Source organism: Streptomyces sp. NPDC007896 (genome assembly GCF_042959425.1).
In the GTDB taxonomy this organism is placed as follows: domain Bacteria; phylum Actinomycetota; class Actinomycetes; order Streptomycetales; family Streptomycetaceae; genus Streptomyces.
Genome location: NZ_JBIBKX010000016.1, coordinates 169992 through 226953, shown reverse-complemented (window position 1 = coordinate 226953; position 56962 = coordinate 169992). Strand labels below are relative to the sequence as shown.

General features: G+C 70.6%; 51 protein-coding genes, 1 tRNA gene and 1 pseudogene (1 of these 53 running past the window's edge). 30 read left to right on the top strand and 23 right to left on the bottom strand.

Annotation, left to right across the window (positions count from 1 at the left end):
- Both glpR and ACFZDJ_RS40860 read left to right on the top strand, forming a co-directional pair.
- Positions 1 to 734 carry the 3' portion of a gephyrin-like molybdotransferase receptor GlpR gene (gene glpR, locus ACFZDJ_RS40865; RefSeq protein ID WP_391066730.1) on the top strand. Its footprint begins 586 nt before the window's first position, so the window shows 734 of its 1320 coding nt (coding positions 587-1320); its start codon lies off the left edge, out of view; its stop codon occupies positions 732 to 734.
- An 85-nt stretch (positions 735 to 819) separates the two neighbouring features.
- Positions 820 to 893, top strand: a tRNA-Ala gene (locus ACFZDJ_RS40860).
- 66 nt (positions 894 to 959) lie between these two features.
- Here ACFZDJ_RS40860 and ACFZDJ_RS40855 read toward each other — a convergent pair.
- Positions 960 to 1445, bottom strand: coding sequence for a GNAT family N-acetyltransferase (locus ACFZDJ_RS40855; RefSeq protein ID WP_390930247.1), 486 nt, complete (start codon positions 1443 to 1445; stop codon positions 960 to 962).
- A 58-nt stretch (positions 1446 to 1503) separates the two neighbouring features.
- On the opposite strand from ACFZDJ_RS40855, the gene ACFZDJ_RS40850 reads away from it, so the two are divergent.
- On the top strand, positions 1504 to 2307 hold the full coding sequence (locus ACFZDJ_RS40850) for an exodeoxyribonuclease III (RefSeq protein ID WP_390930245.1): 804 nt from the start codon (positions 1504 to 1506) through the stop codon (positions 2305 to 2307).
- A gap of 63 nt (positions 2308 to 2370) precedes the next feature.
- On the opposite strand, the gene ACFZDJ_RS40845 is transcribed toward ACFZDJ_RS40850, so the two are convergent.
- On the bottom strand, positions 2371 to 2997 hold the full coding sequence (locus tag ACFZDJ_RS40845; RefSeq protein ID WP_391066867.1) for a MerR family transcriptional regulator: 627 nt from the start codon (positions 2995 to 2997) through the stop codon (positions 2371 to 2373).
- A gap of 161 nt (positions 2998 to 3158) precedes the next feature.
- Between ACFZDJ_RS40845 and ACFZDJ_RS40840 the strand changes: the two genes are divergently transcribed.
- From ACFZDJ_RS40840 to ACFZDJ_RS40825, 4 genes are all read left to right on the top strand, one after another.
- A complete protein-coding gene (locus ACFZDJ_RS40840) occupies positions 3159 to 4763 on the top strand; it encodes an NAD(P)-binding domain-containing protein (RefSeq protein ID WP_391066728.1) in 1605 nt (534 codons plus the stop codon).
- A complete protein-coding gene (locus ACFZDJ_RS40835; protein ID WP_391066726.1) occupies positions 4760 to 5689 on the top strand; it encodes an alpha/beta fold hydrolase in 930 nt (309 codons plus the stop codon). The genes ACFZDJ_RS40840 and ACFZDJ_RS40835 overlap by 4 nt, the downstream gene beginning before the upstream one ends.
- Complete coding sequence (locus tag ACFZDJ_RS40830; RefSeq protein WP_168492548.1) at positions 5686 to 6570, top strand: SDR family oxidoreductase; 885 nt, start codon at positions 5686 to 5688, stop codon at positions 6568 to 6570. The genes ACFZDJ_RS40835 and ACFZDJ_RS40830 overlap by 4 nt, the downstream gene beginning before the upstream one ends.
- Before the next feature lie 86 nt (positions 6571 to 6656).
- Positions 6657 to 6896 carry a hypothetical protein gene (locus ACFZDJ_RS40825; protein WP_101404565.1) on the top strand — a complete coding sequence of 80 codons (240 nt, stop codon included), beginning with the start codon at positions 6657 to 6659 and terminating at the stop codon, positions 6894 to 6896.
- Between the two features lie 173 nt (positions 6897 to 7069).
- Here the strand turns inward: ACFZDJ_RS40825 and ACFZDJ_RS40820 are convergent, their stop codons facing one another.
- Positions 7070 to 10618: a S41 family peptidase gene (locus ACFZDJ_RS40820; protein ID WP_390930238.1), complete on the bottom strand. Its 3549-nt coding sequence runs from the start codon at positions 10616 to 10618 to the stop codon at positions 7070 to 7072.
- A 165-nt stretch (positions 10619 to 10783) separates the two neighbouring features.
- Here ACFZDJ_RS40820 and ACFZDJ_RS40815 point away from each other — a divergent pair, with 165 nt between their 5' ends.
- From ACFZDJ_RS40815 to ACFZDJ_RS40805, 3 genes are all read left to right on the top strand, one after another.
- On the top strand, positions 10784 to 11371 hold the full coding sequence (locus ACFZDJ_RS40815) for a TetR/AcrR family transcriptional regulator (RefSeq protein WP_054233064.1): 588 nt from the start codon (positions 10784 to 10786) through the stop codon (positions 11369 to 11371).
- 112 nt (positions 11372 to 11483) lie between these two features.
- A complete protein-coding gene (locus tag ACFZDJ_RS40810) occupies positions 11484 to 13715 on the top strand; it encodes an MMPL family transporter (protein WP_391066724.1) in 2232 nt (743 codons plus the stop codon).
- Positions 13716 to 13861: 146 nt separating this feature from the next.
- Positions 13862 to 14872, top strand: coding sequence for a helix-turn-helix domain-containing protein (locus ACFZDJ_RS40805; protein WP_390930236.1), 1011 nt, complete (start codon positions 13862 to 13864; stop codon positions 14870 to 14872).
- 161 nt (positions 14873 to 15033) lie between these two features.
- On the opposite strand, the gene ACFZDJ_RS40800 is transcribed toward ACFZDJ_RS40805, so the two are convergent.
- The 6 genes from ACFZDJ_RS40800 to ACFZDJ_RS40775 all read right to left on the bottom strand — a co-directional run bounded on the left by ACFZDJ_RS40800 (position 15034) and on the right by ACFZDJ_RS40775 (position 19966).
- Positions 15034 to 16200, bottom strand: a complete 1167-nt coding sequence (locus ACFZDJ_RS40800) for a serine hydrolase (protein WP_391066722.1) — start codon at positions 16198 to 16200, stop codon at positions 15034 to 15036.
- Positions 16201 to 16267: 67 nt separating this feature from the next.
- Positions 16268 to 16729 carry an Ohr family peroxiredoxin gene (locus ACFZDJ_RS40795; RefSeq protein ID WP_391066720.1) on the bottom strand — a complete coding sequence of 154 codons (462 nt, stop codon included), beginning with the start codon at positions 16727 to 16729 and terminating at the stop codon, positions 16268 to 16270.
- A 191-nt stretch (positions 16730 to 16920) separates the two neighbouring features.
- Entirely contained in the window at positions 16921 to 17400 is a 480-nt protein-coding gene (locus ACFZDJ_RS40790) for a MarR family winged helix-turn-helix transcriptional regulator (RefSeq protein WP_168492528.1), read from the bottom strand.
- A 10-nt stretch (positions 17401 to 17410) separates the two neighbouring features.
- Positions 17411 to 18172, bottom strand: coding sequence for an energy-coupling factor ABC transporter ATP-binding protein (locus ACFZDJ_RS40785; RefSeq protein WP_168492526.1), 762 nt, complete (start codon positions 18170 to 18172; stop codon positions 17411 to 17413).
- Positions 18160 to 18921 carry a cobalt ECF transporter T component CbiQ gene (gene cbiQ / locus ACFZDJ_RS40780; protein ID WP_391066718.1) on the bottom strand — a complete coding sequence of 254 codons (762 nt, stop codon included), beginning with the start codon at positions 18919 to 18921 and terminating at the stop codon, positions 18160 to 18162. The genes ACFZDJ_RS40785 and cbiQ overlap by 13 nt, the downstream gene beginning before the upstream one ends.
- Before the next feature lies 1 nt (position 18922).
- Positions 18923 to 19966, bottom strand: a complete 1044-nt coding sequence (locus ACFZDJ_RS40775; RefSeq protein ID WP_391066715.1) for an energy-coupling factor ABC transporter permease — start codon at positions 19964 to 19966, stop codon at positions 18923 to 18925.
- A gap of 215 nt (positions 19967 to 20181) precedes the next feature.
- On the opposite strand from ACFZDJ_RS40775, the gene ACFZDJ_RS40770 reads away from it, so the two are divergent.
- Positions 20182 to 20538: an SsgA family sporulation/cell division regulator gene (locus ACFZDJ_RS40770; protein WP_168509126.1), complete on the top strand. Its 357-nt coding sequence runs from the start codon at positions 20182 to 20184 to the stop codon at positions 20536 to 20538.
- Positions 20539 to 20595: 57 nt separating this feature from the next.
- Here ACFZDJ_RS40770 and ACFZDJ_RS40765 read toward each other — a convergent pair whose 3' ends face one another.
- The 4 genes from ACFZDJ_RS40765 to ACFZDJ_RS40750 all read right to left on the bottom strand — a co-directional run bounded on the left by ACFZDJ_RS40765 (position 20596) and on the right by ACFZDJ_RS40750 (position 25445).
- Positions 20596 to 21441 (bottom strand): EamA family transporter, encoded by an 846-nt coding sequence (locus ACFZDJ_RS40765; RefSeq protein ID WP_391066712.1) that lies wholly within the window; start codon positions 21439 to 21441, stop codon positions 20596 to 20598.
- Positions 21438 to 21944, bottom strand: coding sequence for a YbaK/EbsC family protein (locus tag ACFZDJ_RS40760; RefSeq protein WP_168509120.1), 507 nt, complete (start codon positions 21942 to 21944; stop codon positions 21438 to 21440). The genes ACFZDJ_RS40765 and ACFZDJ_RS40760 overlap by 4 nt, the downstream gene beginning before the upstream one ends.
- Positions 21945 to 22036: 92 nt before the next feature.
- The gene (locus ACFZDJ_RS40755) at positions 22037 to 23707 is read right to left on the bottom strand and encodes a penicillin-binding transpeptidase domain-containing protein (RefSeq protein WP_391066709.1); all 1671 of its coding nucleotides are present in this window, start codon (positions 23705 to 23707) and stop codon (positions 22037 to 22039) included.
- 97 nt (positions 23708 to 23804) lie between these two features.
- Entirely contained in the window at positions 23805 to 25445 is a 1641-nt protein-coding gene (locus ACFZDJ_RS40750) for a penicillin-binding transpeptidase domain-containing protein (protein ID WP_390930223.1), read from the bottom strand.
- 281 nt (positions 25446 to 25726) lie between these two features.
- On the opposite strand from ACFZDJ_RS40750, the pseudogene ACFZDJ_RS40745 reads away from it, so the two are divergent.
- Positions 25727 to 25846: pseudogene (locus ACFZDJ_RS40745) on the top strand (pyridoxine 5'-phosphate oxidase C-terminal domain-containing protein); the annotation flags it as partial.
- 39 nt (positions 25847 to 25885) lie between these two features.
- Complete coding sequence (locus ACFZDJ_RS40740) at positions 25886 to 26755, top strand: META domain-containing protein (RefSeq protein ID WP_054233046.1); 870 nt, start codon at positions 25886 to 25888, stop codon at positions 26753 to 26755.
- Positions 26756 to 27043: 288 nt separating this feature from the next.
- Here the strand turns inward: ACFZDJ_RS40740 and ACFZDJ_RS40735 are convergent, their stop codons facing one another.
- Entirely contained in the window at positions 27044 to 28783 is a 1740-nt protein-coding gene (locus tag ACFZDJ_RS40735) for a phospholipid carrier-dependent glycosyltransferase (protein WP_391066707.1), read from the bottom strand.
- 94 nt (positions 28784 to 28877) lie between these two features.
- Between ACFZDJ_RS40735 and rsmI the strand changes: the two genes are divergently transcribed.
- From rsmI to ACFZDJ_RS40680, 11 genes are all read left to right on the top strand, one after another.
- Positions 28878 to 29735, top strand: a complete 858-nt coding sequence (gene rsmI / locus ACFZDJ_RS40730) for a 16S rRNA (cytidine(1402)-2'-O)-methyltransferase (RefSeq protein ID WP_391066704.1) — start codon at positions 28878 to 28880, stop codon at positions 29733 to 29735.
- Between the two features lie 200 nt (positions 29736 to 29935).
- Positions 29936 to 30370, top strand: coding sequence for a hypothetical protein (locus ACFZDJ_RS40725; protein ID WP_390930217.1), 435 nt, complete (start codon positions 29936 to 29938; stop codon positions 30368 to 30370).
- A gap of 96 nt (positions 30371 to 30466) precedes the next feature.
- A complete protein-coding gene (locus ACFZDJ_RS40720) occupies positions 30467 to 31339 on the top strand; it encodes a TatD family hydrolase (protein ID WP_168509115.1) in 873 nt (290 codons plus the stop codon).
- A 138-nt stretch (positions 31340 to 31477) separates the two neighbouring features.
- Complete coding sequence (locus tag ACFZDJ_RS40715) at positions 31478 to 32890, top strand: ubiquitin-like domain-containing protein (RefSeq protein WP_391066701.1); 1413 nt, start codon at positions 31478 to 31480, stop codon at positions 32888 to 32890.
- Between the two features lie 117 nt (positions 32891 to 33007).
- A complete protein-coding gene (gene rsmA, locus ACFZDJ_RS40710; protein WP_391066699.1) occupies positions 33008 to 33970 on the top strand; it encodes a 16S rRNA (adenine(1518)-N(6)/adenine(1519)-N(6))-dimethyltransferase RsmA in 963 nt (320 codons plus the stop codon).
- Positions 33967 to 34902, top strand: coding sequence for a 4-(cytidine 5'-diphospho)-2-C-methyl-D-erythritol kinase (locus tag ACFZDJ_RS40705; protein ID WP_390930208.1), 936 nt, complete (start codon positions 33967 to 33969; stop codon positions 34900 to 34902). The genes rsmA and ACFZDJ_RS40705 overlap by 4 nt, the downstream gene beginning before the upstream one ends.
- A 110-nt stretch (positions 34903 to 35012) precedes the next feature.
- A complete protein-coding gene (locus ACFZDJ_RS40700; RefSeq protein ID WP_391066697.1) occupies positions 35013 to 36368 on the top strand; it encodes an acyltransferase family protein in 1356 nt (451 codons plus the stop codon).
- Between the two features lie 231 nt (positions 36369 to 36599).
- Positions 36600 to 38408, top strand: coding sequence for an ATP-binding cassette domain-containing protein (locus tag ACFZDJ_RS40695; protein WP_390930205.1), 1809 nt, complete (start codon positions 36600 to 36602; stop codon positions 38406 to 38408).
- A gap of 238 nt (positions 38409 to 38646) precedes the next feature.
- The gene (locus ACFZDJ_RS40690; protein ID WP_391066694.1) at positions 38647 to 40542 is read left to right on the top strand and encodes a PQQ-binding-like beta-propeller repeat protein; all 1896 of its coding nucleotides are present in this window, start codon (positions 38647 to 38649) and stop codon (positions 40540 to 40542) included.
- Positions 40543 to 40633: 91 nt separating this feature from the next.
- Positions 40634 to 42475 (top strand): PQQ-binding-like beta-propeller repeat protein, encoded by a 1842-nt coding sequence (locus tag ACFZDJ_RS40685; RefSeq protein ID WP_391066691.1) that lies wholly within the window; start codon positions 40634 to 40636, stop codon positions 42473 to 42475.
- A 225-nt stretch (positions 42476 to 42700) separates the two neighbouring features.
- Positions 42701 to 43405 (top strand): LuxR C-terminal-related transcriptional regulator, encoded by a 705-nt coding sequence (locus tag ACFZDJ_RS40680; RefSeq protein ID WP_391066689.1) that lies wholly within the window; start codon positions 42701 to 42703, stop codon positions 43403 to 43405.
- A gap of 49 nt (positions 43406 to 43454) precedes the next feature.
- On the opposite strand, the gene ACFZDJ_RS40675 is transcribed toward ACFZDJ_RS40680, so the two are convergent.
- From ACFZDJ_RS40675 to ACFZDJ_RS40655, 5 genes are all read right to left on the bottom strand, one after another.
- Positions 43455 to 44735 (bottom strand): GNAT family N-acetyltransferase, encoded by a 1281-nt coding sequence (locus ACFZDJ_RS40675; protein ID WP_390930197.1) that lies wholly within the window; start codon positions 44733 to 44735, stop codon positions 43455 to 43457.
- Between the two features lie 73 nt (positions 44736 to 44808).
- A complete protein-coding gene (locus ACFZDJ_RS40670) occupies positions 44809 to 45690 on the bottom strand; it encodes a helix-turn-helix domain-containing protein (RefSeq protein ID WP_390930195.1) in 882 nt (293 codons plus the stop codon).
- Between the two features lie 76 nt (positions 45691 to 45766).
- A complete protein-coding gene (locus tag ACFZDJ_RS40665; protein WP_099922226.1) occupies positions 45767 to 46528 on the bottom strand; it encodes an SDR family oxidoreductase in 762 nt (253 codons plus the stop codon).
- Positions 46529 to 46660: 132 nt separating this feature from the next.
- Complete coding sequence (locus ACFZDJ_RS40660; RefSeq protein WP_390930906.1) at positions 46661 to 46873, bottom strand: DUF397 domain-containing protein; 213 nt, start codon at positions 46871 to 46873, stop codon at positions 46661 to 46663.
- 8 nt (positions 46874 to 46881) lie between these two features.
- Positions 46882 to 47733, bottom strand: a complete 852-nt coding sequence (locus ACFZDJ_RS40655) for a Scr1 family TA system antitoxin-like transcriptional regulator (RefSeq protein WP_391066686.1) — start codon at positions 47731 to 47733, stop codon at positions 46882 to 46884.
- Positions 47734 to 47958: 225 nt separating this feature from the next.
- On the opposite strand from ACFZDJ_RS40655, the gene ACFZDJ_RS40650 reads away from it, so the two are divergent.
- Together ACFZDJ_RS40650 and ACFZDJ_RS40645 are read left to right on the top strand one after the other, a co-directional pair.
- Positions 47959 to 48372 carry an ATP-binding protein gene (locus ACFZDJ_RS40650; RefSeq protein ID WP_391066683.1) on the top strand — a complete coding sequence of 138 codons (414 nt, stop codon included), beginning with the start codon at positions 47959 to 47961 and terminating at the stop codon, positions 48370 to 48372.
- A gap of 33 nt (positions 48373 to 48405) precedes the next feature.
- On the top strand, positions 48406 to 49284 hold the full coding sequence (locus ACFZDJ_RS40645) for a hypothetical protein (protein ID WP_391066681.1): 879 nt from the start codon (positions 48406 to 48408) through the stop codon (positions 49282 to 49284).
- Positions 49285 to 49508: 224 nt separating this feature from the next.
- Here ACFZDJ_RS40645 and ACFZDJ_RS40640 read toward each other — a convergent pair whose 3' ends face one another.
- Both ACFZDJ_RS40640 and ACFZDJ_RS40635 read right to left on the bottom strand, forming a co-directional pair.
- Positions 49509 to 49820, bottom strand: coding sequence for a hypothetical protein (locus tag ACFZDJ_RS40640; RefSeq protein ID WP_168509107.1), 312 nt, complete (start codon positions 49818 to 49820; stop codon positions 49509 to 49511).
- Between the two features lie 20 nt (positions 49821 to 49840).
- Positions 49841 to 51520, bottom strand: a complete 1680-nt coding sequence (locus ACFZDJ_RS40635; protein WP_351698183.1) for a sodium:solute symporter family protein — start codon at positions 51518 to 51520, stop codon at positions 49841 to 49843.
- 153 nt (positions 51521 to 51673) lie between these two features.
- Here ACFZDJ_RS40635 and galT point away from each other — a divergent pair, with 153 nt between their 5' ends.
- From galT to galK, 3 genes are read left to right on the top strand one after another with little or no spacing between them, the layout of a single operon-like run.
- Complete coding sequence (gene galT / locus ACFZDJ_RS40630; RefSeq protein WP_391066678.1) at positions 51674 to 52762, top strand: galactose-1-phosphate uridylyltransferase; 1089 nt, start codon at positions 51674 to 51676, stop codon at positions 52760 to 52762.
- A complete protein-coding gene (gene galE, locus ACFZDJ_RS40625; protein WP_168509104.1) occupies positions 52759 to 53721 on the top strand; it encodes a UDP-glucose 4-epimerase GalE in 963 nt (320 codons plus the stop codon). The genes galT and galE overlap by 4 nt, the downstream gene beginning before the upstream one ends.
- Positions 53722 to 53729: 8 nt before the next feature.
- On the top strand, positions 53730 to 54872 hold the full coding sequence (gene galK / locus ACFZDJ_RS40620; protein WP_385380876.1) for a galactokinase: 1143 nt from the start codon (positions 53730 to 53732) through the stop codon (positions 54870 to 54872).
- 132 nt (positions 54873 to 55004) lie between these two features.
- Here the strand turns inward: galK and ACFZDJ_RS40615 are convergent, their stop codons facing one another.
- On the bottom strand, positions 55005 to 55460 hold the full coding sequence (locus ACFZDJ_RS40615) for a GNAT family N-acetyltransferase (protein WP_391066675.1): 456 nt from the start codon (positions 55458 to 55460) through the stop codon (positions 55005 to 55007).
- 256 nt (positions 55461 to 55716) lie between these two features.
- On the opposite strand from ACFZDJ_RS40615, the gene ACFZDJ_RS40610 reads away from it, so the two are divergent.
- Positions 55717 to 56484, top strand: a complete 768-nt coding sequence (locus ACFZDJ_RS40610) for a LuxR C-terminal-related transcriptional regulator (protein ID WP_390930183.1) — start codon at positions 55717 to 55719, stop codon at positions 56482 to 56484.
- Here the strand turns inward: ACFZDJ_RS40610 and tamR are convergent.
- Complete coding sequence (gene tamR, locus ACFZDJ_RS40605) at positions 56443 to 56940, bottom strand: MarR family transcriptional regulator TamR (protein WP_054233026.1); 498 nt, start codon at positions 56938 to 56940, stop codon at positions 56443 to 56445. The two genes, ACFZDJ_RS40610 and tamR, sit on opposite strands and share 42 nt — an antisense overlap.
- Positions 56941 to 56962: the final 22 nt, after the last annotated feature.

Here is a 56962-nt window from a genome sequence, read left to right as displayed (position 1 = left end):
GGCGCTCGAAGGTGCTCGCGCGCCGACGGCGTACGACCGTGATGCTCTTCCTCGCCTTCACGCTCGGCGCGATCGTGGCGGCCGTCGGGGGGCTCGCGTTCCTGTGGGCGCCCGGCGTGCCCGCCCTGATGCTGAGCTCGTACATCGTGTACCTGCGCGCCCAGGAGCGACGGCGCTTCACGTACACCATGGACCGGCGGCGGGCCGAGGCCGCGGCGCAGCGGCTCAGGGAGCGGCAGCCGCGCCGGCGGCCCACCCTCGACCCCGGCGCCGACGAGCCCGACGACAGCCCCGAGCCGGAGACCGACCCAGGACTGTCCGCGCTCGCGGCCGACCGCCGCGCCCTCGTCGAGCAGACCGACCACGCCGAGTGGGTCGACCAGCAGCGTGAGCGTCAGCGGGGCCCCGGCCGGGGCGACAGCTGGGACCCGGTGCCGGTTCCGCTGCCGACGTACGTGACCGCGCCGGTCGCGCCCAGGGCCACGTCCAGCGTCGATCTGGGGGCGCCGGACGCGTGGAGCTCGGCGCGCTCCAGCGCCGTCGAGCCGAGCGAGCCGGAGGCGGAGCCCGCCGCCGAGGAGGGCCACGAAGCCGCCGAGACGGCCGAGGCCGCCGACGACGGTCGCAGTGACGCCCGGCGCGCCGCGTCCGCCCGGCGGGCCCGTGAGCGCGGTCGCACTCCGCTGTTCGACCAGTACGAGGACGGCGAACGGCCGCGCGCCGCCAACGAATGACCAGGCGCTCGGGAGCCCCGGCTGACCAGCCAGGAACGGATTTCCAAGCACCCCGACGGGGATGCTAGAGTTTCACTCGTTGCAAGGGCCTGTGGCGCAGTCCGGTAGCGCACCTCGTTCGCATCGAGGGGGCCAGGGGTTCAAATCCCCTCAGGTCCACTGCAATTCAGAACCCCGTCGGATTCGTCCGGCGGGGTTCTTGCCTGTGCGGCCACGCTCTCTCGTTCACCGAATGGTCAGCGGCTTGGCATAGCAGAGGCTGAGTTCGTGGAAGCGGTAGTAGCCGAACTTGGCACAGGGCTCGTAGCCGCTGGAAAGGTACAGAGCGACCGCCTCGGGCTGCTTGGCGCCGGTCTCCAGGACCATGCGGGTGCGGCCGGCCGCGCGGGCGTCGTCCTCCAGGGCGGCCAGGATGCGGCGGGCGAGGCCGAGACCGCGGGCCTGAGGGGTCACGTACATGCGCTTGAGCTCGGCGTCGCCGTCCGCGTACCCCTCGTCGTTCCTGTCCTGGCCGCGCCAGCCGCCGGACGCGATCGGGCGGTCCCGCTCGTCGTAGGCGAGGAGGTACAGGCCGAGCGGCGGCTTGAACATCGACGCGTCGAGCGGTGTGACATCGCCCTCATCGCCGTAGCGCTCGGCGTATTCGGCCTGCACCTGGTCGTTGAGCTTGACGGCGTCGGGGTGGTCGTACGGGACCGGGCGGATACTCATGCGGGGTATCGTACATGTATGCGCCCTCTGGGTGGAATGGATTAAGTATCGTGCCCGGGTGCTGACTGTTACCTCGGTGAATGTGAACGGGCTCAGGGCCGCCGCGAAGAAGGGGTTCGTGGAGTGGCTCGCGGAGACCAACGCGGACGTGCTGTGCCTTCAGGAGGTGCGGGCCGAGCCCGGGCAGCTGCCCGAGGAGGTGCGGGCGCCGGAGGGGTGGCACGTCGTGCACGCCCCCGCGGCCGCCAAGGGGCGCGCGGGCGTCTCCCTGTACACCCGGCGCGAGCCCGACCGGGTGCGCATCGGGTTCGGGTCCGAGGAGTTCGACTCCAGCGGACGGTATGTCGAGGCCGACCTCCCCGGTGTCACCGTCGCCAGCCTCTATCTGCCCTCCGGCGAGGTCGGAACCGAACGGCAGGACGAGAAGGTCCGGTTCATGGACGAGTTCCTCGTCCATCTGAAGGAGCTGCGCGAGCGCGCCGCCGCCGACGGGCGCGAGGTCGTCGTCTGCGGCGACTGGAACATCGCCCACCAGGAGGCCGACCTCAAGAACTGGCGCGCCAACAAGAAGAACTCCGGCTTCCTGCCCGAGGAACGCGAGTGGCTGGGACGGGTCCTGGACGCGGGCGACGGCGGGTACGTAGACGTCGTGCGGGCGCTGCACCCGGATGTCGAGGGGCCGTACTCGTGGTGGTCGTACCGGGGGCGGGCCTTCGACAACGACAGCGGATGGCGCATCGACTACCACGTCTCGACGCCGGGGCTCGCGGGCAAGGCCGTGAAGGGGTTCGTGGAGCGGGCGGCGACGCACGCGGAGCGCTGGTCCGACCATGCGCCGGTGACGGTCGTCTACGAGCTGTAGTCCCGCAGCGGCCGGTGACGGTCGTCTACGAGTTGTGGTCCCGCAGCGGCCGGTGACGGTCGTCTACGAGTTGTGGTCCCGCAGCCGCCGGTCCAGGGCCATCGACACTTCCGCCTCCACCACGCTCTTCGCCAGCGGGCGCAGGCGTTTGAGGTCCTCGGTGGTGCGGTTCTCCGTCAGGACGATGCCCGCGAAGAGGTCGGCGAGGGCGTCGGCGTGGTCGCGGACGCGGCGGGCGGCGGTGAGGACGTCGGCCAGGGGGATGCCCTCGCGGACCAGGGCCGCCGAGACGTCGAGCAGGCGGCGGCTGATGTGGACGATCTCGCCCCCGTCGGTGCCGAGATAGCCGAGGTCGAGGGCCGCGGCGAGGTTCTCCGGGGTGGCCTGGCCGGCGAAGACGTCGGCGAGCTCCTCGGGGGAGAGGCGGACGGGGGTCTCCTCGGTGGGCTCGCCCAGACCGAGGAGTTCGCCGACGTCACGGCCGTGGTCGAAGGCCTCGGCCAGCTCCGCGATGCCGCTGAGGGTGTGGCCGCGTTCGAGCAGCGCCGAGATCGTGCGCAGACGGGCCAGGTGCGTGTGGTCGTACCAGGCGATACGGCCCTCGCGGCGGGGCGGCGGAATCAGCTTGCGTTCCCGGTAGAAGCGCAGGGTGCGCACGGTGATGCCGGCCTCCTTGGCCAGCTCCTCCATCCGGTACTCACGCTTCTCCGCCACGTGCGAAACCCTACGTCGTACCGTCGGTAACTTTCGTGGTCGCAACCCTACCCATCAGTACGGAGCTGCTCTAGTCTCCCATTGCGCCAGTGTTCACTGGCAGAGTCGGGCGGCTAGGGAGGCGTGGGATGGTCGGGATGACCGAGCACGAGCATGTGCGCGTCGCGGTGATCGGGTCCGGGTTCGGCGGTCTGGGGGCCGCGGTGCGGCTGCGCCGCGAAGGGATCACCGACTTCGTCGTCCTGGAACGGGCCGGCAGCGTCGGGGGTACGTGGCGGGACAACAGTTACCCGGGGTGCGCCTGTGATGTGCCCTCGCACCTGTACTCGTTCTCGTTCGCGCCCCACCCCGACTGGCCGCGCACCTTCTCGGGGCAGGAGCACATCCGGGCCTATCTGGAGCACGTCACGGACGTCTTCGGGCTGCGCCCGCATCTGCGCTTCGACTCCGAAGTGAAGATGATGACGTGGGACCAGGAGAAGTTCCGGTGGGGGATCGAGACCAGCCGTGGCTTCCTCACCGCCGATGTCGTCGTGTCCGCGACCGGGCCGCTCTCCGATCCCAGGATCCCCGGCATACCGGGGATCGACTCCTTCCCCGGCAAGGTCTTCCACTCGGCCCGCTGGGACCACGACTACGACCTGCGCGGCAAGCGCGTCGCCATGATCGGCACGGGCGCCTCCGCCATCCAGATCGTGCCCGCCATCCAGCCGGACGTGTCCCGGCTGACCCTCTTCCAGCGCACGCCGCCGTGGGTGATGCCCCGGGTCGACCGGGCCATCACCGGCGCCGAACGGTGGCTGCACAAGCAGCTGCCCTTCACCACACAGGCCCGGCGCGGACTGCTGTGGGGGATCAGGGAGCTGCAGGTCCAGGCGTTCACGAAGCGGCCGGGCGAGCTCGGCCTCGTCGAGCGGCTGGCCGGGCGGAACATGACGCGGGCCGTCCAGGATCCGGCGCTGCGGGCCAAGTTGACCCCCGACTACCGGATCGGGTGCAAGCGGATCCTGCTCTCCAACACCTACTATCCGGCGCTCACCCGGTCCAACGTCGACGTCGTGGCCTCCGGGCTCGCCAAGATCGACGGCTCCACGCTCGTCGCCGCCGACGGCAGCACGGCCGAGGTCGACGCGATCATCTTCGGTACGGGCTTCCACGTCACCGACATGCCGATCGCGGACCGGGTCGTCGGAGCGGAGGGCAGGACGCTCGCGGAGGCGTGGCGCGGCGGCATGAAGTCGCTGCGCGGGGCCACCGCGGCCGGGTTCCCCAACTGGATGACGATCATCGGTCCGAACACCGGGCTCGGGAACTCCAGCATGATCCTCATGATCGAGTCCCAGCTGAACTACATGGCCGACTACCTGCGGCAGCTGGACGTCCTCGGCGGACGCGCGGCTCTCGACGCCCGTCCCGACGCCGTGGAGGGCTGGAACGACAGGGTCCAGGAGCGGATGCTGCGCACCGTGTGGAACACCGGCGGCTGCACCAGCTGGTACCTCGACGCGAACGGCCGCAACACCACCATCTGGCCCGGCACGACGACCGAGTTCCGTAGCGCCACCCGGCGGGTGGACCTGGGAGAGTACGAGGTGCTGCGCGCCCCCAAGCCGAGCACAGCCGAGCCGAGCACAGCCGAGCCGAGCGCAACCGAGCCGAGCGCAACCGAGCCGCCCACGCCCGAGTCGCGCACCAAGAACTCCGGCGCAAAGGGCACCAAGAAGGTGGAGGCGGGAGCGTGAGCCGACTGACGCATGTGGAACACGGGGCGTACGCGCCGCCCGCGCCCGCGCGCGAACTGACCGCCGTCTCCGCCGACGGCGCCCGGTTGCACGTGGAGGTGCACGGACCCGAGGACAACCCGGGCGCGCCCATCGTCGTCCTCGCGCACGGCTGGACCTGTTCGACCGCCTTCTGGGCGGCGCAGATACGGGACCTCGCCGTCGACCACCGGGTGATCGCGTACGACCAGCGCGGGCACGGACGCAGCCCCGTGAGCGAGACGTGCACCGCGGACGCGCTCGCCGACGACCTGGAAGCCGTGCTCGGGGCCACGCTCGCGCCCGGCGAGAAGGCCGTGCTCGTCGGGCACTCCATGGGCGGGATGACGCTGATGGCCGCCTCGGCGCGGCCCCGGTTCCGGGAGCACGCGGTGGCGGCCCTGCTGTGCAGCACGGGCAGTTCGCGGCTGGTGGCCGAGGCGCGGGTGGTGCCGATGCCGGCCGGCCGGCTGCGGACCCGGGTGACCAAGAGGATCCTCGGGTCGGCCGCGCCGCTCGGGCCCGTCACACCGGTCGCCCGGCGGATCCTCAAGTACGCGACCATGGGCGCCGGTTCGTCACCGGGCATGGTGGAGGCGTGCGCGCGGATCGTGCACGCCTGTCCGCGCAAGGTGCGGCACGCCTGGTCGAAGGTGCTTGACCTGCTCGATCTCGACCACGGCGTACGGGCGTTGGCGGTGCCGACGGCCGTGGTGGTGGGTACGGCGGACCGGCTGACGCCCGTGGTGCACGCGCGCGCCCTGGTCGCGACCCTGCCGAACTGTGTCGGCATCACCGAGCTGACCGGGCTCGGGCACATGACACCGGTCGAGGCGCCGGACTTGGTCACCGCCCGCATACGCGAACTCGTCTCCACCTACGCAGAGATCAAGGAGGGCAGCGCATGACCAAGGTGAGCCTGGAAGGGCAGGTCGCGGTCGTCACGGGGGCCGCGCGGGGCGTCGGCGAACTCCTCGCCCGCAAGCTCTCCGCGCGCGGTGCCAAGGTCGCGCTGGTCGGCCTGGAGCCGGACGCGCTCAAGCAGGTCTCGGACCGGCTGCACGGCGAAAGCGGCTTCTGGTACGCCGATGTCACCGACCACGAGGCGATGGCCCAGGTCGCGGCCGAGGTGAAGGAACGGTTCGGGAAGGTCGACATCGTCGTCGCCAACGCCGGTGTGGCGAACGGCGGTCCCTTCGTCGAGTCCGATCCCGTCGCCTGGCGGCGGGTCATCGAGGTCAACCTCATCGGATCGGCGGTCACCGCGCGGGCGTTCCTGCCCGTGCTGATGGAGAGCCGGGGGTATCTGCTCCAGATCGCCTCGCTCGCGGCCATCACCCCGGCGCCGATGATGACGGCGTACTGCGCGTCCAAGTCGGGCGTGGAGGCGTACGCGCACAGCCTCCGCGCCGAGGTCGGCCACAAGGGCGTACGGGTCGGGGTCGGTTACCTGTCCTGGACCGACACCGACATGGTGCGCGGAGCCGATCAGGACGAGGTGATGCGGGAGTTGAGGCAGCGGCTGCCGTGGCCGTCCAACAAGACGTATCCGCTGGGGCCGGCCGTCGACCGTATCGTCGCGGGGATCGAGCGACGGTCCAGTCATGTGTACGCACAGTGGTGGCTGCGCGGGATGCAGGGCGTCCGCGGCTACCTCCCCGGGATCATCGGGGCGGTCGGACAGCGGGAGATGCGGCGGTTCGAGCCGCGGCTCAAGGGCGTGGGTACGGGGCTCGTGGGTGCCGGAGGGGCGGCCGACGAGCAGCGTCAGCAGGGGATATCACCGTGAGTAACTGATCGAAATGCGTGCGTAGTCGGTGCGTGTCAGTCTGGTCGAGCCCGATCCCCCTCACCCACAAATGGGAGTGAAACCTCATGGGCAAGAAGGACCAGATGCAGAACAAGGCCGAGCAGATGAAGCAGCAGGGCAAGAAGAAGATGGGCCAGGACATGGGCCACGAGAAGGCCCGTCCCGGCGAGCACTCCCCGCAGCCGGGTGCGCGTACCCCGCAGTCGGGCGAGCGCTCCCCGCAGAGGGGCGACCGGTCGATCCCGGAGGCCGAGCGCCTGCAGCGTGAGGCGAAGGACCGGCTCGACCAGGACTACGACGTCTGACGGTTCGCTGCGCCGGCTTAGGCCGAGTTGTGGGGCGCCCCTGTTGGTTGGGGGCGCCCCACGCTTTTGTCCGGGTCGGACAGGTGCGTTGTCCGGCGCGGGTTCTATGTGGCTGGGCGCGCAGTTCCCCGCGCCCCTGCGGGGCGCCTCCCTGACGGGGCGCCTCCCCGCCCCTATTGAGATCTCGGGGGGAGTTTTGGTCTTGATCTGTCGGGGGGGTTCGTGTAGTCGGGTGGGGAGGCTGCGTGGTGGGTGGTCAGGAGGTCGAGGGCCAGTTGGATGGCGGTGTCCATTTCGGTGTGGTGGCCCTCCGCCCAGTCCAGGGGGGTGCGCAGGACCGCCAGGTCCGGGGGGACGCCCTGGTTCTCGACGGACCAGCCGTACGCGTCGAACCAGGCCGCGTTCATCGGCACCGTGATCACCGTGCCGTCGCCGAGGCGGTGGCGGCCGGTCATGCCGACGACTCCGCCCCAGGTGCGCTGGCCGACGACCGGGCCGAGTTTCAGCAGTTTGAACGCGGCGGTGATCATGTCGCCGTCGGAGGCGGTCGCCTCGTCGGCGAGGGCGACGATCGGGCCGCGCGGGGCGTTCGAGGCGTACGACACCGGCTGGGCGTTGCGTGTCAGGTCCCAGCCGAGGATCGTGCGGGTGAGCTTCTCCACGACGAGTTCGCTGATGTGGCCGCCCGCGTTGCCGCGTACGTCGACGATCAGCGCGGGGCGCGAGACTTCCAGGCGCAGGTCGCGGTTGAACTGGGCCCAGCCCGAGCCGCCCATGTCGGGGATGTGGAGGTAGCCGCACCGGCCCCCGCTCAACTCCCGGACGACCTCGCGGCGTTTGGCCACCCAGTCCTGGTAGCGCAGGGGGCGCTCGTCGATCAGCGGGACGACGGCCACCCGGCGTGAGGGCCCCTCGCCCGCCGCCGGGATGAACGTGAGCTCCACCGTCGTACCGCCCGCGCCCGCGAGCAGGGGGTAGGGGCCGGTGACCGGGTCGACCGGGCGGCCGTCGACGTGGGTGAGGACCGCGCCCTCGCGGATGCCGGTGCCGGCGAGCGGTGAGCGGGCCTTGGAGTCGGAGGAGTCGCCGGGGAGGATCCGTTTCAGCATCCAGCTGCCGTTGCGGCGGACGAAGTTGGCGCCGAGCAGGCCCTGCCAGCGCTGGTAGTGGGCCGGGCCCTCGTTGCGGCGGGCGGCGGCGACGTACGCGTGGGAGGTGCCGAGTTCGCCGAGGACCTCGCGCAGGAGGTCGGCGAAGTCGTCGGGGGAGGCGACCCGTTCGACCAGCGGGCGGTACTGGGCGAGCACACCGTCCCAGTCGATGCCGCACATGTGGGGTTCCCAGAAGTAGGCGCGGGTGAGGCGGCCCGCCTCCGCGTAGGCCTGGCGCCACTCGGCGGGCGGGTCCACCTCGTGGATGATGCGCCGCAGATCGATCCAGACCGTCGAGTCGGAGTCACCGGTCTCGGTGGAGGGGACCGCTCGCAGGTCGCCCTCGTCCACGACGACCAGCCGGGAGCCGTCGCCGCTGACCGCGAACCAGTCCAGGTGCTGGACGAGTTCGGACTTCTTCGCCTTGCTGATGTTGAAGAACTCCAGCGTCGGCCGCCCGGAGGTGTCGTCGGGGTTGACGAAGGTCTCGCCGAGGGCGCCCGAGATCGGCCAGCGCAGCCAGACCAGGCCGCCGCCCGCGACCGGGTACAGCGCCGAGTACTTGGAGGCGGTGACCGGGAAGGGGGTCACCCGGCTCTCCAGGCCTTCCAGTTCGACGCTCACCGCGCCGTCCGCGCTCTCGTCCTCGATCGGGTCCAGGCCCCCGGCGACCGGCCGCCCGTCGGGGTTGAGCGCGAAGGGGGAGGGGGTGGCGGAGGACAGGGGGACGAGGTAGGGGCGGCAGCCGAGCGGGAAGGAGAGGTCGCCGGTGTGGACGTCGTAGACCGGGTCGAAGCCGCGCCAGGAGAGGAAGGCGAGGTAGCGGCCGTCGCGGGTGAAGACGGGGTTCTCGTCCTCGAAGCGGCCGTTGGTGACGTCGACGATGAGCCGGTCCTTTATGCGCGCGATCTTGATCTGGCGCAGGGAGCGGCCGATCCCCGGGTGCGACCAGGTCAGCCAGGCCCCGTCCGGGGAGAAGGCGAGGTCCCGGACCGGCCCGTTGATCGAGGTGATCAGCTCGGTGACCTCCCCTCCCTCGGGCTCGGTCGGTGAGGCGTCCTCGGACTCCGTCCGGGAGGCTCCCTCGGCCTCGGCCTCGGCCGGTGAGGTGTCGCCGGGCTCCGTCCGGGGGGCTTCCTCGGACCCCGTCTGTGAGGTGCCCTCGGACTCTGTCCGTGAGGTGTCCTCGGACTCCGGCTCCGAGGTGCTGTCGGGCTCTGTCGCGGAGGCTTCCTCAGTCTCCGTCCGGGACGTGGACGTGGCCCCCGACTCCTCCGTCGCGTCGAGGATCAGCAGCCGTCCGTCGTTCGAGGCGATCGCGAGGCGTTCGCCCTGCGGGTCGGAGACCATCTCCAGCACGCGCCCCAGTGCGCCGGAGGCAAGGCGGCGCGGCTCGCGCTGGCCGGAGGCCCGGGGGAGGAAGGCGATCTCGACGGCGTCCTCGCCGTCCGCGTCGGTGACGTAGGCGATCCGGCCGCCGGAGCCGAGCATCTCGGGGAGCCGGACGCGTACGCCGGGGGTGTCCGCGATGGTGCGCGCGGGGCCGTCGCGGTGGGTGAGCCAGTGCAGGCTGCCGCGTACGACGACGGCGCTGGCCCGGCCCGTCTCGTCGACCGAGATGCCGTCCACGTGCTGCGCCGCGGGCACCTGGTACGTACGGCGTCCCGCGCGCGGACCGCCGAGGCGGACGTCCAGGCGGCGCGGGACCGAGTCCGGGGACAGGTCGTCGACGATCCACAGGTCCCCGGCGCACTGGTAGACGACCCGGGTGCCGTCGCTGGAGGCGTGCCGGGCGTAGAAGGCGTCGTGGTCGGTGTGGCGGCGCAGGTCGCCACCGTCGTATGCGCACGAGTACAGGTTTCCGATGCCCTCGTGGTCGGAGAGGAAGGCGATACGGCCGCCGACGAACATGGGGGAGTCGAGGTGGCCGTCGAGGTCGGCGAGCAGTCGCCGTCCGTGCAGCCAGAGCCGGCCGGTGGCGCCGCCCCGGTAGCGCTTCCAGGCGGCGGGCTCGTGCGGCGGGGTGCCGGTGAGCAGGAGCGTCTTGTGTTCGCCGTCGAGGTCGGCGACCTGGATGGCGGAGACCGGGCCCCAGGGGAGTGCGCCGCCGGGGTCGCCGTCGGTGGGGACCTTGTAGGCCCAGGTGAAGTACGAGAAGGGCTGGCCGTGGGAGGCGACGGCGAGGATGTCGCTGTGCCCGTCCTTCTCGGGGGGCGACCAGCCGCAGACCTGGGTGTCCGCGCTGCCCCAGTAGGTGAGCCGGCGGGAGGGACCGCCGTCCACCGGGGCCAGATGGATCTCCGGCACGAGGCTGCGCCAGCTCGTGTACGCGATGAGCCGGCCGTCGGGGGAGAAGCGGGGGTGGCCGACCTTGGTCCGGTCGACGGTGAGCCGCCAGGCGCGGCCCGGCCCGTCGAGGGGGGCCATCCACAGGTCGTCCTCGGCGACGAAGCAGAGGCGGTCGCCGCTGAGATGGGGGAAACGGAGATAGCCGGATGCGTTGCCCCTGGTGGTCGCGTTGTCCCCGGGGGGCGCCTGGTCCGTGGTCGCCTTCTCATACGCGTCGCTCACCTACCCATGCTTTTCCTCCCGGAGACGCCCGGCAACTTGTGAGTAGGTGTCCTTTCGGATGTGCGTGACCCAGCACACGTACGAAACGGTTTCGTTTCTTTGAATCTCGGGGTATCTTCATGGGTGTACGAAACCGTGTCGTCCGGAGCAGAGAAGGTGAGTGGGATGGCTGAAGCCGCAACGGTGCGTCGCAGTCGGATCACCCCCGAGCGTGAGGCCGAGCTGTACGCGGCCGTGCTCGAACTGCTCCGGGAGGTCGGTTACGACGCCCTGACCATGGACGCCGTCGCCGCCCGTACCCGGTCCAGCAAGGCCACCCTCTACCGCCAGTGGGGCGGCAAGGCCGAGCTCGTCGTGAAGGCGCTGCGGCACGAGAAGCCGATCACCAGTGACATCGACACCGGGTCCCTGCGGGGCGACTTCCACGCCATGGTGAGGCGTGAGGACGACTGCCACATGGAGCAGAACTCCGCGCTGATGCGGGGTCTGGCCACGGCACTGCACGGGAACCCCGATCTCCTGCGTGCCTTCCGCGAGTGGATCATCGAGCCGGAGACCGAGATGCTCCGCGAGATCCTGCGGCGTGCCGTCGACCGGGGTGAGATCCGGGCGGACAACCCCGCTCAGGACTACGTGCTGCACATGATGATCGGCGCCTTCGCGGTGCGCGGCATCGTCGACGAGCTGCCACCCACCCAGGACTTCCTCACCTCGTACATGGACGCCGTGATCCTCCCCGCTCTCGGCGCCTGACCCTCCCCGACCTTTCGTAACGCCTACCTGCACCTGACGCGACCGCTCACGTCGTCGGGCTGATCTCCCCTGCCCAGCTGCCAGCAAACGACCTGACCGGGAGTACGCCCTCGTGGCCACATTCCTCTATAAACTCGGCCGATTCGCCTTCAGGCGACGCCATTTCGTCGCCCTGATATGGGTGGCCCTGCTGACGCTGGCGGGTGTCGGCGCCGCCTCCGCGCCCACCGCGGGAGCGTCCTCTTTCTCGATCCCCGGCACCGAGGCGCAGAAAGCTTTCGACCTGCTCGAACAGCGCTTCCCCGGGATGAGCGCCGACGGCGCGACCGCCCGCGTGGTCTTCAAGGCGCCCGCCGGCGAGAAGATGGGCGACAAGGCCAACAAGGCGACCGTCGAGAAGACCGTCAAGGCGCTCGGCGACGGCTCGGAGGTCACCTCCGTGTCCGACCCCTTCAAGTCCCACGCGGTGAGCAAGAACGGGTCGGTCGCCTACGCCTCGGTGAAGTACAAGGTGTCCGGCATGGAGTTGAAGGACTCCTCGAAGACCGCCCTGGAGGAGGCCGCGCAGCAGGCGCGGGACGCCGGGCTGAGCGTCGAGGTCGGCGGTGACGCGCTCCAGGCGACGCCGGAGACCGGGTCGACCGAGGTCATCGGTATCGCGGTCGCCGCGGTCGTGCTCGTCATCACCTTCGGTTCGCTGATCGCGGCCGGGCTGCCGCTGCTGACCGCGCTGATCGGCGTCGGTATCGGCGTCTCGACGATCACGGCGCTGGCGAACGCGCTGGACCTGGGCACCACCACCTCCACTCTGGCGATGATGATCGGCCTCGCGGTCGGCATCGACTACGCCCTCTTCATCGTCTCCCGCTACCGCGCCGAACTGGCCGAGGGCCGGGAGCGCGAGGAGGCGGCCGGACGGGCCGTCGGCACGGCGGGTTCGGCGGTCGTCTTCGCCGGTCTGACGGTCGTGATCGCGCTGGTCGGTCTGTCGGTCGTCAACATCCCGATGCTGACGAAGATGGGTGTCGCGGCGGCGGGCACGGTCGCCATCGCCGTACTGATCGCGCTGTCGCTGATTCCGGCCCTGCTGGGCTACGCGGGCCGCAAGGTCCAGCCCGCGGGCAAGAAGAGCAAGCTGCTCGGCGGCGGGCGTGCCGTGAAGAAGGAGGGCAAGCCCAACATGGGCACCCGCTGGGCGAGCTTCGTCGTGCGCCGGCCGCTCGCCGTGCTGGTGCTCGGCGTGATCGGCCTGGGCGCCGCCGCGCTCCCGGCGGCCTCGCTCCAACTGGGTCTGCCCGACGACGGTTCGCAGCCGACGTCGACCACGCAGCGCCGGGCGTACGACGCGCTGTCCGACGGCTTCGGTCCCGGCTTCAACGGTCCCCTGATGCTCGTCGTGGACGGCAAGTCCAGCGACGACCCCAAGGCCGCGGCGACCAAGGTCACCAACACGGTCAAGGACATGAAGGACGTCGTGTCGGTCAGCCCGGCGGCGTTCAACAAGGCCGGGGACACCGCGACGATCACGGTCATCCCCGACTCCAAGCCGTCCTCCGTCAAGACCGAGGACCTGGTGCACGCCATCCGTGACGCGGGCGGCACCATCTCGACGGAAACCGACGCGAAGGTACTGGTCACCGGCACCACCGCGATGAACATCGACTTCTCGCAGAAGCTGAACGACGCGCTGATCCCGTATCTCGCGCTGGTCGTCGGCCTCGCCTTCCTCCTCCTGATCGTGGTCTTCCGCTCGGTCCTGGTCCCGCTGAAGGCGGCGCTCGGCTTCCTGCTGAGCGTGATGGCGGCGCTCGGCGCGGTCGTCGCCGTCTTCCAGTGGGGCTGGCTGTCCGGCCTCCTGGGCGTCGAGGAAACCGGCCCGATCATGTCGATGATGCCGATCTTCATGGTGGGTGTCGTCTTCGGTCTCGCGATGGACTACGAGGTGTTCCTCGTGACCCGGATGCGCGAGGCGTACGTCCACGGGGAGAAGCCCCACCAGGCGATCGTGACCGGCTTCAAGCACGGCGCGCGGGTCGTCACGGCGGCCGCGGTCATCATGATCGCCGTCTTCTCCGGCTTCATCGGCTCCAGCGAGTCGATGATCAAGATGATCGGCTTCGGCCTCGCCATCGCGGTCTTCTTCGACGCGTTCGTGGTCCGCATGGCGATCGTCCCGGCGGTGCTGGCCCTGCTCGGGAAGAAGGCCTGGTGGCTGCCGAAGTGGCTGGACCGGGCGCTTCCCAACGTGGACGTCGAGGGCGAGGGCCTGCGCACGGCGGAGGAGAAGGCCCGGGGCCGCGGCGACGGGGGTCGGGACGAGGACCGGGAGCTGGTACGGGTCTGAGGCCTGACTGTCAGGCTGACTGACTGGCTGGCTGGCTGGCTGATGTGCTGAGGGGCACCCCGCGTTGCGGCGGGGTGCCCCTCACTCTTGCTCCTGGCTGTGGAATCATCCGGTCCCAGGCTCTCTCACCAGGAGGTCCGCTGATCGTGTTGCACGAGTCGGTCTTCAAAACCGCGGACCTGCCGGCCGGTGACCGGTTCGAGGCGTGGACGCAGCGCATGGGCCGTACGCACGCGCCCATGCAGCTGGCCAGCGACCGCACGGCGGACTACCGCGCCCACCAGCGCATGATCGGGCTGGGGGACGTCACGGTCTGGCCGGCGACCTTCGACCATCTGGTCTTCCGTCGGACACCGAAGCTGATCCGTCAGTCCGATCCCGAGGTGTACCACCTCTCCCTCCTGCTGCGGGGAGAGGGAGCGGCCGCCTGGGACAGACAGCAGGCCGCCTACCGGGTCAACGACATCCACACCAACTGTTCCTCGCGGTCGTACGAAATACACACCGGCGCGGACCCGGTCAGCCTCGTGGGAGTCGAGATCCCGCGATCGCTGGTGGCGCTGCCCGCGAACCGGGCCGACCAGGTGATCGGCAGCCGGATCTCGGGCCGCGAGGGAGTCGGCGCGCTCCTGGCGCAGTTCCTCGTCCAGTTGGCCTCGGACACCGGCTCCTACCAGCCGTCGGACGGACCCCGGCTGGGAACGGTCCTCGCCGATCTGGTCACGGCCGTCTTCGCGGGCGCCCTGGACGCCGAGGTCCTGCTGCCGCCGGAGACCCGCGGCCGGACGCTGATCCTGCGGATCAAGGCGTTCATCCGTCGGCATCTGGGCGACCAGGAGCTGACCCCCGCCCGGATCGCCGCAGCGCACCACATCTCGCGCAGCCATCTGTACCGCCTCTTCCAGGCCGAGGGCCTCACCGTGGCCTCCTACATCCGCGATCAGCGGCTGGAGCACGCCCGCCGCGACCTCGCCGACCCGGCGCTGCGCGCGATGCCGGTCCATGCCGTCGCCGCCCGCTGGGGCTTCCCCCGAGCCGCCGAGTTCACCCGGGCCTTCCGCACCGCCCATGGCGTCCCGCCGAGCGAACTGCGCAGGAGGACGATGGCCGAGGACCGCGAGGCACACTCGGAAGGCCGTGGACCCTGCGCCAAGTAGGTGGCGACTGTGCGCCAACGACAGACGGGCGGTCGGCCGCGCATTCTGGTGATCGCCGCGCGGCGAGGGACGGGCGGACCGGAAGGGGCGGGCCAGGATCGCAGGGGAGTCCTGGCACGGCCCCGGCCCGGTCGGCTACGACGCGGCCCCGGCCCGGTCGGCTACGACGACAATGCCGCCCGTACCGCCCGTACCAGCGCCTGCGCCCGTGGATCCGCCGTCACCGTCTTGCGGAAGCCGTTCGTGATGTAGCCGAAGGCGATGCCCGACTCGGGGTCCGCGAAGCCCAGTGGGCCGCCGCGGCCCGGGTGGCCGAACGAGGCCGGACCCAGCAGCGGGGACGCGGTGCCGTGAAGCATGTAGCCGAGGCCGAAACGGGTGCTGATGACCAGGGTGCGGTCCGGTCCCGCGGACGCCTCGGCGCGGGCCAGCTCGACCGTGTCCGGCGTGAACAGACGGGTGCCGTCCAGCTCGCCGATCAGGGCGGCGTAGAAACGGGCGAGACCGTCGGCCGTGGCGATGCCGTTGGAGGCGGGGAGGGCCGCCGCACGGTAGGCGGGGTCGTTGTCGTCGGGCGGCGGGGTGATCGCGGCGAAGGCGCGGACGGTCGTCGAGTCCGGGTCCTTGTAGGCCTCGGCCACCGACCGCTTCGGGCGGGTGCGCAGGGCGCTCGACGGCTCGGGCGCATCGACTCGGCCCGCGCGGCCCACCCGGTGGGCCTCGGCCTCCGGCAGCCCGACCCAGAGGTCCAGGCCGAGCGGGGCGGAGATCTCCGTCGCGATGAACTCGCTCACGTCCCGGCCGCCGGTGACGCGGCGGACCAGTTCGGAGAGCATCCAGCCGAAGGTGTGGGGGTGGTAGCCGTGGTCCGTGCCCGGTTCCCAGAGGGGGGTCTGCGCCGCGATCGACGCGGCCGTACGGTCCGGGTCCGCGGCCTCGGCCGGGGTCAGCGGCGCGTCGACCACGGGCACGCCCGCCCGGTGCGACAGTACGTGCCGGACCAGAAGCCGTTCCTTGCCCCGAGCCTTGAACTCGGGCCAGTACTCCCCGACCGGTGCGTCCAGGTCCAGCTCGCCGCGCTCGTGCAGCATCAGGAGTACGGCGGCCCCGACGCCCTTCGTCGCCGAGTGCATGACGTGGGCGGTGTCGTGCTCCCAGGGCGCCGAATCCGCCGTACCGTCCACGTCCCGCGCGCCGCCCCACAGGTCGACGACCTTGCGCCCGTGCCGGTACACGGAGACCGCCGCGCCGCGCTCCCCGAGCGTCTCGAAGTTGCGTACGAATGCTTCCCTGACCGGCTCGAAGCCCTCGGCCACTTCGCCGTTCACGTCCGTACTCCCTGTCGCCCGGCCACCTTCAACAGTGGATGCAACACGCACGCGGAAGGCTCGATTCCTAGCCGAGCAGGATCGTGACCTCGATGTTGTTCCGGGTCGCGTTCGAGTACGGGCAGACCTCGTGCGCCGCGTCCACGAGCTTGGTCGCGACGTCCTGGTCGAGGACGGGCAGCGAGACGCTCAGGGCGACCGCGAGGCCGTAGCCGCGCTGCTTGTTGGGTCCGATGCCCACCTTCGCGGCGACGGTGGAGCCCGTCAGGTCCAGTCCGGCGCGGCGGCCCACCAGCACCAGCGCGTTGTGGAAGCAGGCGCTGTACCCGGCCGCGAAGAGCTGCTCGGGGTTGGTGCCGTTGCCGTCACCGCCGAGCGCGGGAGGCATCGCGACCTTCAGCGCGATCTGGCCGTCCAGGCTGGTGACATAGCCGTCCCGGCCGCCGTGCGCGGTGGCCTCGGCGACGTACATGATCTTCGTCGGACGAGTGTCGACAGTGGTGTCGCCGACAGCGGTGCCATCGATCATGGCGGGACCTCCCCCAGGACGGAAAACACAGGAGTGCGCAAGTACATCGTGCACAAGGTACCGGCCGGTACGGAAGGCATGATTACCAGGGGGTAGAAACCGTCGGTAACCCCCGTCCCGTCAACGCCCCCGCCCGTCCCGCCGAAGCCCCGCCCGTCCCGCTCCGTTCCGCTCCGTTCCGGACGGGCAGGTCAGCGCCCGCGCCCCGCCGCACCGTCCGCGCGCTCGGCCAGCCCCCACAGCTCCTGTCGCATCCTGGCCACCTCGTCCCCGGCGAGGCCGGTCGACGCCAGCAGCGCCCGCGGGACACCCGCCGCGCGCTCCCGCAGCGCCTCACCGCGCCCGGTGACCGCCACCAGCACCGACCGCTCGTCACGCGCCGAGCGTTCACGGCGGACCAGACCGGCCGACTCCAGGCGCTTGAGCAGCGGCGACACCGTGCCGTAGTCCAGCCGCAGCGCGCCCGCCAGCTCCTTGACCGTGGTCTCGCCGCGCTCCCAGAGGAACAGCAGGACGAGGTACTGCGGGTAGGTGAGGCCGAGCTCCTCCAGCAGCGGGCGGTACGCGGCGGTCACCGCGCGCTGGGCCGCGTACAGCGCGAAGCACAGCTGGTCGTCGAGGAACAGCGACCCGGCCGATCCGAAGTCCTCTTGGTCCCCTTGTTTCGTCACGCGCCCATTGTCACGGAGTACGCACAGCTGTCGAGCGCGGATCGAAACCGAAGGGCAGCTCCAGGCGGTGGGTGCGCATCAGCTCGTCGTCGGAGAGCAGCTCACCGGTCTTCCCGTCCGCGGCGATCGCGCCGTCGCTCAGGATCAGTGCACGGGGGCACAGTTCGAGGGCGTACGGCAGGTCGTGCGTGACCATGAGGACGGTGACGTCCAACGACCGCAGGATGTCGGCGAGTTCGCGGCGCGAGGCCGGGTCGAGGTTGGAGGACGGCTCGTCGAGGACGAGGATCTCCGGCTCCATCGCGAGGACGGTCGCGACGGCCACCCGGCGTCGCTGTCCGAACGACAGATGGTGCGGGGGACGGTCGGCGAAGTCCGCCATGCCGACCCGCTCCAGAGCCGTACGGACGCGCTCCTCCAGCTCGGCGCCCTTCAGCCCGGCCGCGGCGGGTCCGAAGGCCACGTCCTCGCGCACGGTCGGCATGAACAACTGGTCGTCCGGGTCCTGGAAGACGATGCCGACCTTGCGCCGGATCTCCGCCATGTGCCGCTTGCCGACCGGGAGTCCGGCCACCGTCACGGTTCCGGCGCCGCCGGTCAGGATGCCGTTGAGATGCAGGACGAGGGTGGTCTTGCCGGCGCCGTTCGGGCCGAGCAGCGCGACGCGCTCGCCACGCCCGAGGCGGAAGTCGACGCCGAAGAGGGCCTGGTGGCCGTCGGGGTAGGCGAAGGCCAGTCCGGCCACTTCCAGAGAGGGGGTCACAGGGTCCATCCCAGCAGGCAGACGACAAGGGCGGCGAACGGGAGGGCGAGGGCGTACGACCACTGCGCCCGGGACGCGGTCACCTCGTCGATGACCGGCATCGAACCGGCGTACCCCCGGCTCACCATGGCGAGATGGACGCGCTCCCCGCGCTCGTAGGAGCGGATGAACAGCGCGCCCGCAGACTTCGCGAGGACGCCCCAGTGCCGTACACCCCGGGCCTCGAAGCCCCGCGACTCCCGTGCGATGCGCATCCGCCGCATCTCGTCGGTGATGACATCGCCGTAGCGGATCATGAAGGAGGCGATCTGTACGAGGAGCGGGGGCAGCTTCAACCGCTGGAGCCCCAGCAGCAGTTCGCGCAGTTCGGTCGTCGAGGCGAGGAGTACGGAGGCGGCGACACCCAGGGTGCCCTTGGCGAGGACGTTCCAGGCGCCCCACAGGCCGTTCGCGCTGAGCGACAGACCGAGGACGTCCACCCGCTCGCCCTGCGCCACGAACGGCATGAGCACGGCGAAGGCGACGAACGGGATCTCGATCAGCAGCCGCTTGAGCAGGAAGGCGGCCGGTACCCGGGCCTTGTACGCCACCGTCGCCAGGAGCGCGGCGTACAGCGCGAAGGCCCACATCGCCTCGCGCGGGGTGGAGACGACCACGACGACGAAGGCGAAGGTCGCGGCGAGCTTGGTGTGCGGGGGCAGGGCGTGCACGGGGGAGTGCCCGTGCCGGTAGAGCCTGTGCGCGTGGCCTGCGCCCACCTCAGGCCACCTGCGCGGGGGAGACATCGGCGCTACGGCGCCTGCGCACCGCCCAGAAGATCCCCGTACCCGCGACGACGGTGACGCCGACGCCGATCACGCCCGCGAGGCCGCCGGAGATCCGGGCGTCGGAGATGTCCTTGACGCCGTACCCGGCGAGCGGGGAGTCCTCGGCGTGGTGCTTCTTGGTGTTCTGGTCGATGCCCTGGTCCTTGGCGACCTTCTCCAGGCCGTCGGGGCTCGCGGAGGCGTAGAAGCTGACGAAGCCCGCGAGGAGGAGGGAGGTGACGAGGCCGACCGCCCACACCTTGCGACGGGAGGTCCGGGCGGCCACGGGGACGGCGGCGGGCGCGGGCGCGTCGACCAGTTCGCCGCCGACGCGCAGCTTCAGCCGCTGCTGCAGACCGCGCGCCCCGTGCACGAGGTCCGGTCGTACGGCGATGACCGCGCCGACCGTGAGAGCGGTGATGGTGGCCTCGCCGATGCCGATGAGGACGTGCACGCCGATCATCGCGGTGGCGACCTTGGTGATCGGGACGTCGGTGGTGCCGCCGAGGGCGTAGATGAGAGTGAAGGCGACGGCGGCGCCCGGGACGGAAAGGAGCGCGGAGACGAAGGCCGCCACGGTGATGGAGCGTTTCTTGCGCGGCAGGACCTTCACCAGGCCCCGGAAGACGGCGTACGAGACGACCGTCGTGACGATCGCCATGTCGGTGATGTTCACGCCGAGTGCGGTCAGGCCGCCGTCGGCGAAGAGGATGCCCTGCATCAGCAGGACCACGGAGACGCAGAGGACCCCGGTGAAGGGGCCGACGAGTATCGCCGCGAGCGCGCCGCCGAGCAGATGTCCGCTGGTCCCGGCGGCGACCGGGAAGTTCAGCATCTGTACGGCGAAGATGAAGGCGGCGACCAGGCCGGCGAGCGGCGCGGTCTTCTCGTCGAGTTCGCGGCGGGCGCCCCGCAGGCTCACGGCGATGGCGCCGGCGGCGACCACTGCGGTGACCGCGGAGACCGGGGCGTTGATGAATCCGTCAGGCACATGCACCGTTCGATGATAGTGCCTTGTTGCGAACGGTTTGCAAGAGCGAGGCATCCATGAATAGCGGTGAGGCGGTGATGCATGGCGGGGGCCGATCCGGGGAACCCGATGAGTCCCGGTGGGTATGGGAGTCCGTGGGCGAAATCTCCGGAATGTGCGACATTGGAGAGGTGACGGATTCATCTATTCCACACAGGTAACGCAGCGCAAGGAGTCGGTTCATGTCTGCCGTCGAACAGTACGCACGCGCCCACATCGTCACCGACACGGCAGACTCCGCCGAGGACGAACACCAGGTCGTCCCGGTGGCCCTCAGCTACGACCCCGACGCTGATCCCCGCCAGGTCCACATGACGCTGCCCGGCCCCCACGAGTGGGCCTTCCCCCGGGAGCTCCTCGAACGAGGCCTGCGCGTTCCGGTCGAGTCCGGCGACGTACGCGTGTGGCCGTGCGGCCGGGTGCAGGCGGTCGTGGAGTTCCACTCCGCGCAAGGGGTGTCGGTGGTGCAGTTCGACTCGAAGGTTCTGATCCGCTTCCTCCGCCGTACGTACACAGCGGTGACTCCGGTGGCTCACTGACGTTCGGTCCACCCCGCGTGCGGCATCAGTGTGTGCGGCATTAGCCCGCGTGCGGTATCAGCCCGCGTGCAGCATCAGACCGATCCCCACCACCAGCAGCCCCGCCGCCGCGATCCGGGGCGCCCCGAACTGCTCCTTGAAGAACACCGCCCCGATCGCCGCGCCGACGATGATCGAGGACTCGCGCAGGGCGGAAATGGGGGCCAGCGCCGCGCGCGTCTGCGCCCACAGCACCAGCGCGTACGCCGCCACGGACAGCACCGAGCCGAGCAGCCCCAGGGCGACGAAGGGCCGTAGGACGGGGACGAGCCGGGAGCGCAGGCGGTGGGCGGCGTACGCCGGGATCACGACTCCCTGCACCGCCATCAGCCAGGCGATGTACCCGAGGGAGGAACCGGAGGCGCGTACGCCGAGTCCGTCCACGACGGTGTACGCGGCGATCGACAGACCGGTGGCCAACGCCGCGCCGATGGCGGCCCAGTTGGGGCGCCGCCCGCGCATTCCCCACAGCGCGACCCCCGTCAGCCCCGCGCACGACACCGCGATCCCCGCCGCCGCCCAGGCGTCCGGCACCTCGTGCGCGAACACGGCCGCCAGCACGGTGACGACCAGGGGGGCGGTCCCGCGGGCGATCGGATACGCCTGCCCGAAGTCGCCCAGCCGGAAGGAGCGCATCAGCAGGACGTAGTACAGGACGTGGATCGCGGCCGACACGAGCAGATACGGCCACGCCCCGGCCGCCGGCACCGCCACGAACGGCATCAGCGCCAGCCCGATCAGCATCCCGCCGCCCGCGATCAGCGTGAACCCGACGAGCTTGTCGGTGATGCGGTGCGCGATCGCGTTCCAACTGGCGTGGGTGACCGCGGCGAGCAGTACCGCCGCGGTGACCAGCGGCGTCACAGGTGCTGCTCGCGCACGTCCACCAGCGTGCCGCCCGCATGCGCGACCAGCGTCTTGGGGTCCATGGGGAACACGGTGTACGGGGTGCCGGCCGCGGCCCACACCACGTCGTGGTCGAGCAGCGAACGGTCCGCGAGCACCCGCGTCCTCGTACGGTGGCCGAAGGGCGGCACACCGCCGATCGCGTACCCGGTCGTCTCCCGTACGAGCTCGACCTTGGCCCGCGTCACCTTCGCGGCCCCGAGCTCCCGCCGCACGAGCTCCAGATCGACCAGCGACGCCCCGTCCATGAGTACGAGCACGGGGACCCCGTCCGCGGCGAAGATCAGCGACTTGCAGATCTGGCTCAGCTCACACCCGATCGCGGCGGCGGCCTCGGCGGCGGTACGGGTCGCGTCCGGGAAACGGCGGATGCGCGGCAGCAGATCAGCGAGACCCAGCTCCTCCAGGGCCTCGGCGAAACGGGGGTGGGCTCCGGACTCTTCGGCGGCGTCGCTCGTCATGGGCGGCACGCTATCGGTCGGTGCTGGAGGCACGCGAGCGAGTTCCGATGCGCCGGGGTGCCGGGTCTCGTGCCGGCCCGTTCCCCGCCCGGCTAGCTTCCCGCCTTCAGCAGTGCCGCCACGATCGGGCCCGCCGTGTCGCCGCCGTGGCCGCCCTGTTGGACGACGCCCGCCGCGGCGAGGTCGCCCTTCCACGCGGTGAACCAGCCGTTGGGCTTCTTCTGGCCGTCGACCTCGGCGGAGCCGGTCTTCGCGCCGTAGTCGGGGCCGAGGCCGGACATCGCCTCGGCCGCGGTGCCGTACGCCGCCGTGTACTGCATGAGCTCGCGGAGCTGGGCGAGGGTGGTGGCGGGGAGGGTGCGGGAGGCCGTCGCCAGCTTGCGGTGGTCGACCGTCGGAGACACCAGGTACGGCTGGTGGAAGACGCCCGTCTTGACGGTGGAGGCGACCGAGGCCATGTTCAGCGGGTTCATGCGGACCCCGCCCTGGCCGATCAGCGAGGCCGCCATCTGGGCCGCGGACTGGACCGGGACCGAGCCGTCGAAGGACGGGACACCGATGGCCCAGTTGTTCATGGACAGGCCGAAGTACTGCTGCGCCTGGTTCGTCAGGTCGGAGTTCGACAGCTTCTTTGCCTGACTGATGAAGGCGGTGTTGCAGGAGCGCGCGAAGCTCGCCTTGAACGTGCCGCCCTTGATCTCGAACTTGTCGTCGTTCTGGAACTTCCAGCCGCCGTACGTCACGTACTTCGGGCACGGGTGCTGCTTGTCGGCCGAGGCGAGCCCCTTGTCGATGAGCAGCGACGACGTGATGACCTTCATGGTGGAGCCGGGGGCCAGCGAGCCCTGGAAGGCCGTGTTGAAGCCGTGGCTGGTGTTGGCGACCGCGAGGATCTCGCCCGTCGTGGGGCGCATCAGGACCACCGACGCCCGGTCCTTCTTGGCGACCTGCTGCTCGGCGTCCGCCTGGAGGGTCGGGCTGAGCGTGGTCTTCACGGTCCCCGGGGTGCCCTCGCTGAGGGTCACCAGGGTCTTGTCGGGGGTCTTCTGGGTGCCCTTGGCGGCGGCCTTGCGGACCACGCGCAGTTCGATGCCCGCCTTGCCGCCGGCGATCTTGCCGTACTTCTCGCGCAGCCCGTCCAACACCGTGCCCAGCGAGGGGTACTTGGCCGTGGTGATCTCGCCGCCGTCGCGGTCGAGGGCGGTGATCGGGGGAGTGCCCGCCGGACCGGTGACCAGGCGGTCGCCGTCCTGGAGGTCGGGGTGTACGACCGACGCCTGCCAGCCGACCAGCGCCGCACCGTCCTTGGCGCGGCGCACGACGGTCAGCTTCGAGTCGTACGCCAGGGGCTTGCTCTTGCCCTTGTACGTGACGGTGGCCTTGACGGAGAAGGGGACGGAGGCCCCGGACGCCGTGCCCGGCGTGAGCTTGACGCCGGTGATGTGGGCGTCCTTGCCGTAGCCGGTCAGCAAGGTCTTCGCGGCCGCCGAGTCGTCGGTGGCCTCGGCCGCCTTCGTGACGTCACCGCTCTGCCAGGCGGTCAGGAACCGCGTGGACAGCGCCGTGACCTCGGCCGCCGACGGCGGACCGGTCTTCACGGCCTTGTGGCCGGCGGTCTGCGACGTACGGTCCTCGGCCGACGCCCCGCCGGCGTACAGGCTGTAGGCGCCGAACGCCCCGCCGCCGACGACCACCGCGATCAGCCCGCCGACCACGGCGGGCTTCGTCTTTCGTCGCTCGGCGACGCGCCTTCTGTTCCCCACAGCTTTCGATCCTCCGCCTGTTCCCCAAGTCCCCCGGCACCCTCATGCTCCTCAACGAGAACCCCCACCCTAGGGTCCCGCCCTGTCAAGGGTGACTTCAGCCGCCCGTTCGTAGCACAGCTGCGACGATCGGACCGGCCGCGTCCACTCCGTGACCGCCCTGCTGGGTCATCGCGGCGGCCGCGATGTCGTTCCGGTAGCCGGTGAACCAGCTGTTCGACTTGGTCTGGGCGTCGACCTCGGCGGAGCCGGTCTTGGCGCCGATGTTGCCGCCGAGTCCCGCCATCACCTGGGCGGCGGTGCCGCTGGTCGCGGTGAGGTTCATCATCGCGCGCAACTGCGCGGACGTACCGCTGGGCAGGCCCTTCGCCGTCGCCAGTTCCCGGTCGTCGAGCTTGGGCGAGACGATGACCGGCTGCCGGAAGGTGCCCGTCATCGCCGTCGCCGTGACCGACGCCATGTTCAGCGGGCTCATCTGGACCTGGCCCTGGCCGATCGCGTTCGCCGCGCGGTCCGGGCCGCCGGAGGCGGGGACGCTGCCGTCGAAGGACGGGATGCCGGTCTTCCAGTTGTTCTGGCCGAGGCCGAACCGCGTCTGTGCCTCGGTCGTCAGGGACTCGTCCGTGAGCGGCTTCTCGTCGATCAGTTTCACGAAGGCCGTGTTGCAGGACCGCATGAAGCTGTTGGCGAGGCTCGCCTTCTCGTTCGGCGCGAGGTTGGTGAGGTTGTGGAAGGTCTGGCTCTGCCAGGTCGCGGTCTTCGGGCAGGGCGCCGGGCCGTTCATGGTGGTCACGCCGTTGTCGATGAGCATCGCCGCGGTGATGATCTTCATCGTGGAGCCGGGGGCCAGGGTGCCCTGGAAGGCCGCGTTGAAGCCGTCCGCACGGTGGTTGGCGACCGCCAGCACCTCACCGCTGCTCGGCTGCACGGCCACCACGGACGACTCGGCGTACCGGGCGACCGCCTTCTCCGCCGCGGCCTGCGCGCTCGCGCTGAGGGTGGTGCGCAGCCTGCCGGCCTTGCCCTTGGCGAGGGTCACCAGGGCGGTGTCCCCCGCGCCCTCGGTCGCGTGATGGATCGCCAGCTCGACCCCGGCCGTACCGCCCGCCGTGTCGCCGTACTTCTCGCGCAGCGCGTCCAGGATCGGCCCCAGCGAGGGGTACTTCTCCTTCGTCAGGACAACGTTGTTCCGGTCCACGGCCTCGATGGGCGGGTTCGCCGACTCGCCCGTGACCAGCGTGTCGCCCTCCTGCAACTCGGGATGCACGACGGACGGCTTCCAGTCGACCAGCGCCTTCCCGGTGGTCTCGCCGCGCACGACGGTCAGCCGGGAGTCGTACGCGAAGGGCTTGGACTTCCCCTCGAACGACACCGTCGCCTTGACGGAGAACGGCACGGTGGCCCCCGTCGCCGTCCCCGGGGTGATCTTCACACCGGTGAGGTGCGCGTCCTCGCGGTAACCGGCCAGCGACTCCTGCGCCTTCTGGGCGAAGTTGGTGTAGGCGGCGGCCTTGGTGGCGTCACCCTGCTCCCAGGCGGCGAAGAACTTCGTCGAGGTCTCCTTGACCTCCGCGCTGCTCGGCGGCCCCGTCTTCACGGCCGCGGGTCCGCCGCTCCCCGTGCCCCCGCCCTCGCTCCCGTTGAGCGCCGACATCACATTGAAGGCGCCGTATCCGGCACCCCCCACCATCACGGCGAACACACTGCCGATGACGGCGGCCTTTGCCCCCTTGCGCATCGCGCGAAACCCTCCCCGTGGACCCCTCCCCCGAACTTCTGAACGCGTTCAGAAAAGCCGGTCTGCAGGGCACTGTATGCGTGAGGAGTGACACCTGGGGCGGAGATTCTCCGAATCGTTAGACACAACAACGATGGCGCGGCAGGGAACGACGATGGCGCGAGACGGAACGACGATGGCGCGGCGGTCGCCCGCCGCGCCATCGTCGTGCACCCGCCCTGCTAGACCCAGGTGTCCAGCCACATCCGGGAGCGCCACTGGTCTATGGGGATCGCCGTGCCCGTGTACAGGGGCCAGAAGTGGAGTTCTTCCAGGGCGATACGGCCCGCAGGCACGTACGTCTGGCCTACCGTCGCAAGAACGACTCGGAGGGGTGGTCGCGGCAACTGCTGTGGCCCTGACGGGGCAACCCCGAAGGTGGGTCGGAGGTCTGAATCGGCATGCGCATGTACCGGACCGGCGCCATTCTCGGCGCACTGCTCGTCGCTCTGCTCACCGTCACCGCGTGCTCGCCCCGGGCGGGGAGCGGGGGGAAGGCCCCGGACCGGCCCACGCCGTGGACCATGCCGACGGGGCCGGGCGGTTACGGCGGGCGGCTCCTGGGCGCACGTTGGCGGGTCGACTGGGTCACGGTCGACGGGCGCAACATCGACGCACCGCCGGACGCCGGCGCGTGGGTCGAGTTCGGCTACGACAACACGGCCGTGGGCGACTACGGATGCACGCCGTTCAAGTCGTCGGCCACGGTCACCGCCACGACGCTCACCGTCGGTACGGACACGTCGGGGGCGACGCCGGACGACGCGTGTCCGGCGAAGGAGCGCGCCTTCGAGCAGCGGATGCGGAAGATCTTCACCGGCGGCCCCCTGGCGGTGGCCGAGCGGGTCGACGAATTCTCGATGACCCTGAAGAACCAGAGGGGCGACTATGTCGCGCTGCAAATGCTGTGGCCTCAGGGGCTCTTCGGAGCGCCGTGGCGAATCGAATATCTGAACGTCGCCGACACCCCCGTCGACATGACGGCCGGCAAAGAGGTCTACTTCGTCTTCCACCGGGACGGCACGGTCACTGGAAAGGGAGGCTGCAACGGCTTCAAGGGCCGGGCCGCCTTCGCAGGCGAGCACGTCACGCTGTACCCGCTCACCCGCACCACGCACCGGACCTGCTCACGGAAGATCATGTCCCAGGAGGACGGCCTGCTCGACCAGGACCCGCGCACGTTCTCGGTCGTTGCCTCGCGCGGCATTACCTTCGTAGACCGCACCCCCGGCCTCGACGGCCTCGCCTACAACTTCATCCGGGTGAGGTGACCGGCACACCACCGCGCCCAGGGGTCTGGATTCACAGTCGGCCCGGCTCGTCGGCCGGCGGTCCGCACCCGAGCCTGAGGGAGCCTCTGGGGCATCCATGGGGAACCAGGGCTTTTCGCGGCCGAAGACCCTGCTCACGTTCTGACCGCCGCGCGGTCTGTAAATCTCCCGGGCCCAGAGCTGGGCCGTCCTCGGGCCGCGCGAGGGCGACCAACGACAACCGTCAACGCCCAACAACGACCAAGGGGGCGCGGCAGATTTCCGCGCCCCCTTGCTACGTCTGCCCAGCTAGACCCAGGTGTCCAGCCACATCCGGGAGCGCCACTGGTCTATGGGGATCGCCGTGCCCGTGTACAGGGGCCAGAAGTAGATGAAGTTCCAGGCGATCAGGAGGACCAGGACGCCCGCGCTCGCCGCGCCGATGACGCGGCGGCGTTCCGTGGAGCCGGGTGGGCCGAGGATCGCGCCGATCATCATGGCGACCGCCAGGCACAGGAACGGGACGAAGATGATGGCGTAGAAGAAGAAGATCGTGCGCTCCTGGTACATGAACCAGGGGAGGTAGCCGGCCGCGATGCCGCAGGCGATCGCGCCCGCCCGCCAGTCACGTCGGAACGCCCAGCGCCACAGGACGTAGACGATCGCGAAGCAGGCGGCCCACCACAGGAGGGGCGTGCCCAGGGCCAGGACCTCGCGGGCGCACTTGGCGCCCGCGTCCGCCGGGCAGCCGTCCTTGCCGGGCAGCGGGGACTCGTAGAAGTACGAGACCGGGCGGCCCAGGACGATCCAGCTCCACGGGTTCGACTGGTAGGTGTGCGGGGACGAGAGGCCGACGTGGAACTCGTACACCTCGTGCTCGTAGTGCCACAGGCTGCGCAGCCAGTCGGGCAGGAAGGTCCAGCTGCCGCCCTTGCCGTCGGTCGCGGCCCAGTTGCGGAAGTAGCCGCCCTTGCCGTTGGTGGGGGAGAGGATCCAGCCGGTCCAGGAGATGAAGTACGTGGCGATCGCCACCGGGACCGTCGCGAGGAACGTGATGCCCGTGTCGTGCTTGAGGGCCGCCAGGTACGGGTGACGGGCGCCCGCGACCCGGCGCGCGCCGACGTCCCACAGGACCGCCATCAGGCAGAACGCGAAGAGGACGTACAGGCCGCTCCACTTGGTGCCGAGGGCCAGGCCCAGCATCAGACCGGCCGTCCAGCGCCAGGGGCGCCAGCCGAGGCGGGTGGTCTCGGCGATGTGCGCGTCGGGGCGTACGAGACCGTCCGCGTCCGCGGGCAGGGCTGCCGCCAGTCGGGCACGCGCGCGGTCGCGGTCCACGATCAGACAGCCGAAGGCAGCCAGCACGAAGAACATCAGCACACCGTCGAGCAGCGAGGTGCGGCTCATCACGAAGTGCAGCCCGTCCACGGCCATCAGCGTGCCCGCCAGACAGCCCAGGAACGTCGAGCGGAACATCCGGCGCCCGATCCGGCACAGCAGCAGCACCGACAGCGTGCCGAGCAGCGCCGTCATGAAGCGCCAGCCGAACGGATTGAAGCCGAACATCCATTCGCCGAGCCCGATGACGTACTTGCCGACCGGGGGGTGCACCACGTAGGCGGCGTCGGAGGGGATGCCGACGTGTCCGTTGTTCTGCAGGATCAGGTCGTTGGCGTTCTTGTCCCAGTTGACCTCGTATCCGCGGTGGATCAGCGCCCAGGCGTCCTTGGCGTAGTACGTCTCGTCGAATATCACCGCCTTCGGGCTGCCCAGGTTCCAGAACCGCATCAGCCCCGCCATCAGGGTCACGAGCAGCGGGCCGCCCCAGCCCGACCAGCGCGTGATGCGCTCGGCGAGCTCGTGGCGCAGCCCGAACGCAGCCCAGATCCGGGGACTGGGCTCGGCGTACGGCGGCACGAGCCGATCACGCACATCGCTTCTGGGCGGCGCGGTATATCCGAAGCGGCGCAGCCGCTGCTGCCACGACGGCCGCCGTTCTTCGGCTGCCTGGCCCTGCCGGGTGTCCGTGGAGGACGCGGTACTGGTCACCGCGCCATCGTAGGGAACAGGTCTGTGGGAGTCCCGTGCACGGGCCTAATGGGTGGATGCGGCTGCCGCCGAATGCCCCTGCGAGGATGGAACTGTGACAGGAACCCTTGTTTTGGCCGGCACCCCCATCGGCGACGTGGCCGACGCCCCGCCCCGGCTCGCCCAGGAGCTGGCGGACGCGGACGTCGTCGCCGCCGAGGACACCCGCAGGCTGCGCCGGCTGACCCAGGCGCTGGGCGTGCAGCCCACCGGGCGCGTGGTGTCGTACTTCGAGGGGAACGAGGCCGCCCGGACGCCCGAACTCGTCGAGGCGCTGGCCGGCGGGGCGCGCGTGCTGCTGGTGACCGACGCCGGGATGCCGTCCGTCTCCGACCCCGGGTACCGGCTGGTCGCGGCGGCCGTCGAGAAGGACATCAAGGTCACCGCCGTACCCGGCCCGTCCGCCGTGCTCACCGCGCTCGCGCTGTCCGGGCTGCCCGTCGACCGGTTCTGTTTCGAGGGGTTCCTGCCGAGGAAGGCGGGCGAGCGGCTGTCCCGGCTGCGGGAGGTCGAGGGCGAGCGCCGCACGATGGTCTACTTCGAGGCCCCGCACCGCCTCGACGACACCCTCGCCGCGATGGCCGAGGTCTTCGGGGACGGGCGGCGGGCCGCCGTCTGCCGCGAGCTGACCAAGACGTACGAGGAGATCAAGCGCGGGCCGCTGGGCGAGCTGGCGGCCTGGGCCGCCGAGGGCGTACGCGGGGAGATCACGGTGGTGGTCGAGGGCGCGCCGGAGAAGGGCGCCGAGGAACTGGACGCGGCCGAACTGGTGCGCAGGGTGCGGGTGCGGGAAGAGGCGGGAGAGCGCCGCAAGGAGGCCATCGCGGCGGTCGCGGCCGAGGCCGGAATTCCCAAGCGCGACGTGTTCGATGCGGTGGTCGCGGCAAAGAACGCGGCGCACAGCGCCCCATAGAAGAGCAAAGGGCCGGCACGGAAAGCAAAGCTCAGGCCGTGTCTCCGAGGCATTCCGACAAGGAAAGGCCAAAACGACTCCAATAGTCGACAGGCCTGATGCGTTCCCGCCCGGAGAAGCGTCCACTGGTTGAAGGGACGTACCCGTCCCTCGCCCCCGCCGACCGGGGGCGCTTGTCCAGCGGAACAGCAGGAGCTGGCATGAGTGAGATCGCAGGGCAGACCGGCAACCGCAGCGCGGCGACCGCCGTCGTCAACGAGTCGTATTCCTTCGCATGCATGCGCTGCGGGCACGGCTGGGAGCAGTCGTTCGAGATAGAGCACCACCGCGACGCCGAGGGCGGCGAGTTCGTGATGTACGTGGCGGACGGCCATGTCGTGCCGTCCCCGCTGAGCCGGCCCTCCTGCCAGAACTGCGACGGACACGTGGTGCGCATCATGCGCGCCGGACAGGTGTCCTCCGTCCAGAACTCCATGCACCAGCACACGCACCACCCGGTGTCGGCCCACCCCGAGCAGGCCCACCCCGAGCAGGCCCACGACGAGGCCCTCGACCAGCCGGCCGTGCCCAAGGAACCCCACCACTGGCACCTCTCCGACCTGCTGCACCCCTTCCACCACCGCAAGGCGGGCTGATCGCGGGAGCGGGAGCGCGGTGACCTCGCCCGGGTGAGGTCCGGCCCGCGCCCTTCGCGGGACCGGGGACATGCCCTCCTTTCGTAGGATCGAGGCATGCCCTCCGACAAGACCGAAGCGCCACCGCTCCCCGAGCCGCTGCGCGTCCCCGTCGCCGACTCGCACACCCACCTCGACATGCAGTCCGGCACCGTCGACGAAGGACTCGCCAAGGCCGCCTCGGTCGGCGTGACCACGGTCGTCCAGGTCGGCTGCGACCTGAAGGGCTCCCGCTGGGCGGCCGAGACCGCCGCCGCGTACGAGGCCGTCCACGCCACCGTCGCCCTGCACCCCAACGAGGCACCCCGTATCGTGCACGGCGACCCCGACGGCTGGTCCCGGCAGGGCGCACGGGGGCCCGGTGGTGACGGCGCCCTGGACGAGGCCCTCGCCGAGATCGACCGCCTCGCCGCCCTTCCCCAGGTCAAGGGCGTCGGCGAGACCGGGCTCGACTACTTCCGTACGGGCCCCGAAGGCAAGGCCGCCCAGGAGCGCTCCTTCCGCGCCCACATAGAGATCGCCAAGCGGCACGGAAAAGCCCTGGTCATCCACGACCGCGACGCGCACGCCGACGTGCTGCGCGTCCTGAAGGAGGAGGGCGCGCCCGAGCGGACCGTCTTCCACTGCTACTCCGGCGACGCGGCGATGGCCGAAATCTGCGCCCAGGCCGGGTACTACATGTCCTTCGCCGGAAACATGACCTTCAAGAACGCCCAGCCTCTGCGCGACGCGCTGGCCGTGGCCCCCCTGGAGCTCGTCCTCGTCGAGACCGACGCGCCCTTCCTGACCCCCGCCCCGTACCGCGGACGGCCTAACGCGCCTTATCTCATTCCGGTCACGGTGCGCGCCATGGCGGCCGTGCGGGGCATCGACGAGGACACGCTGGCGACGGCGCTCTCCGCGAACACGGCGCGGGCCTTCGGTTACTGAGGGATAGCCCTTCCGGCCATTCTCCGGGGTCGCACCTCAGGGCAGTGTCGCGACACAGCGTAGCCGCGTTGCTTGGGAGAGTGACGGCCGCTCCGCTAGGTTCTGGTCGCCCGATCCGGACTCCTGGAGCGTGTCGTCGTGAGCAACTTGCCCAAGTCGCCCAACTCGCAGTACGAGACGTATGGCCCGACTGGAACGTCGTTCGAGGACCGAGAGGGCTACGAGCAGCTCTCGTACGGTGCCGGAAGCCCGGACCGTGGCGGCTACGTGGACACCTACCGGCCCGCGTACGAGGCACTGGCGGCGTCCCAGGCGCCGACCGAGCCGATACTGCCCCGGCAGACGCCGACGTTGGTGCAGACGCGGGCGTTCGGGGATCCGGCGGACGAGGGGGAGCCCCGGTCCGGCGGGCGGGCCGCTGCCCGGCGCGCCGCCCGGCGCCGGCGCGCCGCCGAGCGTCCCGACCCGCTGCGGCGGCTGCTGCCCCAGGCGCTGGTCGTCGCCTTCCTCGCCGGCGGCGCCTCCGCCTTCGTCGCCAACGACAAGGCCATCGAGCTCAGCGTCGACGGGAAGGCGCGCACGCTGCACACCTTCGCCGACGACGTGACCGGACTCCTCGCCGAGGAGGGCGTGCGCGTCGGCGAGCACGATGTCGTCGCGCCCGCCCTCGGCACCGAGCTGACCAGCGGCGACGAGATCGCGGTCCGCTACGGGCGGCCCGTGCGGCTCACCCTCGACGGACAACCGCACGAGGTGTGGACGACGGCGCACACGGTGGACGGGGCGCTCCAGCAGCTCGGGGTGCGCGCCGAGGGGGCGTACCTGTCGACCTCGCGCTCCCGGCGCATCGGCCGGGAGGGCCTCGCGCTCGACGTCCGCACCGAGCGGACGGTGACGATCATGGCGGACGGGCGGGCGCGGACGATCCGGACGAACGCGGCGACCGTCGGCGAGGCCGTCGAGGAGGCCGGGATCACCCTCCACGGCGAGGACACGACGTCCGTCCCGTCGGGGAGCTTCCCCCGGGACGGACAGACGGTCAGCGTCATGCGGATCACCGGCACCCAGGAGGTCCGCGAGGAGGCGATCCCCTTCCGTACGACACGGACGAACGACCCCTCGCTGTTCCGTGGCACCGAGGCCGTCGACCGGGCCGGGGAACCCGGGACCCGGCGGGTCACCTACCTGCTGCGGACCGTCAACGGGGTCAGACAGAAGCCGCGGAGGGTCGGGGACGAGGTGGTGCGGGAGCCGCGGGGGCAGGTGGTGCGGGTCGGTACGAAGCCGCGGCCCGATCTCGCGCAGGATGCGGACCATCTGAACTGGTCCGGGCTCGCGGCGTGCGAGTCCGGCGGTCGCCCCGGCGCCGTGGACCCCTCCGGCACCTACGGCGGCCTGTACCAGTTCGACACCCACACCTGGCACACGCTCGGGGGGTCCGGGCGGCCCCAGGACGCGCCGGCCGCGGAGCAGACCCGCCGGGCGAAGAAGCTGTACGTCCGCCGGGGCGCGAGCCCGTGGCCCCACTGCGGAGCCCATCTGCACGGCTGACGGGTTCTCCGGCCGCGGGCCCGGTGGGGGCCGGTCGCGCCCACGCGGCGCAGCCGCATATCCCGCAACGCCCCGCGCCCCTGCGGGGCGCGGCCCGCACCCCCGTAGTCTTGGGGCGTGAACAGCCCCACCCCCGACGCCCTCCTGGGCCCCGCCGACGTCCGCGAGCTCGCGGGTGCCCTCGGTGTGCGGCCCACCAAGCAGCGCGGCCAGAACTTCGTGATCGACGCCAACACCGTGCGCCGCATCGTGCGCACCGCCGGCGTACGGGCCGACGACGTGGTCGTCGAGGTCGGCCCCGGCCTCGGCTCGCTGACCCTCGCGCTGCTGGAGGCGGCCGACCGGGTCGTCGCCGTGGAGATCGACGACGTACTCGCGGGGGCGCTCCCGGCGACCATCGCCGCCCGTATGCCGGCCCGCGCCGACCGCTTCGCACTCGTGCACTCCGACGCCATGCACGTGAACGAGCTCCCCGGCCCCGCCCCCACCGCCCTCGTCGCGAACCTCCCGTACAACGTCGCCGTACCCGTGCTGCTGCACATGCTCGGCACCTTCCCGACCATCGAGCGCACGCTGGTGATGGTGCAGGCCGAGGTCGCCGACCGGCTCGCCGCGGACCCCGGCTCGAAGGTGTACGGCGTGCCGAGCGTCAAGGCCAACTGGTATGCCGACGTGAAGCGGGCCGGCTCCATCGGACGGAACGTCTTCTGGCCCGCGCCGAACGTCGACAGCGGCCTCGTGTCGCTCGTCAGGCGCGCCGAGCCCATCAGGACCACGGCCTCCAAGCGCGAGGTCTTCGCGGTCGTCGACGCCGCCTTCGCCCAGCGGCGCAAGACGCTGCGCGCCGCCCTCGCCGGGTGGGCCGGTTCCGCGGCCGCCGCCGAGGCCGCGCTCGTCGCCGCCGGGGTCTCACCGCAGGCCCGCGGGGAGTCGCTGACGGTGGAGGAGTTCGCCCGTATCGCCGAGAACAAGGCCGAGAACAAGGCCGAGAACGCCGAGAACGCCGAGAACGCCGAGAACGCCGAGAACGCCGAGAACGCCGAGAGCAAGGCGGAGAACAAGGAGAGCGCTCAGCCGTGACGGAGTCGAAGACCGAGCCCAAGACGGGCACGGGCACGGACGTCGTGACCGTTCGCGTCCCCGCCAAGGTCAACGTCCAGCTCGCCGTCGGCGCCGCCCGTCCCGACGGCTTCCACGACCTGGCCAACGTCTTCCTCGCCGTAGGGCTGTACGACGAGGTCACCGTGGTGCCGGCGGACGAGCTGCGGATCACCTGTGAGGGCCCGGACGCCGACCAGGTGCCCCTCGACGCCACGAACCTGGCGGCCCGCGCGGCCCTCGAACTCGCCCGCCGGTACGGCATCGAACCAGCCGTCCACCTCCACATCGCCAAGGACATCCCCGTCGCGGGCGGTATGGCGGGCGGCAGCGCCGACGGTGCCGGGGCGCTGCTCGCCTGCGACGCCCTGTGGGGGACGAACGCCTCCCGCGAGGAACTCCTCGACATCTGCGCCGAGTTGGGCAGTGATGTGCCGTTCAGCCTGGTGGGCGGGGCGGCGCTGGGCGTCGGACGGGGTGAGCAGCTGCGGACGCTCGAGGTCGGCGGGACCTTCCACTGGGTCTTCGCGATCGCCGAGCGCGGGCTGTCGACCCCGGCGGTCTTCCGGGAGTTCGACCGGATGAACGAGGGGGTGCGGATCCCGGAGCCGGTCGCCTCGCAGGAGCTGCTCGACGCGCTGGCCAAGGGGGACGCCGGGGCCCTCGCCCGCGCCGTCTCCAACGACCTCCAGCCCGCCGCCCTCTCCCTCTTCCCGGCCCTCGCCGACACGCTCGCCGCGGGGCGGAACGCCGGTGCGCTCGCGGCCCTGGTCTCCGGCTCGGGGCCGACCACGGCCTTCCTCGCGGCGGACGCCGAGGCCGCGCGCGCGGTCGCCGACGCGCTGCGCGCCTCCGGCACCTGCCGGACGGTACGGGTCACCGACGGCCCCGCCCCCGGCGCGACGGTCGTCTGACCCGCACGGGCGCCGGTACTCAGAGGCGCGTCTCGGGGTCGCGGTACTCAGAGGCAAAGTGAGTACGGGCGCGCTGACGCCGTAGCGGCGGACGGCGCGACCGTTCTCGTATGGCATCAAGCGCTCACGCTCTCGCGGCGGCCACACCCGTCTCGCGCGACAAGTACGTCGATCTGCTGCGGGTCGCCTCGCTCGGCACGGTGGTGCTCGGGCACTGGCTGATGGCCGCCGTGTCGGTGCGCGGCGACGGACGGGCCGAGGTCGGGAACCTGCTCGCCGTGGACCCCCGCCTCCAGCTGCTCACCTGGGCCCTCCAGGTGATGCCCGTCTTCTTCTTCGTCGGCGGTTTCTCGCACGCGCTGTCGTACCGCTCGCTGCGACGCAAGGCCGGGGAGAACGAGGGAGAGGCTCTCTACTCCGTCTTCCTGCGCGCCCGGTTGCAACGGCTGCTGCGGCCGACCGTGGTGTTCATCGGCGTGTGGGGAGCGCTCGCGCTCGCTCTGCAACTCGCGGGCAGGGAGGGCGGGTTGCTGGACGTGTCGCTACGACTCGTCGCCCAGCCGCTGTGGTTCATAGGGATCTACCTGGCGATGGTGGCCTTCACGCCGCCGCTGCTGCGGCTGCACGAGCGGTACGGGTGGGGCGCGTTCGGCGGGCTCGTCGCCGCGGCCGGTCTCGTGGACGTGCTGCGGTTCGGGTTCGGTGTGCCGTACGTGGAGTTCCTGAACTTCGCGTGCGTCTGGCTCGCCGTCCATCAGCTCGGTTTCCTGCGCGCGGACGGGAAGCTGGGACGTCCCTACCTCCTCGCGGGCGCCGGGCTCGCCGGGGCGGTGCTGCTGGTGGCGTACGGGCCGTATCCGCTGTCCATGGTCGGGATGCCCGGCGAGAAGATCTCCAACATGGCGCCGCCCACCTTCGCGCTGCTGTGCCACGGGCTGTGGCTGGTCGGCGGGGTGGAGTTGCTGCGGGGCGCCGCGCAGCGGTGGCTGCGCCGGCCGCGGGTGTGGCGTGCGGTCGTCGCGGCCAACGGCGTGTCCATGACGGCCTTCCTGTGGCACCTCACCGCGATGCTCGGTGTGTACGGGGCGCTGCTGGCCCTCGGCGTACGGCTGCCGGAGCCCGCGACGGGAGCGTGGTGGGCCCAGGTGCCGGTGCGGGTGGTGGTGGCCGGTGTGGTGACGGCGCTGCTCGTCACCGTGTTCCGGAGGTTCGAACAGCCCGCTGCCGCGGTCGTACGGGAGCCGGGGGCGCCGTCCGCGGGTGCGCGGCCGGCCGCCGCGCTCGGCGTGACGCTGTGCCTCTTCGGGGTGCTGGGGCTCTCCATGGTCGGGTTCGGCGGGTTGCTGGAAGGGCGCACGGCGGTACTGATCGCGGTCCGGGTGACGGCTCCGGTCGCCGTGGCGATGACGCTCGCGGGGTGGCTGCTGGTGGAGCGGGCGGGACGTGGGCGGCCTGCGGCCGCGTAAGTATGTGGTGCGGTGCGTTGTCCGCGGGCCGGTGGGGGCTGGTCGCGCCCACGCGGCGGAGCCGCCTACGTGTCACAGCCCCGCGCCCCTGGGGGCCGGGGCTGCGCCGCAGGCCCCCACCACCCGCAGCCGAGGGAGCCACCCGCAGCCGCAGACCCACCCGTGTGGCTCGGGAGGTGAGGGAGCCGGACTACCCTTGAGGGTCGATCGTCCCCCTTGTTCAGGAGAGAAATGGCCGTCAACCTGGTCAATGTCGAGTCCGTCAGCAAGGTGTACGGCACCCGTGCCCTGCTCGACGGAGTCTCCCTCGGCGTCAGCGAGGGCGACCGGATCGGTGTGGTCGGGCGGAACGGCGACGGCAAGACCACCCTCATCCGCATGCTCGCCAAGCTGGAGGAGGCCGACACCGGCCGCGTCACGCACTCCGGCGGGCTGCATCTGGGGGTGCTGACCCAGCACGATTCCCTCGACCCCGCCGCCACCGTCCGGCACGAGGTCATCCGCGACCTCGCCGACCACGAGTGGGCGGGCAACGCCAAGATCAGGGACGTCCTGACGGGACTGTTCGGCGGCCTTGACCTGCCGGGGTTCCCGCAGGGGCTCGACACGGTGATCGGCCCGCTCTCCGGCGGTGAGCGCCGCCGTATCGCGCTCGCCAAGCTGCTCATCGAGGAGCAGGACCTCATCATCCTCGACGAGCCCACCAACCATCTGGACGTGGAGGGCATCGCCTGGCTCGCCCAGCACCTGCGGGAGCGGCGGTCGGCGCTGGTGTGCGTGACCCACGACCGGTGGTTCCTCGACCAGGTCTGCACCCGTATGTGGGACGTGCAGAAGGGCGCGGTGTACGAGTACGAGGGCGGGTACTCCGACTACGTCTTCGCGCGCGCGGAGCGTGAGCGCATCGCCGCCACCGAGGAGGTCAAGCGGCAGAACCTGGTGCGCAAGGAGCTGGCCTGGCTGCGGCGCGGCGCCCCCGCCCGTACCTCCAAGCCGCGCTTCCGTGTCGAGGCCGCCAACGAGCTGATCGCGGACGTGCCGCCGCCCCGCGACAAGAGCGAGCTGATGAAGTTCGCCAGCTCACGGCTGGGCAGGACGGTCTTCGATCTTGAGGATGTGACGGTGCAGGCGGGCCCGAAGGTCCTGCTCAAGCACCTCACCTGGCAGCTCGGGCCCGGCGACCGGGTCGGGCTCGTGGGTGTGAACGGAGCCGGCAAGACCTCTCTTCTGCGAGCCATGGCCGAGGCCGCCCGCAGCGAGGGGGAGACGCAGCCCGTCGCCGGGCGGATCAGCACCGGCAAGACCGTCAAGCTCGCCTATCTGTCGCAGGAGGTCGCCGAGCTCGACCCGACCTGGCGGGTGCTGCAGGCCGTGCAGGCCGTCCGCGACCGGGTCGACCTGGGCACGGGGCGCGAGCTGACCGCGGGGCAGCTCTGCGAGACGTTCGGCTTCAACAAGGAGAAGCAGTGGACGCCCGTCGGGGACCTCAGCGGTGGTGAGCGGCGGCGGCTTCAGCTGCTGCGGCTGCTCATGGACGAGCCCAACGTCCTCTTCCTCGACGAGCCCACCAACGACCTCGACATCGAGACGCTGACCCAGCTGGAGGACCTGCTCGACGGCTGGCCCGGCTCGATGATCGTGATCTCCCACGACCGGTTCTTCATCGAGCGCACGACGGACAACGTGTTCGCGCTCCTCGGCGACAGCACCCTGCGGATGCTGCCGCGCGGGATCGACGAGTACCTGGAGCGGCGCAAGCGCATGGAGGAGGTCGCCGCGGCGGCCGTACTCGCCGCCGCGCCCGCGCCATCCGCCAGGGCCGCCTCCGCCGCCGACGCCCGCGCCGCGAAGAAGGAGCTGCAGAAGATCGAGCGTCAGCTCGACAAGATCTCCGAGAAGGAGAGCAAGCTCCACACCCAAATCGCCGACAACGCCACGGACTTCGAGAAGGTCGCCAAACTCGACGCCGAACTGCGTCAGTTGACCGGTGAGCGCGAGGAACTGGAGCTGCGCTGGCTGGAGCTCGCGGAAGACGCGTAAGCCTCTGGCAGGCGGCGCGCGCGTCCCGTGAAGGGGGCGTGAAGGCGCGTAACGAGGGCATCACGGGCCGGTCCTCCCTTGGGAACAGGGGGAGTACCGGCCCGTTGTTCGAGGTCTCCAGAGTGATAGAAAGGTCCGTCTGAGAACAGTCTGAGAACCACCGGTGTGGCGCGAAATCGGCGCCGCCGACCGCGTCGCCGGTGGGGCGCCACATCAGTGAACTAGGGGGAACGCGCTGATGAGTCAGCCGCCGAGTGAGCCGCCGCAGGGTGGCTTCGGAGCACCGCAGGACCAGCCACCGACGCCGTCGACGCCACCGGTTCCACCGGCGGCACCGGCGCAGGGCGGGTTCGGCGCACCCCCCAACGCGCCCCAGGGCACGCCCCCTCCGCCCGCCGGTCCGCCGGCGCCCGGTTACGGATATCCGCAGCAGCCCGGGCCCTACGCCCAGCCCGGCCCGTACGCGCAGCCGCCGCAGCAGCCGGCGGGCCCGTACGCACAGCCGCCGCAGCAGCCGGGGCCGTACGCCCAGCCCGGCCCGTACGGACAGCAGCCCGGCTACGGACAGCAGCCCGCGTACGGTCAGCAGCCCGCATATGGTCAGCAGCCCGGATACGGGTCCGGATATGGCTATCCGGGCCAGGCGCAGTACCCGGGCGGCCCCGGCGGCCCGGGCACCCCTCCGCCTCCTCCCGGTGGTTCCAAGAACCCCTTCAAGGGCCGCCCGGCCGTGGTCATCGGCGCCGCCGTGGCCGCGCTGCTCGTCGTCGGCGGGACCGTCTGGGCCGTCAGCGGCGGGGGCGGCGACGACGGCAAGAAGCCGGTCGCCCAGGACAGCAAGGGCGGGAAGGCCTCTTCCTCCGCCGATCCGGTCAACCCCGGTGACGGCGGCGGCAACGGTGGCGGGGACCCCGAGAACCTCAACGCGGGCCGCCAGGCCGGTGAGGCGAAGGTGCTCTGGTACAAGCAGGCGCCCGACGCGCCCGGTTCCGGCGCCGACGCCCCCGGCCTGTGGATCACCGACAAGGCGGCGGTGAAGGCCGCGTACAAGCAGGTGTTCGCGTACAACGTCGGCGACGGCAAGCCCACTTGGGACCCGATCACGTTCCCGCAGCCGATCTGCGCGGTCACCCCGCAGAAGACGTCCGACGACAAGGTCGTCGTGGCGTACAAGAGCGGTGCCGGCGACAACGCCAAGTGCAACCAGCTCCAGCAGATAGACCTCGAGAGCGGTGCCAAGGGCTGGAGCGGCAAGGTCGCCGACGGAGCGCTCTTCGACAGCACGCTCACCGTCGAACTGTCGGTCACCGGCAAGACGCTGATGGTCGGCCGCTCGCAGTCCGGCGTGGCGTACGACATCACTAGCGGCAAGAAGCTCTGGGACAAGAAGAAGTACGGCCAGGCCTGCTTCCCGGCCGCGTTCGCGGGCGGCGCCAAGCTGCTGTCCGTCGCCTCCTGCGGTGCCGCCACCGACACCGAGCACGACGAGGTGCAGGAGCTGGACCCGGCCACCGGCAAGGCCAAGTGGACCACGAAGATCCCCAAGGGCTGGACGGTCGAGCGCACCTACTCCGTCGATCCCGTCGTCATCTACATGACCAACAAGGATCAGAAGAAGGTCAACGTCACCACGTTCAAGGACAACGGCGCCGTCCGCTCACAGCTCAAGAGCAGCGACGCCTTCAGGCCCGAGTGCGGTTTCGCCATCCTCGACCGCGATCTGACGGGCTGCTTCGGCACCGCCGCCGACGCGAACACGCTCTATCTGCCGACCGAGGCGAAGAGCGGCGCCAACGAGATCGTCGCCTTCGACCTGTCGACCGGCAAGGAGAAGTGGCGCGTCAAGTCCCCGGCCGCCGAGTCGATGCTGCCGCTGAAGATGGACGGGACGCAGCTGATCGCGTACGTCGAGCCGTCGTACGACGCCGGTGGGCAGATCGTGTCGATCCCCACGACCGGAAGCGGCCACAAGCCCACCAAGCTGCTGCAGAACCCGCAGGGCACGGCGTCGGTCGAGAACGGCTTCTTCTCGAAGGCGGTCGACTACGTGGACGGGCGCTTCTACATCTCCACCACCCGGCTGACGGGCAACGACAAGTCGAAGGAGAAGTTGATGCTGGCCTACGGCAAGTGACGCACGCTCACGCCACCTTCGCCCCGTTCGCCACCTTCTTCGTCTCCGGCATCTCCGTCCCCAACGCATTCGCATCCGAGGTAGACACGTCATGAGCCAGCCGCCGCCCCCACCACCGCCGAACCAGCCCCCGCAGGGCGGTTTCGGCGCCCCGCAGGACCCTCCGCCGGGTGGGTTCGGTGCGCCTCAGGACCCTCCGCCGGGTGGCTTCGGAGCCCCCCAGGACCCGCCGCCGGGCGGCTTCGGTGCGCCGCAGGCTCCGCCGCCCGGTGGCTTCGGCGCCCCGCAGCCTCCGCAGGGTCCCGGCTACGGCTACCCGCAGGGGCCTCCTCAGGGACCCCCGGCCCAGCCGGGCTACGGCTACCCCGGCCAGCAGCCCGCCCAGCCCCCGGGCCCCCCGGGCCCCCCGTACGGCTACGGCTATCCGCAGCAGCCGCCGACCTACCCGATGCAGCCCCAGGTTCCCCAGGGCGGGGGCGGCGGGCGGAAGCCGAACAGACAGGTGGTCATCATCGTGGCGGCCGTCGCGGCCGTCGCGCTGATCATCGGCGGCGGGGTCTGGTACGCGAGCTCCGGCAAGGACGACAGCAAGAACAACTCCTCCGGTACGAGCGGCGGCACCGGAGGCAAGGGCGGCTCGGGCGGCGACAAGACCACCGGTTCCACCGGCAAGGAGAAGGTCCCCGCCAACACCAGCTCCAAGGTCCTCTTCCAGGTCCCCGCGCCCGCCGTGCCCGCCGAGAGCAGCGTGTCCACCGTCGGCTCCTGGCTCACCGACAAGGTGTACGCCAAGAGCGGCAACGCCGAGATCAACGGCTACGACCCCGACTCGGGCGCCAAGGTCTGGACGATCAAGCTCCCCGGCCCCGTGTGCGCGGCCAGCCGCCACGCCTCCGACTCCGGCCGCACCGCGATCGTCTACGAGCCCGCCATGCCGACCAAGGCGCACGCCTCACACGGCTGCAGCGAGGTCTCCGCCCTCGACCTCGCCGCAGGCAAGCTGCTGTGGACGAAGTCGGTCAAGTCCGGCGACCAGAAGATCAGCCTCGACAACGTCACCACCAGCGCGAACACCGTCGCCGTGGGCAGCACCAACGGTGGCGCCGCGTTCGACATCTCCACCGGCAAGGCGCTGTGGGTCCCGAAGCCCACCGACAGCTGCTACGACGCCGGGTACGGCGGCGGCGACAAGCTGGTCGCGGTCCGCAAGTGCGGCGAGTACGGCAGTACGCGGCAGTTGCACATCCAGACCATCGACCCGACGTCCGGGAAGGTGATCTCGGAGTACAAGATGTCGCCCGGCATCGAGTACGCGAGCGTCGTGTCGACGAACCCGCTGGTGGTGGCCGCCGACGTCGGCGACTCCGCCGGTGACGGCAGCGGCATCTCGGACTTCTTCTCCATCGACAACAAGACCGGTCAGCTGCGCACCAGGATCTCCGCGCCGGGCAAGACGTACGCGGCCAAGTGCGACGGCATCACCAGGATCGAGAGCTGCGCGAGACTGGTGGTCGGCAACGACAAGCTCTACATCCCGACCGAGCAGCACGACGGCGGCCAGTCCGGCCGGATCAACGAGATCGTCGCCTTCGACCTGGCCACCGGCAAGCAGACCGGCCAGCGCGCGGACGCGGGCGACGGCTACGACATCTCCCCGCTGCGCATGGACGGCGGCAACCTCCTCGCGTACAAGCGGCCGCCCTACGACAAGGGCGGCCAGATCGTGAGCATCGACGGCACCTCCTTCAAGGAGACCAAGCTCCTGGAGAACCCGGCGACCGAGTCGGTCCACGACGCGGAGACGAGCATGCTCCCGGACTACGCCGAGATCCTTTACAGCAAGGGTCACCTGTACATGTCCGGGATCTACGCCCACAAGCCGTACAGCGCATCCGAGAAGGAGTACCTGGTGATCGCGTTCGGCCCGCAGTAGGTCAACTTCTTTTGACCATGGCCCCGTCCCAGCTCAGGGACGGGGCCGTTCGCTTACCCCTCATCACTCCCGAATACGAGGAATTTCGATATTCCGGGGCACTTCTCACCAGTAGGGGAAGCGCAACGTCGAACAAGCGTGTAGCTTCCGGGGGATGGAGAGCCGGGGGGCTCCTAATCCACGGGGAACCAGTGGGGATGCTTGGGGGGACTGGGGGGTTGCTCGATGGGAGTGCGGCTCATGGTGGTCGACGACCACCGACTGCTCGCCGAGGCGTTGGCCTCGGCGTTGAAACTGCGGGGGCACCGGGTGCTCGCCGCGGCGGCGCCCGCCGCGGGAGCGGCGGAGCTGGTGATCACCAGGGCGCCGGAGGTGTGCCTGATCGGCACGGCGACACCCGCCGAGCCGGGAATCTTCGACCCGGTGATCAGGATCAAACGGGAGCGTCCGCAGGTGGCGGTCCTGGTCCTGGGCCCGGTCCCGAACCCGCGCGGCATCGCCGCCGCGTTCGCCGCGGGCGCGTCGGGCTACGTACGCCATGACGAGCGGATAGAGGGAGTCGAGCGCGCCATCATGAAGGCCAGGGCGGGCGAGGCGGCGGTCGCCCCCGCGCTGCTCCAGGGCGCCTTCAGCGAGCTGTTGAACCCCGCCGCCCAACCGGACGACGAGGGCCAGCGGCTTCTGCAGATGCTCACCCCACGCGAGGTGGAGGTCCTGGTGAGGGTCGCGGACGGGGAGGACACGAGGCTCATCGCGGCCGGTATGGGGATAGCTCCGTCGACCGCCCGGACCCATGTCCAGCGGGTGCTGATGAAGCTGGGGGTGGGGTCGCGGCTGGAGGCGGCCGCCCTGGCCGCGCGGACGGGGCTGCTGGACCGGGCGGGTCCGCTGCCGACGTCTCCCGGCGGCACGGCGGAGGACGCCGGCTGAGACCGACGACGACGTCACGGGCGCCGATCGCGCTCGGGAGAACCCGGCATCACATGCGTAGGTGGTGCTCGATGTCCTCTCTGAACTCGGTGAGCGCCTGTTCGGTGAGTGAGGGACGGGTGTCGGCGATGGCGGCGAGGTAGTCCTCGGTGTCGGCCGGGGTGCCCTGACGGTCGGTGATCTCGCGTTCGAAGGCGGCCTGGGCGCCCTTGCGGGCGGCGAACTCGATGTCGGCGGGGGTGAACATCTCGCTGGCCTCCACCAGCCGGTGCAACCCGACCCCGTCGGCGGCCCGGCCCAGGTAGCGCCGCCAGATCGCTTCCCGGGCGGCCGCGTCGGGGGGACCGACCGGGATGACGTAGTCGAACCGGCCGGGGCGCAGGAACGCCGGATCGAGGGAGCGGACGGAGTTGGTGGCGCAGATCAGCAGCCGGTCGTCGTGGTCGCGGAAGCCGGGGATCAGCTTGAGCAGTTCGTTGGTGACGCCGTGGCCGGGGTCGACGGCCACACCGGAGCGGACGCCGGCGATCTCCTCGACCTCGTCGATGAACAGGAGCACCGTCTCCAGCCCCGCCAGCTCGTGGAACGTGTCCCGCAGCGAGGCGGCCAGGCCCCCGGTGGAGTCCGCGGCGAGCCGGGACGGGAAGAGCTCCACGAACGGCCACTCCAGCCGGGAGGCGACGGCTCGCGCGAAGCTGGTCTTGCCGGTGCCCGGCGGCCCGAAGAGGATGACCGCCTTCGGCGGCGCCACCCCGTACCGGTCGGCCAGCGCGGGTTCGGCCAGCGGCAGCACGATCCGCCGCTCGATGGTCTCCTTCTCCCGCTCCATCCCCGCGAGGGCGGCCCAGAGCCCGCCCGGCTGCACCCGCCCGCCCAGCTCCGCGAGCAGACCCGCGTCGCTCGCGCCGAGGTGCTCGACCTTCTCGTAGAAGACCAGTCCGTCCCGGGCCCGGTAGCCGGAGTTCTCCAGCGCCGCGGTTCCGGTGGCCCCGGGGGCGAGCAGCGCACCGATCCGACGGATCCCCTGCGTGCGCAGGCGCCGCTCCAGCTCGGCGATCAGGGCGCTGCCGATGCCCCGGCTGCGCCAGTGTCCCGCGAGCGCCACCAGCGTGATCCACGCCCGCTCACCCTGGGCCTGCGCCACCGCCATGCCCACCAGGTCGTCGCCGACCACCGCGACCACCGCGGGGCCGCCGGCCCGGGCCACGGCCATGACCTCGGAGACGGGGAACACCGGAGGGGAGTCGTCCGTCTGCCGGTCCTGGTCCCAGATCTGGATGGCACGGTCGAGATCGTCGTCGCGGAAGTCCCGCAGTCGCCACGTCGGCATCATCGCCACCTCGCCGACCACTCATTCTCCGCGCGGTTCGAAACCCGGGCGACCGGACGGCGGTGGCCGCTCGTCAGTCGGCCGACCGATGAGCGCCGGTGGCCGTGGGGGCGGTCCAGGCGAGCAGCATGTGGAGGGCGTCGTGGGATGCGGTGTCCGGCTCGGCCGCGTACGTGATCAGGGCCTGGTCGGGGTCGTCGGCCGCGCGCAGGGTCTCGTAGGTCAGTTCCAGGTCGCCGACCACCGGGTGGTGGAACCCCTTGATGCCCGAGGTCCTGTCCTGCACCGGGTGCTCCGCCCACCAGCGGCGGAAGTCCTCGCTGCCCATCGACAGCTCCCCGATCAGCTGGGCCAGTCGCGGGTCGCCGGGGTGGTTCCGTCCCGCCAGCAGGTGGAGGTAGGCCACGTTCTCGCGGGCGCAGGCGGTCCAGTCGGTGTACAGCTCCCGGGACGCCGGGTCGAGGAAGGTGATCCGGGCGATGTTGCGCTCGGCCGGGTCCATGGCGGAGTAGTCGCCGAAGAGGGCACTGGCTGCCGGGTTCCAGGCCAGGATGTCCATGTTCCGGCCCATCACCATGGCCGGCACGTCCGTCAGCTCGTCCAGCAGCCGCTGGAGCATGGGCCGCACGCGCTGCTCGCGGGGCCGGTGCGGGCGCGCCGGACGGGCGGTGTGGCGGCGTGGTCGGGCCAGGTGATGCAGGTGCCGGGTCTCGTCGTCGGTCAGCCGCAGCGCGCGGGCGAGGGCGTCGAGCACGGTGTCCGAGGGGTTGGGCACGCGGCCCTGTTCCATCCGGGTGTAGTAGTCGACGCTCACCCCGGCCAGTTCGGCGACCTCCTCGCGGCGCAGGCCCGCGACCCGGCGCGTGCCGCCGAAGTCGGGCAGGGCCACATCCTGCGGGTGCAGGCCCGCGCGGCGGGTGCGGAGGAAGTCGCTCAGGCTGGTCGCGGTGCTCATACGGCGATTGTGGCCGATCGGGGTGGTGTGCTGCCTGGCCCTGCTGGTGCCAGGCAGCGCACCACCCCGGGAGATGTCAGGCCTGGCGGGTCGGCAGGACGATCGACTGGCGCAGGTTGACGTGCCGGGGACGGCTGACGGTGTACGCGACGAGGTCGGCGATGTCCTCGGCGGTGAGGGCGGGGACCACGGTGAACAGCCCGCCGAGCTGCTCGCGCAGTACCGGGTTGTCGATGTGCTCACCGAGCTCGGTGTCGGTCAGGCCCGGCTCGATCGTGCTGACCCGGACGTCGCGCGGGCCCAGCTCGGTGCGCAGCGCCGCGGACAGCTGGGTGAGGGCGGCCTTGGTGGCCCCGTACACGGCGTAGTCGGGGAAGACGACGTGGGAGGCGATGGAGGAGATGTTGACCAGATCGGCGGTGTGGCCGTCGGCTGCGGCCGCGGTGAGGTCGGGCGTGAAGGCGCGGATGACGCGCAGGGCGCCGGTGAGGTTGGTGTCGATCATGCGGGTCCACTCGTCGATCCGGCCGTCGTCGAGGGGGTTGGGCAGCATCACACCGGCGTTGTTGACCACCAGGTCGACCCGTCCGTAGGCATCGTGGACGGCCTTGGCGGCGGCGTCGACGGAGGCCTGGTCGGTGACGTCGGCCTTGACGGCGAGGGCCTGGCCGCCGGCGGCGGTGAGTTCGGCGGCCAGTGCGTCCAGCCGGTCGGTGCGCCGGGCGAGCAGGGCGACACGGGCGCCGCCCGCGGCGAGCAGGCGGGCGGTGGCCGCGCCCATGCCGCTGGCGGCTCCGGTGACGAGGGCGGTGCGGGCGGCGAGGGCGGGGTGGTTCATGAGTGCTCCTGGCTCTGCTGAGCGGACCCGGTCCCGGTGGACCGGCCCGCTGTGCTGACACGGATCACTCTGCGTGCGGCCGGGGACGCCGAACCAGACTCTGCCGTTCCCTGGGAGAGCCAGTGCCCCCCGCTACGCCGGGGGCGTGGAGAGGGCTCCGGAGCGTATGCCGTCGAGGAGGTGGGCGAGGGTGCTGGGGGTGGTGGTGAGGTGGGTGGCGGGGGTGTCGCTCTCGCGGAGGTGGATGGTGGCGGGGGTGGCGGGGGTGGTGGCGAGTTCGAGGCAGTTGTTGCCGTCTCCGCTTCCGGAGAAGGACGACTTCTGCCAGTTGCCGGGGGTGGTCACGGTGAGCCTCACAGTTCCTTCGCCAGCCTGTGGATGAAGTCACGCGAACGGTCGGGTTCGAGTGACGCAGCCTCCACCTTACGGAAGAGCGTTCGAAATGCGCCGAGTTGGGCTTCGGAGTCGATGAAGCCCGCACCATGGGGAGCGTCACGTACGACAGTGTCCAACCGGGGAACAGCTCCGCCCGCGTACATCATGGCGTTGGTGGCTCCGGCGAAGCCGTTCAGGTCGAAGGGGATCACCCGCACGGTGATGTGGTCCTCCTCGGAGAGTTCCATGATGCGGATGAGTTGAGTCCGCATGGCGGCTTGGTCGCCGGCTCTGATGCGCAGTGCAGCCTCGTGAATCACCGCTTCATACGGGACGGGGGCGGAGTCCCTGATGATCGCTTTGCGTTCCATTCGGTGGCGGACGCGCAGCTCAAGGTCGTTGTCGGGGAGCTCGGGGACGCGGTACGAGAAGATGGCCCGTGCGTAGTCCTCCGTCTGGAAGAGGCCGGGGACGTGCAGGAACTCCACGTCGAGTCGGTACGTGGCGTGGTGCTCCAACTCGGCGATGTCGAGGAACAGCGTGGGCAGCAGGCCTCGGTACCGCTCCCACCAGCCGCGCGTACGGTCGGTCGCCATCGCGGCCAGCGCCTCGACCAACTCCGCGTCCGCGCAGGAGTAGTGAGCGGCAAGACTGCGTACGCGCTCCTCGCTCACACCCGCGATGCCGGACTCCATCTGGCTCATCTGCGCCGAGTCGGACCCGACCAGGGCGGCGGCTTCACGTGCTTTGAGTCCCGCGGCTTCACGCAGTTTCCGCAGTTCGATCCCCAGACGCTCCTGGCGGGCGGTGGGCTGCCGTCTGCGCGGCATGGCTTCCTCCTCGCCCCAACTGTCATGAGGCAGTGACTCGTTCGAGGGGCAGATTACGGCAGCGACTTGCGCGGGCCCAAATTTTACTCATGCCGTCAGTGATGCGACGCACACGCTGCGAAACCCCGGGACCCCGGAAGCGCACCACTCCGTCCTGCTACGACGGCTGCGGCACAGCCACCGCCCGGCATCCTCAACTCCCCTCACTGCGAACGGAGTTCACCCGTGCCCGAATCCGTCGCCGAACCCTGGGAGTACATGATGTACATCCCCCACGACCTCCGCGCCGTCACCGTCAGTCGTCGTACCGTCCGCCTGATCCTCACCCTGCACGGGCTGATCCACCTCACCGACGTCGCCGAGCTGGTCGCTGCCGAGCTGGTCTCCAACGCCGTACGGCATACGAAGGGTCAGGCGGCGCTACGGGTGCAGTGGCGGGCCGGGGTCCTGCGCATCGGCGCCTGGGACGCGGACCCGCAGCCTCCCGAACCGTCCCTTCCCTGGGACCGGCTCACCGACGCCGAGGAGGGCCGCGGACTCGCCCTGGTCCGGGCCTGCGCCGACGAGTGGTCGTGGCAGCCGCTGACCAGGAACGGGCGGCGCGGCAAGTACGTGTGGTGTGACCTCGCCGCCGCGTAGCTCGTTGATCACGTCATACAGGAAGGAGGGCTGATGGTCAGCTCGTCGCATGAGGCGCTGCATCAGATCTGTCAGAAGGACACGGAGGGGATGATCCGAAGCTTCCGGCGGCTGTTGCACGTGCCGTTTCCGGAGCCGCGCGCAATCGCCGTGGTCAACACGGACTTAACCGAGATCGAGCCGGTTGAGCGCCGCGTGGACAGTCTGGTCCGGATGGACACCGATGAGGGTGACTTTCTGCTCGTGCTGGAGTCGCAGGGCAAGAAGGACGAGAGGAAGCGCGGGAGCTGGCCGTACTACCTCTCGTACCTCTACGAAAAGTACCGCTGTGAGCCGGTGCTGATCGTCATGACCCAAAGCCGATCCACCGCCCGGTGGGCAGCCCAGCCCATCCGGTTCGGTCTGCCGGGATGGTCCTCGCTGGTCGTACGTCCGCTGGTCCTCGGGCCCGACAACGTGCCGGTGATCGCGGACGAGACGGAGGCGGCGCGGGACGTCACCCTGGCGGTGTTTTCGGCGATTACGCATGGTAAGGGGGCGGATGCCGCTGCGATACTGGGGCCGCTCGCGACGGTTCTGGAGACGGTGGATCCCGACAGCGCGGTGGTGCTCGCGGAGCTTGTCGAGTCAGGCCTGGTCGATGCACAGGCGAAGAAGATCTGGAAGGAGCTGATGATGCCGGTGAACTACTTCTTCAAGAACCCGGTCGCGCAGAAGTTGAGGGAGGAGACGCGTGTCGAGGATTGGAGCGAGGTGATCTTGAACATCTTGAAGTGGCGAGACATCGAAGTTCCCGACTCCGTCCGGCTGCGCGTGCGGGCGTGTTCCGACCTGGACCAGCTCAAGGCCTGGTCGGAACGAGCCATCCACGTGACCGAAGCTACCGAACTGTTCGATGACGACGGAGCCTGAGGAGAAGGACGGCAGCCAGGAACAGGACTCGGCGCTCTGGGGATTGAGGCGCCACCCGACGTCAAGGCCAAGGTGTTCGTAACCACCGACCTGGAGCGGCTCCGGATCTTGCGCGATCGCGCCTTCGAAGTGACCGACCCTGCCGACCTCTTCATCCCCGAAGGGCCCGCGTAGCCGTACGGGGCCGGAGTCCCCCGGCGCACTCCAGCCCCGCCCGACACCGGCTACTGCGACGGAGGCTCCTCCTCCGGCATCGGCACCGGCGGTGCCAGCGGCCGTAGCCACAGCCACAGCAGGAAGAAGATGCCCAGGGCGAGCATGCCGAGGCCGGTCCAGAGGTTGATGTTGACGCCTTGGGCCTTGGCGAGTTCGGCCTTGGAGGCGGTCAGGCCCGCCAGGGTGACGATGACGCCGTAGACGACGAACAGGCCGCCGATGATGGTGCGGATGTCGAAGAGGCGGGTCGCGGTCGCGGACTGATGCTCCAGCTCCGTGACCTCGCGCTGGACATCGCGGTCCGAATAGTGGTCGGACATGGTTGCTCAGGCCTCCTGCGTCAGAACGAGAACGGGATGTAGCAGACCGCCGCCAGGATCAGCGCGCCCCAGCCCAGCAGCGCCGGCCTGCGGTACCACGCGTCGTCGCCCACGGCCGGCGGCTCGGCCATGCCGGGGGAGACGGTGCCGTAGACCAGGCCCTGGAGGTCCTCCGCCGGTTTGGGGGCCGTGAAGAGGGAGACCGCGACCATCACCACCGCGCCGGCCACGAAGCCCGCGATCGCCGAGACGAAGTTGGCTCCCTGGTCGGAGGGGATGGCGATGATCCCCTGCTTGTAGATGACGAAGTAGTTGACCATCGCCGCCGTCGTGCCCGCCAGCAGGCCCCAGAAACCCGACTTCGCCGACGCGCGCTTCCAGAACATGCCGACGATGAAGGCCACGAACATCGGCACGTTGAAGAAGGAGAAGAGGGTCTGCAGGTAGGCCATGATGTTGGAGAAGGACGACGCCAGGAACGCCGTGCCGATCGACGCCAGGACGCCGATCACCGTGATCAGGCGGCCGAAGCGGACGTAGTAGGAGTCCTCCCGGTCGGTCACGACGTACCGCCGCCAGATGTCCGACGTGAACACCGTGTTGAACGACGAGACGTTGGCCGCCATGCCCGCCATGAAGGCCGCCAGGAGCCCCGTCACCGCGATGCCCAGCACGCCGTTCGGCAGCAGTTCCTGCATCAGGTACGGGACCGCGTCGTTGTACTGGAGGTTCGAGCCGCTGGTGCCGATCCTGGGGACCAGGACGGCCGCCACCAGGCCCGGGATCATCACCAGGAAGACGATGAAGATCTTGGGGAACGCCGCGATGAGCGGGGTGCGCTGGGCCGCCGACAGGTTCTTCGCCGAGAGCGCGCGCTGCACCTCCGCGAAGTTCGTCGTCCAGTAGCCGAAGGAGAGGACGAAGCCGAGGCCGAGGACGATGGTCAGCCAGTTCGCGCCCAGCGGGTTCACATGGCCGATGCCCGTACCGCCCCAGGCGGTGGTGAAGTCACTGCCGTGGGTCTTGTCGAGCGAGTGGGTCAGGCCGTCCCAGCCGCCGACCCGCTTCAGGCCGAGCGCGGCGATCGGGATCAGGGCCGCGAGGATCACGAAGAACTGCAGCACCTCGTTGTAGATCGCCGAGGACAGGCCGCCGAGCGTGATGTACGCCAGGACGAAGAACCCCGCGATCACGATCGCCACCCACTGGGGCCAGCCGAGCAGCGCCTCGACCACGATCGCCAGTGAGTACAGGTTGACGCCCGCGATCAGGATCGCCGCGAAGGCGAACAGGATCGAACTCAGTAGGTGCGCCGCCTTGTCGAAGCGCAGGAGCAGGAACTCGGGGACCGAGCGGACCTTCGAGCCGTAGTAGAACGGCATCATCACCAGGCCCAGGAACACCATGGCGGGGATCGCGCCGATCCAGTACCAGTGCACGGTGTAGACGCCGTACTGCGCGCTGTTCGCGGCCATTCCCAGGATCTCGGTCGCGCCGAGGTTGGCGGAGATGAACGCGAGGCCGGTGATCCAGGCGGGCAGTGAACGCCCGGAGAGGAAGAAGTCGAGGCTGGTCTTGACCGAGGCCTTGGCCGCGAAACCGATGCCGAGCACGACGACGAAGTAGATGCCGAGGATCGTGTAGTCGAGCCCGTTCGTGGGGAGCCGGAGCCCTGCGGCGAGGTATGTGGGGGCATGCATGCCCGTATCCATGCCCCATGAGTCGCATGACGCTGCCCAAGCTTCACAGACACCCCCCAAACCCCCGCAGGCATTGACGTTCCTGTTGCTTTGTGGTTTGTTGTGTTCGGTTATGTTTGATGGTTGGGTGTGGTGTGGATGAGGAGTCCAGCGGTGAAGAAGACCTCGACCCGGCTTGCTGACGGTCGTGAGCTGATCTACTACGACTCGGGCGACGACACGGTGCGTGACGCGGTGGACCGCCGCCCGCTGGAGCCCACCGTCACCAGCTCCCAGGTGCGCCGCGACCCGCTGCTCGGCGACTCGGTCGCGATCGCCTCGCACCGCCAGGGGCGCACGTATCACCCCCCGGCGAACGAGTGCCCCCTGTGCCCCTCGCAGGGTGACCGGCTGAGCGAGATCCCGGACTCCTCGTACGACGTCGTCGTCTTCGAGAATCGTTTCCCCTCGCTCGCCGGCGACTCAGGGCGCTGCGAGGTCGTCTGCTTCACCTCCGACCACGACTCGTCCTTCGCCGACCTCACCGAGGAGCAGGCGGGGCTCGTCCTGGAGGCGTGGACGGACCGCACGGCGGAACTGTCCCACCTCCCCTCCGTCGAACAGGTCTTCTGTTTCGAGAACCGCGGCGAGGAGATCGGCGTCACCCTCGGCCACCCGCACGGGCAGATCTACGGCTACCCGTTCACCACCCCGCGTACGGCCCTGATGCTGCGTTCGCTGGCCGCGCACAAGGAGGCCACCGGCGGCGAGAACCTCTTCGACGACGTCGTCGCACGCGAGCTCGCCGAGGGCGACCGGATCGTCCTGGAGACCGAGCGGTGGGTCGCCTTCGTGCCGTACGCCGCGCACTGGCCCTACGAGGTCCACCTCTACCCCAAGCGGCGGGTGCCCGACCTGCTCGGGCTCGACGAGGAGGCACGCACAGAGTTCCCCCAGGTCTATCTGGAACTCTTGAGGCGCTTCGACCGGATCTTCGATGGGTCGGGTGGTGGGAAAGAAGGGGAGGGCGAGCCTCCGACGCCGTACATCGCCGCCTGGCACCAGGCGCCTTTCGGCGCGCTGGAGGAGTTCGAAGGTGTGAGCAGGGACGACTTCGCGCTTCACCTCGAGCTTTTCACCATTCGCCGCACTTCCGGCAAGCTGAAGTTCCTCGCGGGTTCCGAGTCCGGCATGAGCGTGTTCATCAACGACGTGCCGCCGGAAGCCGCGGCCCAGCGACTGCGAGAGGTAGCGAGTTCATGAGTGGGAAGTACCTGGTCACGGGTGGCGCGGGCTATGTCGGCAGCGTGGTCGCGCAGCATCTGATCGAGGCCGGTCACGAGGTGACGGTCCTCGACAACCTATCGACCGGCTTCCGTGAGGGTGTGCCCGCCGGGGCCGCCTTCATCGAGGGCGACATCCGCGACGCCGGTAAGTGGCTGGACTCCTCGTACGACGCCGTGCTGCACTTCGCCGCGTTCTCGCAGGTCGGCGAGTCCGTCGTGAAGCCCGAGAAGTACTGGGACAACAACGTCGGCGGCACCATGGCGCTGCTCGGGGCGATGCGCGAGGCGGGCGTGCGCAAGCTGGTCTTCTCCTCCACCGCCGCCACGTACGGCGAGCCGGAGCAGACCCCGATCGTCGAGTCCGCGCCGACGAGGCCCACCAACCCCTACGGCGCCTCCAAGCTCGCCGTCGACCACATGATCACCGGCGAGGCGGCGGCCCACGGACTGGGCGCGGTGTCGCTGCGCTACTTCAACGTGGCCGGCGCCTACGGGGCGCAGGGCGAGCGCCACGACCCCGAGTCGCACCTCATCCCGCTCGTCCTCCAGGTCGCGCAGGGGCGGCGGGACGCGATCTCCGTCTTCGGCGACGACTACCCGACGCCGGACGGCACCTGCATCCGCGACTACATCCACGTGGCGGACCTGGCGGACGCCCACCTGCTGGCCGTCGAGGCGGCCACCGCCGGTGAGCACCTCATCTGCAATCTCGGCAACGGCAACGGCTTCTCCGTCCGCGAGGTCATCGAGACCGTCCGCCAGGTCACGGGGCACCCGATCCCCGAGGTCACGGCCCCGCGCCGGGCCGGGGACCCGGCCGTGCTCGTCGCCTCGGCGGCGACCGCGCGCGAGCGGCTCGGCTGGAACCCGTCCCGCGCGGATCTCGCGGGGATCGTCGCGGACGCGTGGGCGTTCGCTCAGAACAAGGAGCGGTAGGTAATTCGGTGGGCGTACGCGAGGGGTTCGAGGAGCTGTACGGGACCGCACCGGAAGGCGTCTGGGCGGCGCCCGGGCGGGTCAACCTGATCGGCGAGTACACGGACTTCAACGAGGGGTTCGTGATGCCGCTCGCCCTGCCGCACACGGCGGTGGCGGCGGTGTCGCGGCGCACGGACGGGGTGCTGCGGCTGCACTCCGCCGACATCGAGGGCCCGGTCGTCGAACTGCACGTCGACGAGCTGGCGCCGCTGACCAACACCAGCTGGGCCGCGTACCCGGCGGGCGTGGTGTGGGCGCTGCGCGAGGCGGGACACGCGGTGACGGGCGCGGACGTGCACCTCGCCTCGACCGTGCCGACGGGGGCGGGCCTGTCCTCCTCCGCCGCTCTGGAGGTCGTGACGGCGCTCGCTCTCAACGACCTGTACGAACTCGGCCTCACCGGACCCGAACTGGCCCGCCTCGCCCAGCGCGCCGAGAACGACTTCGTCGGCGTGCCCTGCGGGATCATGGACCAGACGGCGTCCGCGTGCTGCACCGAGGGGCACGCCCTGCACCTCGACTGCCGCGATCTGTCCATCCGGCAGGTCCCCTTCGATCTGGCCTCCCTGGGGCTGGAGTTGCTGGTCGTCGACACGCGGGTGAAGCACGCGCTGGGCGACGGGGCGTACGCCGAGCGGCGCGAGGGGTGCGAGGAGGGCGCGCGGCAGCTCGGGGTGTCGCATCTGCGGGATGTCGCGTACGAGGAGCTCGACGCGGCGCTCGCGCGCCTCTCGGACGAGCGCGTACGCCGGTATGTCCGCCACGTCGTCTCGGACGATCACCGGGTGGAGCGGGTCATCGCGCTGCTGGACGCCGGGGACGTCCGGGCCATCGGGCCGGTCCTCACGGACGGGCACGCCTCGCTCCGGGACGACCTGCGGATCTCCTGCGAGGAGCTGGACCTCGTGGTCGCCACGGCCAACGCCGCGGGGGCGCTGGGTGCGCGGATGACGGGGGGCGGCTTCGGTGGCTCGGCGATCGTGCTGGTGGAGTCGGCGGATGTGGACACGGTGACGAAGGCGGTGACCGAGGCGTTCGGCTCCGCCGGTTATACGGCTCCTCGGGTCTTCCCGGCGGTGCCCTCGGCGGGCGCCCGGCGCTTGAGCTGACGCTCGGGTGCGTTCTTTGTCTGCGGACCGTGGGGGGCTGGGCGCGCCCACGCGGCGGAGCCGCATGATGTGACAGCCCCGCGCCCCTAAAAGCTTCGGGGTGACTGGTGTTCGCAGGCGGGGGAGTCCTGGTCAGGGCAAGCGTTTGGTCAGGGTGTATTCCGTGATTCCCGGTGGATAGTCGGGGATCACGCACACCACCTCGTAGCCGTGTTTCTTGTAGAACTCGAGGGCCTGGAAGTCCCAGGTTTCCAGGCGGGAGTTGCGGCAGCCGCGCTCCTCGTGGGCGAGGCGCTCGGCCTCGGCGAGGAGCCGGCCGCCGAGGCCCGCGCCGCGGTGGGGGGTGTCCACCCAGAGGTACGTCACGTGCAGCCACGTCGTCCAGGTGTGACCGACGAGCCCGCCGGCGAGCGCCCCGTCGGCGTCCAAGACCCAGACATGGAGCGGAAGTTCCCGTTCGGCGGGGGTGCCGCGCAGCGCGCGGAGGATCGGGGACGCCGCTGTGTTCGTGTCGCGCAATCGCCGGCGGAGCAGATCACGCCGGTCTTTGTCGTCTCCTGTCTCCATACGAAACATACGGCTCACCATAAACGCGCTGGCCAATCAGTTCTGCAAATTGCCTTCCGCTGCCCGCCCCCGGTCGTACCCTGTGAACAGCGCCGGTGGGGGCCGGTGCTGATCAGGGGGCGAGACAGTCGGGTACGACGCCCGAAGTGGGGGTAGCAGTTCCAGCACGGCGGCGGCCGTGCGGCTGCGGCACCCCGTTTTCCGAGTTCGAGCGGGCTCGGGATCACTTCGGGTGTCGTACCTGCGCCGGTCCGTCCCCCGACCAGTGGGGGTATCAGTGGTTCGCATCCGTGTCCTGGTCGTCGACGACCACCGCATCTTCGCCGAGTCGCTCGCCGCCGCCCTGGCCGCCGAGCCCGACGTCGACGTGTCCGCCGCAGGCAGCGGCCCGGCCGCGCTGCGCTGCCTGGAGCGGGCATCCGCTGAGGGCCGCAGATTCGACGTGCTGCTCGTCGACGCCGACCTGGGCGGCAATCTGCCCGGCGCCCGTCCTGCCGTACCGGTCCAAGAGGGCAACGAGGACGGGCTCGTCGACGGCATCTCGCTCGTCGCCGGCGTCCGTTCGGGACAGCCGAACGTACGCATCGTCGTCCTCGCCGAGAAGGACGATCCGCGCCGCGCCGCCCTCGCACTGCAGGCCGGCGCCTCGGGGTGGGTCGCCAAGGACTGTTCCCTGTCGCGGCTCCTGACCGTCATACGGGGTGTGCTGCGCGACGAGACGCATCTTCCGCCCGCCCTGCTCACCGGCGTCCTGCGGGAGTTGACCGCCGCCCGCAAGCACCGCACCGAGAGCGAGCGGCTGGTCGAATCGCTCACGCCGCGGGAGCGGGAAGTGCTGCGGTGCATGGTCGCGGGGCTGGGGCGCAAGGCCGTCGCGGAGAGGCTGTTCCTCTCCCCGCACACCGTCCGTACCCATATGCAGAACGTGCTGGGGAAGTTGGGCGTCCACTCGACGCTCGCCGCGGTCGCCCTCGCCCGCCGGGCCGGGGTCGGGCCCGTCGACCTAGCCGGGGATGTTGTCGAACGGGGCGGTCAGCTGGCGTAGCAGGGACGCGAGTTCACCGCGCTGCGCCTTGCTGAGTTCGGCCAGGATCGCGCGCTCCTGGTCGAGGAGTCCGGCGAGCGCCTGGTCGGCGCGGTCGCGTCCCTCGTCCGTGAGGCGCACGAGTACGCCCCGGCGGTCGCTCGGGTCCGGGAGGCGCTCCACCAGGCCCTTCTTCGTCAGCCGGTCGATGCGGTTGGTCATCGTGCCGGAGGTGACGAGCGTCTGCGTGAGCAGCTGGCCGGGGGAGAGCTGGTACGGGGAGCCCGCGCGCCGCAGTGCGGTCAGCACGTCGAACTCCCAGGGCTCCAGGCTGTGCTCGGAGAACGCCAGCCGTCGGGCGCGGTCAAGGTGCCGGGCGAGCCTGCTCACCCGACTGAGTACCTCGAGCGGTTCCACGTCGAGGTCAGGGCGCTCCCGGCGCCATGCTGCGACCAGCCGATCGACCTCGTCCTCCATGACGATCAGTGTAGTGGTTGTG

Coding starts and splice junctions, on each gene's coding strand:
- ACFZDJ_RS40840 (WP_391066728.1), top strand. CDS start 3,159: ATGACCGAGCACGAGCATGTGCGCGTCGCGGTGATCGGGTCCGGGTTC.
- ACFZDJ_RS40685 (WP_391066691.1), top strand. CDS start 40,634: ATGAGCCAGCCGCCGCCCCCACCACCGCCGAACCAGCCCCCGCAGGGC.
- ACFZDJ_RS40720 (WP_168509115.1), top strand. CDS start 30,467: ATGCCCTCCGACAAGACCGAAGCGCCACCGCTCCCCGAGCCGCTGCGC.
- ACFZDJ_RS40680 (WP_391066689.1), top strand. CDS start 42,701: ATGGGAGTGCGGCTCATGGTGGTCGACGACCACCGACTGCTCGCCGAG.
- ACFZDJ_RS40655 (WP_391066686.1), bottom strand. CDS start 47,733: ATGCCGCGCAGACGGCAGCCCACCGCCCGCCAGGAGCGTCTGGGGATC.
- ACFZDJ_RS40785 (WP_168492526.1), bottom strand. CDS start 18,172: ATGGACCCTGTGACCCCCTCTCTGGAAGTGGCCGGACTGGCCTTCGCC.
- ACFZDJ_RS40815 (WP_054233064.1), top strand. CDS start 10,784: ATGGCTGAAGCCGCAACGGTGCGTCGCAGTCGGATCACCCCCGAGCGT.
- ACFZDJ_RS40675 (WP_390930197.1), bottom strand. CDS start 44,735: ATGCCGACGTGGCGACTGCGGGACTTCCGCGACGACGATCTCGACCGT.
- ACFZDJ_RS40750 (WP_390930223.1), bottom strand. CDS start 25,445: ATGCGCAAGGGGGCAAAGGCCGCCGTCATCGGCAGTGTGTTCGCCGTG.
- ACFZDJ_RS40670 (WP_390930195.1), bottom strand. CDS start 45,690: ATGAGCACCGCGACCAGCCTGAGCGACTTCCTCCGCACCCGCCGCGCG.
- ACFZDJ_RS40665 (WP_099922226.1), bottom strand. CDS start 46,528: ATGAACCACCCCGCCCTCGCCGCCCGCACCGCCCTCGTCACCGGAGCC.
- ACFZDJ_RS40615 (WP_391066675.1), bottom strand. CDS start 55,460: ATGGTGAGCCGTATGTTTCGTATGGAGACAGGAGACGACAAAGACCGG.
- ACFZDJ_RS40635 (WP_351698183.1), bottom strand. CDS start 51,520: ATGCATGCCCCCACATACCTCGCCGCAGGGCTCCGGCTCCCCACGAAC.
- galE (WP_168509104.1), top strand. CDS start 52,759: ATGAGTGGGAAGTACCTGGTCACGGGTGGCGCGGGCTATGTCGGCAGC.
- ACFZDJ_RS40645 (WP_391066681.1), top strand. CDS start 48,406: ATGGTCAGCTCGTCGCATGAGGCGCTGCATCAGATCTGTCAGAAGGAC.
- ACFZDJ_RS40695 (WP_390930205.1), top strand. CDS start 36,600: ATGGCCGTCAACCTGGTCAATGTCGAGTCCGTCAGCAAGGTGTACGGC.
- ACFZDJ_RS40855 (WP_390930247.1), bottom strand. CDS start 1,445: ATGAGTATCCGCCCGGTCCCGTACGACCACCCCGACGCCGTCAAGCTC.
- ACFZDJ_RS40640 (WP_168509107.1), bottom strand. CDS start 49,820: ATGTCCGACCACTATTCGGACCGCGATGTCCAGCGCGAGGTCACGGAG.
- ACFZDJ_RS40845 (WP_391066867.1), bottom strand. CDS start 2,997: ATGGAGGAGCTGGCCAAGGAGGCCGGCATCACCGTGCGCACCCTGCGC.
- ACFZDJ_RS40725 (WP_390930217.1), top strand. CDS start 29,936: ATGAGTGAGATCGCAGGGCAGACCGGCAACCGCAGCGCGGCGACCGCC.
- ACFZDJ_RS40740 (WP_054233046.1), top strand. CDS start 25,886: ATGCGCATGTACCGGACCGGCGCCATTCTCGGCGCACTGCTCGTCGCT.
- tamR (WP_054233026.1), bottom strand. CDS start 56,940: ATGGAGGACGAGGTCGATCGGCTGGTCGCAGCATGGCGCCGGGAGCGC.
- ACFZDJ_RS40830 (WP_168492548.1), top strand. CDS start 5,686: ATGACCAAGGTGAGCCTGGAAGGGCAGGTCGCGGTCGTCACGGGGGCC.
- ACFZDJ_RS40825 (WP_101404565.1), top strand. CDS start 6,657: ATGGGCAAGAAGGACCAGATGCAGAACAAGGCCGAGCAGATGAAGCAG.
- ACFZDJ_RS40760 (WP_168509120.1), bottom strand. CDS start 21,944: ATGACGAGCGACGCCGCCGAAGAGTCCGGAGCCCACCCCCGTTTCGCC.
- ACFZDJ_RS40770 (WP_168509126.1), top strand. CDS start 20,182: ATGTCTGCCGTCGAACAGTACGCACGCGCCCACATCGTCACCGACACG.
- ACFZDJ_RS40700 (WP_391066697.1), top strand. CDS start 35,013: ATGGCATCAAGCGCTCACGCTCTCGCGGCGGCCACACCCGTCTCGCGC.
- ACFZDJ_RS40795 (WP_391066720.1), bottom strand. CDS start 16,729: ATGATCGATGGCACCGCTGTCGGCGACACCACTGTCGACACTCGTCCG.
- ACFZDJ_RS40690 (WP_391066694.1), top strand. CDS start 38,647: ATGAGTCAGCCGCCGAGTGAGCCGCCGCAGGGTGGCTTCGGAGCACCG.